The following is a 57105-nucleotide window of genomic DNA, read 5'->3' as shown; positions in this document are numbered from 1 at the left end:
CGGTCCGGGTCCAGACGTCCTCGACCCAGGTGCCCACGGCCACCGCCGCCCAGACCGCGGCCATCCAGGAAGCGGGCACCGCCGCCTTCGCGTCCGCCTTCCGGCCGGAGAACGTCTTCTACATCGACAACGGCGACGGAACCGCCTCCGTGACCGCCTCCCTGCCCGGCGCCGGGTTCGCCGAACTGTCCTGGCCCGACCGCGAGAACTTCACCGCCCACTTCACCCCCACCGCCGACGGCGAAGGCGTCCACGCCTACCGCATCCCCGGCATCAGCCACCCGATCACCACCGCCGACCAGGCCAGGAAGATCGCCACGGCCTACGCCGCCCACTACGCCCCGTGGGCCGACCCCGGAGCCGAGATCACCGTCCATCCCGTCGACAGTCGGACCGGTGCCGGATGGATGACCCAGTGGCGGCGCCGGAAGGACGACGTCCTCATGCCGATGCGGCTCGACATCGCCATCGAACCGTCCGGCCGTCTCATCGACCTGATCGCCCGCGATGTCGCCGACCCCCACCTGCCCCCGGCGAACGTCGACGAGGCCAAGGCATGGCAGGTCTTCGACCGCCACTACCAGCTCGAAGCCGGTCAGGGCACTCGCGAGCAGCCCGTCCACCTCGCTCAGCGCCGGGACGGCCGGTGGCGCATCCACTGGCTGCTGTCGGTCCGCGACGGCGACACCCTGCGCACGGCCACGATCGACGCCACCGACGCCAGCGTCCACGACGCCACCAGCCGCCCGCTCACGGACGGCGTCCCGGCCCAGTGACCGTCACGCACGGCGAAGGCCGCCACCCCTGCTGGGATGGCGGCCCTCCGCGTCAAACAGCGACGATCACACGTCGTAGTACAGCTCGAACTCGTGCGGGTGCGGACGGAGCTGCAGCGGCGCGATCTCGTTCGTGCGCTTGTAGTCGATCCACGTCTCGATGAGGTCCGGGGTGAAGACGTCGCCCTGGAGGAGGAAGTCGTGGTCGGCCTCGAGGCGGTCGAGGACGGCCGGGAGAGAGGTCGGGACCTGGGCGACGCCGGCGTGCTCCTCGGGGGCCAGCTCGTAAAGGTCCTTGTCGATCGGCTCGGCGGGCTCGATCTTGTTCTTGATGCCGTCCAGGCCTGCCAGGAGCAGCGCCGAGAAGGCGAGGTACGGGTTGCCCGAGGAGTCCGGCGCGCGGAACTCGACGCGCTTGGCCTTCGGGTTGGAGCCCGTGATCGGGATACGCATCGCCGCGGAGCGGTTGCGCTGCGAGTACACCAGGTTGATCGGCGCCTCGAAGCCCGGCACCAGACGGTGGTACGAGTTCACCGTCGGGTTGGTGAAGGCCAGCAGCGACGGGGCGTGCTTGAGGATGCCGCCGATGTAGTAGCGCGCCATGTCCGACAGGCCCGCGTAACCGGCCTCGTCGTAGAAGAGCGGGGCGCCGCCCGACCACAGCGACTGGTGGACGTGCATGCCCGAGCCGTTGTCACCGAAGATCGGCTTCGGCATGAAGGTCGCGGTCTTGCCGTTGCGCCAGGCCACGTTCTTCACGATGTACTTGAAGAGCTGGAGGTCGTCCGCGGCGGCGAGCAGCGTGTTGAACTTGTAGTTGATCTCGGCCTGGCCGGCCGTGCCCACCTCGTGGTGCTGGCGCTCGACCTGGAGGCCGTTCTTCTCCAGCTCCAGAGAGATCTCGGCACGCAGGTCGGCGAAGTGGTCGACCGGCGGGACCGGGAAGTAGCCGCCCTTGTAGCGGACCTTGTAACCCCGGTTGTCCTCGACCGCACCGGTGTTCCAGGCGCCCGCCTCGGAGTCGATGTGGTAGAACGCCTCGTTCTCGGCGGTCTTGAAGCGCACGCTGTCGAACACGTAGAACTCGGCCTCGGGGCCGAAGAACGCGGTGTCGGCGATGCCGGTGGACGCGAGGTACGCCTCCGCCTTCTTCGCCACGTTGCGCGGGTCACGGGAGTACTGCTCGCCCGTGATCGGGTCGTGGATGAAGAAGTTGATGTTCAGCGTCTTGTCGCGGCGGAACGGGTCCACCCGGGCCGTCGACAGGTCCGCGCGGAGCGCCATGTCGGACTCGTGGATGGCCTGGAAGCCGCGGATCGACGAGCCGTCGAAGGCCAGCTCCTCGTCCGGGTCGAACGCCTGGACGGGCACGGTGAAGTGCTGCATGACGCCCGGCAGGTCGCAGAACCTGACGTCGACGAACTTGACGTCCTCGTCCGCGATGAACTTCTTGGCCTCGTCGGCGTTCTGGAACATCCAGCTCCTCCTACTCCCGACCGTTCCCGCCGGGGTGGTAGATCGTCTCGTGCGGCCAGTGCGGTGGCACACGCTAGGTCCCGACCCTAGGGACGGGTGATTTCTCGGGCGTGACTCGTTTGTTTCGCAGAAGTTAACCAGCCACTCCTACAACGTAACTCCGACACACCCCTGCCCGTACTGCCCGAAACCAGGCGCAGTACCGTGGTGGCGTGGACAACAGGGAAGTGATGGGCTCGTGGCTCTCCGGGCCGCGGGCGGCCATGGAAGACGCGGGCGCCGACTTCGGGTACCGGGGCGAGCAGCTCGGGCTGCCGGAAAGCGGGCCGAACTCGATCGCCCGTCCGGGTCGGCGGCTCGGCGCGATCGCCGTGGACTGGGGGCTGTGCGTGCTGATCGCATACGGCCTGATCACCCACGGCAACTCCCCGGCCACCAGCAACTGGGCCCTGCTCGTCTTCTTCGTGATGGGCGTGCTCACCGTGGGTACCCTCGGCTCCACGCCGGGCAAGCGCCTCTTCGGGCTGCGCGTCGTCGCCCTGGAGACCGGCACCGTCAACCCGCTGCGCGCCCTGCTGCGCACCTTCCTGCTCTGCCTGGCGATCCCGGCGCTGGTCTGGGACCGCGACGGCCGCGGCCTCCACGACCGGCTCGCCAAGACCGTCGAGGTCAGGATCTAGCAGCCCGGGACAACGAGAAGGGGCGCCCGGAGAATCTCCGGGCGCCCCTTCTCATGTCGTCGGGATCAGCGGGACCTGCCGCCGCCGCCCTTCGGCATCCGCATGCCCTTCGGCATCGGACCCTTGGGGAGCGGCATGTTGCTCATCAGGTCGCCCAGCGCCCGCAGCCGGTCGTTGGTGACGGTCACCTGGGGGCCGGTCAGCACCCGGGGGTACTTCAGCATGGTCGTGCGCAGCTTCTTCAGCGGCACCTGGCCCTCGCCGTCGCCGACGATCACGTCGTGCACCGGGACGTCCGCGACGATGCGGTTCATCTTCTTCTTCTCGGCCGCCAGCAGGCTCTTCACCCGGTTCGGGTTGCCCTCGGCCACCAGCACGATGCCGGCCTTGCCGACCGCGCGGTGCACCACGTCCTGGCTGCGGTTCATCGCCACCGCGGGGGTGGTCGCCCAGCCCCGGCCGATGTTGTCCAGTACCGCGGCCGCCGCACCCGGCTGGCCCTCCATCTGCCCGAAGGCGGCCCGCTCGGCCCGGCGCCCGAACACGATCGCCGTCGCCAGCAGACCGAGCATCAGACCCAGGATGCCGCCGTAGACGGGGTGCCCGATCAGGAAGCCGATCACGAGGAGGACGGCGAAAATGCCGAGCCCGACAGCCGCGAGTACAAGACCGATCGTCTTGTCGGCCTTGCGGGTCATCTTGTACGTGAGAGCGATCTGCTTCAGTCGCCCTGCGCTCGCGGCGTCCGCCGCGGTTTCCTTCCTCGCCATGCCCACGAGTCTACGTGGCCCCCGGAGCACTCTCGACGGCGGTGCCCGGCGTGCGGCGGGGGTTACGGACGGGTGGCGGCGCGGTCGAGGAACTGCTCCGCCTCGACCCGGTCCTTGGCACGGCGGCGGTCCTCCAGGACGGAGGTCCAGGCGTTGCGGCGGGCGGTGCGCTGGCCGCCCTGCAGCAGCAGCGTCTCGACCGCGCGCAGGGCGACGGTGAAGGACGGGATGGCGGTGGCGCGGACGGGTGCGGCCTGCATGATCGAGGTCCCCCCTCGGTGCGGGTGGTGTACGGGGCGTGATTCCAGGGTCACTGATTGGTGTTACCAGCGCGTGACCGACCGGTCAAACGGTGGTGAAGCCTCGGCGCGGGTCCCGTACACGCCGACGCGGCCCCGCCGGGTGCCCTCATCAGCGAGGACGGGCGGGACCGCGTCGACTCGGCCATTACTGGCCGGTAGGAACTTGTGCGTGATTTCACACGACTTGCTCACACCGCCTGGGCGGCGATGTACGTACCACGCTTCTCGATCGCCATCTGGTAGAGGCGCCCGGCGCGGTAGGAGGAACGGACCAGCGGGCCCGACATCACACCGGAGAACCCGATCCGCTCGGCCTCCTCCTTCAGCTCCACGAACTCCTGCGGCTTCACCCAGCGCTCGACGGGGTGGTGGCGCACGGAGGGGCGCAGGTACTGGGTGATGGTGACCAGCTCGCAGCCCGCGTCGTGCAGCTGCTGGAGTGCCTCCACGACCTCCTCGGTGGTCTCGCCCATGCCGAGGATCAGGTTGGACTTGGTGACCAGGCCGAAGTCGCGGGCCTCGGTGATGACCTTCAGCGAGCGCTCGTAGCGGAAGCCGGGGCGGATGCGCTTGAAGATGCGCGGGACCGTCTCCACGTTGTGCGCGAAGACCTCCGGGCGGGACTCGAAGACCTCGGCGAGCTGCTCGGGCACCGCGTTGAAGTCGGGGGCCAGCAGCTCGACCTTGGTGCGGCCGGTCTCGCGGCCCGCGGTCTGGGCGTGGATCTGGCGCACGGTCTCGGCGTACAGCCAGGCGCCGCCGTCGGCCAGGTCGTCACGGGCGACGCCGGTGATCGTGGCGTAGTTGAGGTCCATGGTGACCACGGACTCGCCCACGCGGCGCGGCTCGTCCCGGTCCAGGGCCTCGGGCTTGCCGGTGTCGATCTGGCAGAAGTCACAGCGCCGGGTGCACTGGTCGCCACCGATGAGGAAGGTCGCCTCGCGGTCTTCCCAGCACTCGTAGATGTTCGGGCAGCCGGCCTCCTGGCACACCGTGTGCAGGCCCTCGCTCTTCACGAGGTTCTGCATCTTGGTGTACTCGGGGCCCATTTTCGCCCGCGTCTTGATCCACTCGGGCTTGCGCTCGATGGGGGTCTGGCTGTTACGGACCTCCAGGCGCAGCATCTTGCGTCCGTCGGGTGCGACTGCGGACACGACCGGCTCCCTGCTCGTTGCGAAGTTGAGTCTTCGATTCTTCGGCGTACACCAGAGTACGCCCGTGTACATCGGGTCCTACCGGGGGCGAAAACCTCGCGGACGCAGGCCGCATTCCCGGATCAGACCGTGGCGGGCTTCTCGATCACCCGGGGCGCGAGGACGGCCTCGGCCATGACGTCGCGCAAGTGGCGTTCGACCACCGGGACGACCTCCTCGATCGTGAGGTCCCGGCCCAGCTCGTTCGCCAGGGAGGCGACACCGGCGTCGCGGATGCCGCACGGGATGATGCGGTCGAACCAGCGGTTGTCCGGGTTCACATTGAGCGCGAAGCCGTGCATGGTGACGCCCTTGGCCACTCGGATGCCGATCGCGGCGATCTTGCGGTCCTCGCGGCGCTGGCCCGCGTTGGAGGGCGCGTACTCCGGGCCGTTCATCCTGGGGTCGAACTCCTCGTCCGCGATCCGGGGATCGAAGTCGAGGGAGAGACCGCCGAGGCGCTGCTCCACCGGGTCGCCCAGCACCCAGACACCGCTGCGGCCCTCGATACGGGTGGTCTCGACGCCGTACTCCGCGCAGGCGCGGATCAGGGCCTCCTCCAGGCGGCGGACATGGGCGATGACGTCCACCGGGCGGGGGAGCTTCTGGATGGGGTAGCCCACCAGCTGGCCCGGACCGTGCCAGGTGATCTTGCCGCCCCGGTCCACGTCGATCACCGGGGTGCCGTCCAGCGGGCGCTCGCTCGGCTCGGTGCGGCGGCCCGCCGTGTACACCGGGGGGTGCTCCAGCAGCAGCACGGTGTCGGAGATCTCGTCGGCGAACCGGGCGGCGTGCACCCGGCGCTGCTCGTCCCACGCCTCCTGGTAGTCGACGGCGTCCGCGCCGAACCCCATGTGGACGAACCGCAAGTCACTCACGGCAAGCGCCTCCCTCAGCCGGGCACCCCTGGTCGGGGCTGTCAGGCGCGTACGGCGCCCACGCCACTGTACGTCCGGACGGGTGACGTCAGCCGCGCGGGTAATCCTCACACGATCGGATGAATGCCTGGAGAACTCGGCGAGGGCATGCTCACTCTCCGCTACATTCGCGCCGTTCGTGAGGCCAAAAGGGCTGTTCACAGCCCGTCCCGGCACCTCAGTGGCCTGTCAGGCAGGAGACCGCACCGCACATGACGGACCGACCCGCGCAGCGCACCCCCAACCGCCAGCTCGCCACGCTCATCGCGGAGGCGGGGTTCTCCAACGCGGGTCTGGCCCGTCGCGTCGATCAGCTCGGCCTGGAACACGGGCTGGACCTCAGATACGACAAGACCTCCGTCACCCGCTGGCTGCGTGGACAGCAGCCGCGCGGGACCACTCCGGCGCTGATCGCCGAGGTGTTCACCCGCCGTCTCGGCCGTCGGCTCACCGCCCAGGACCTCGGTCTGGACGCCTGCGCGCCGGTGTACGCCGGGCTCGAGTTCGCGGGCACCCCCGAGGAGGCCGTGGACATCGTCAGCGGGCTGTGGCGCAAGGACTCCGGCAGTCATGCCGAGCTGCGCAAGATCGCGTTCACGCCCGCGGGGCTGGTCGTGCCCAGCCGGGACTGGCTGATCGGCAAGGCCGACGACCGGGTGGCCCGCGAACCGGCGGTCCGGGTACCGGCCCAGGCGCGGCCCGTCGAGGCCGGACCCGCACGCGCCCCCGCGCCCGCCGCCGAGCGGCCCTCCGGGCACCGGGTGACCGGCGGGGACCTCGCCGCGCTGCGCTCGGTGGGGGAGCTGTTCCGGGCGCTGGACGACCAGTACGGCGGCGGGCACGCCCGGCAGGCGCTGGTGCGCTACCTGGAGCACGAGTGCGAGCCGATGCTGCGCGGCAGCTACTCCGAGCAGACCGGCCGCAAGCTGTTCGGCGCCGCCGCCGACCTCACCCGGCTCGCCGGGTGGACCTCGTACGACATCGCCGCGCACGGGCTCGCCCAGCGGTACTTCGTGCAGGCCCTGCGGCTCGCCCAGGCGGCCGGGGACCGCGCCTACGGCTCCTACGTACTGGTCACCATGAGCCGCCAGGCCGTCTACCTCGGGCACGGGCGGGAGGCCGTGCAGCTCGCCCGGGTCGCCCAGCAGGGGATCGGCACCGGCGCGCCCCCGGTCGTGCAGGCCCTGTTGCACGCGGCGGAGGCGCGGGCGCACGCCGTCCTCGCGGAGGCGCGCGCGTGCACCGGCGCGCTGGTACGCGCCGAACGCGCCCTGGAGACGGCCCGGCCCGGCGACGACGTGCCGCACTGGGCGCGGTTCTTCGACGAGGCGCAGCTCGCCGACGAACTCGGCCACTGCCACCGGGACCTGCACCAGTTCCGGGCGGCCGCCCAGCACGCGGAGCGCTCGCTGCGGCTGCGCTCCGCCGCCCACGCCCGCAGTCGGCTGTTCTCCCGCGTGGTGCTGGCCACCGCCCGGCTCGGCCTCGGCGACCTCGACCAGGCGTGCGCCCTCGCCGCCGAGGCCGCCGGGCAGGCCGCCGAGATGCGCTCGGTCCGGGCCGTGGAGTACATCCGCGACTTCGAGCGCCGCCTGGAGCCCTACCGCGACGCGCCCCCGGCACGTGGGTACCGGGAGCGGGTGGCGGCGCTGGGGTAGCGGGCGCCCGGTCCGGGGGCGCCCGCTGGGGGGGGGGCGCCCTACGCCGCCCGTGGCATCGACGCGGGCGGGTCCGCCAGGTGCATCGAGGTGGTGGCCCCCAGGTCGGTCAGGACGGCCGTGGCGGCCCGGGTGGCCGAGTGCAGGGCGCCCTGGAGGGTCCCGGTGTCGCGGTGGTCGCCGCACACATAGAGGCCCGCGAGGAGGCGTACCGGGCGATGGGGGTCGTACGCGGGGCGCATCGCCGGGACCGCGTCCGGGGTGTGGTGCACGGCCAGGGTTTCCCAACGGTTCGTGGGCGTGCCGTACAGCCGGGCCAGATGGGTGCGGACGGCGGAGTCCACGTCCTCGGGCGGGGTGCCGAGCACGGTCGAGGAGATCAGCGCGCGCCCGGCCGGGGCCCGGCCGGGGTCGACCTCGCTGAGCACCGCGGTGTGCGCGACCGGGCCGCCCCGGTCGGCGTCCAGCAGCAGCGAGGCGCCCGTGGCCCGCGCCGGTCCGGGGTCGTCGGTGGTGTGGTGGACGACGGTCACCGGATGGAAGTCCGGGACGCGCAGCCCCGGCAGCAGCTCGGCGGCCGCGCGGGCGTCCGTGGCCAGCAGCACCGCGCGACAGCGCAGCACGCCGTGCTCGGCGGTGGTCACCGAGGTGGTGGAGACCGAGGTGACCCGCACCCCGGTGCGCACCGTGCCGGGCGGCAGGGCGCGCGCCAGCAGCTCGGGCAGCGCCGCCGCGCCGCCCGCGGGCACGCTCAGCCGTCCTCCGGCGAACGCCCGCAGGGCCAGGTCGGCGGCCCGGCTGGAGGTGGTCAGCTCCGGGTCGCACAGCAGCGCGGCGAGCAGCGGGCGCAGGAAGCCGTCGACGGTACGGGCGGGAATCCCGCGCGCGGCCAGGGCGTCGGCGGCGGCCTGCTCGGGGCGGGCCAGCAGCCGGTCCACCGGGGTGGCGGCGATCCGGGCCAGCGCGGCGTTCAGCCGGGCCTGGTCCCAGGCCCCGCCGACCGGTGTCCCGGTCCGGCCGGGCAGCACGGCGACCGGACCCCTGGGGGCGCTCGCCAGGGCGCGCGCCACATGGAGTGCGCCCCTTGCGCCCCCTACGGGTGCCGGAGCGCCCGCGCGGTGCGTGCGGCCGTCCCGGTGCAGCAGCACGCCGGGCGCGAACTGCCGCAGGGCGAGCGGCGCCAGGCCCGGCGCGGTGCGCAGCTCGGTGCCGGATGTGGTCAGTGGCCGTCCGACACGGTCGAGACGGAAGCCGTCGACCTGCTCGGTCGACATGCGGCCGCCGACCTCCGGGGCGGCCTCCAGGACTGCGGTCGTCACTCCTGCGCTGGTCAGCCGATGGGCCGCCGCGAGTCCGGCGACCCCGGCTCCCACGACGACGACGTCCACCTGGTACGCGGGCTCAAGCACGAGGCCCCTCCTGTGGTTGCGCGGCCGGTGGAGAGGTCATGCCCTCAACTGGCCCGCCGGATACGCGAGTTCGGGTCGAGGTTAGGGTCATTGTCGGTCAGGGTCAGTCGCGCGTCGGCAGAGCACGGTCGCACGGCGGTCGCATACGGTCATGTCCGCTCGGTGCCCACCAAGATCACGCCTATGCCGGTGGACTACTCCGCGGCGCGGATCGTGTCCTCGATACCGGGGAACGCGAACTGGAACCCGGACTCCAGCAGCCGCGTGGGCACCACCCGCTGACTGCCCAGCACATCCCCGGCCATCTCGCCCAGCACCGTCTTCAGCACCGCCGCCGGTACCGGGAACGGCGTCGGCCGGTGCAGCACCCGGCCCATCGCCTCGGTGATCTCCTGGTTGGTCAGCGGATGCGGCGCGGTCAGGTTGAACGGGCCGGACAGGTCCTCGCGGTCCAGGACGTGCCGGATCGCGGCCACCTCGTCGTGCAGCGCGATGTACGACCAGTACTGCCGCCCGTTCCCGAGCCGCCCGCCGAGCCCCGCCTTGAACAGGGGGAACATCTTGGCCCACGCCCCGCCGCCGGACGCCACCACCAGCCCGGTACGCACGAACGCCGTCCGCACGCCCGCCTCCCGCACCGGCGCCGCCGCCTCCTCCCACTCCTCGCACACCGAGGGCAGGAAACCCTCGCCGGGCGGGGCCTCCTCGTCCGTGATCTGGTCGCCGGTGTCGCCGTAGAAGCCGATCGCGCTGCCGTTCACGAAGACCCGCGGCGGCTCCGGGAGTGAGGCGGCCGCCTCCGCGAGCGCCGTCGTGCCCAGCACCCGGCTGTCCCGGATCACCCGCTTGTACTCCGGCGTCCAGCGCCGGTCCCCGATCCCGGCCCCCGCGAGGTTCACCACCGCGTCCACGCCCGCCAGCCCCGCCGCGTCCACGTACTGCTCCTCGGGGTCCCAGCGGACCTCGTCCGGGCCCTGCGGCTCCCGCCGGACCAGCCGCACCACCTGGTGCCCGTCGTCGGTGAGGGACCGCACCAGGGCGCTGCCGATGAGACCGGACGCACCGGCCACCGCGATTCGGGAAGAGTCCATGATCCCAGCATGCCCCGCATGCCCGGATTCAGGGCGGCCCGCCTTGATCCGAACGGCCCCCTACGAGGTGATCAGCCGCCCGGTGTCCACCGGCGCCGTCGCCGTCTCCGCTCGCCGGGCGTCGGCCGAGACCTCCGCCGCCGTCAGCACGTACCCCGTCTCGGAGCTGGAGGTGGACCGGGCGAAGACCACACCGAACACCCGGCCGTCCGTGGTCAGCAGCGGGCCGCCCGAGTTGCCCGGCAGCACGGTGGAACGGATGGAGTAGATCTCCCGGGTGACCGAGCGGTCGCTGTAGATGTTCTGGCCGGTCGCCCGCACCCGGTTCGCCACCGTCGCCGCCTGGAGGTTCAGGCTGCCGTCCTGCGGATACCCCGCGACCACCGCCGACTCGCCACGCCGCGCGGAGTCGTCGAACGGCAGCACCGGCGCCCGCAGACCCGGCACGTACAGCACCGCCACGTCCTTGTCCGGGTCGAACAGCACCACCCGCGCCGCGTAGACCTGGCCGACCCCGCCGATCCGCACCGTCGGATCGTCGATACCGGCCACCACGTGCGCGTTCGTCATCACCCGGCGCGGCGCGTACACGAACCCGCTGCCCTCGCGGCCCTCCACGCCCGCCGACCCCTCGATCTTCACCGTGCTGCGCCGGGCCGCCTCGGTGGCCGCCGGGGTCACACTGTCGCCCGACGGCTCGGCCACCTGCGCCGTCGACTCGTTCTCGAACGGGTTGAAGACCTGCGGGAAACCCGCCTCCGTCAGCGCGGACGTCGCCCGGGAGAACCAGGCCGGGGTGGTCTCCGGCATCGAATGCTGCACCGCGCCCAGCAGCGCCGAGTTACGGATCGCCGTCGTCACCGTCTGCGAGGGCGCCGCGCCCAGCACGCTCGCCGCGACCCACGCCACGAGCAGTACGGCGACCCCGTTGGCCGCCGCGCCCCCGATGCCGTCCGCCACCCGCAGCGGGCTGCTGCCCGCCCGGTCCATCCGGCTCCGCAGCCGCAGCGCCAGCCGTCCCGCCAGCTCGTGCCCGATCATGCCTGGCACCAGCACGGTCAGCACCGCGACCACCGTCGCCGCCACCGAGCCGCGGGTCACCCAGCCGGTCACCCACGGCAGCGCCCACACGCCGATCGCCGCGCCGCCCACGAAACCGGCCAGCGAGACACAGCCCGCCACCAGCCCGCGCCGGTACCCCGAAGCCGCGTAGAGCAGGATCACCAGCACGAGCAGCACGTCGAGCAGGTCCACGAAGCCGCCTTTCTCTCGTACCCCCTGGGGAGTGTCTCGCCCCCTGGTACGGGTGGCGCGCGCCCGCTGATCAGTCGGGCGCCCGGCCGCACACGGCGACCCCGGTCCCCGTATGCGTGTACCCCCAGAAACGCCCCGGACCGGGACGATGGTTCCACCGGGTGGCACACCACACATCGCGGACCCGTCGCGCCGGGCCGACAGTGGGATCATGAAGTGGACGCGCCCGTGGCGTACCGCCCGCCTGCCCGGCGCCCTGCCGGCCCTCACCGCGGTCCTCGCCCTGCTGCTGCTCGCGCGGGGCAGCGAGCGCGCCGTCCGGGCCCAGCCCGCGCATCCCGCGCCCAGCACGGTCCCGGTCGTCCACCACGCGCCCCGCCCGGCCATCCTGCCCCGCTCCGCCTGGCTCGACCGCGCCACCCTGCGCAAGCAGCCCCCGCCGCGCTACGACGACCGGGTCGTCGCCGTCTTCGTCCACCACACCGACTCGCCCAACGACTACGACTGCGCCGACTCCCCGCGCATCATCCGCGCGCTGTACTCCGGCCAGACCGGCGCCCGGCACTGGGACGACATCGGCTACAACTTCCTCGTCGACCGCTGCGGCACCATCTACGAGGGCCGCGCCGGGGGCATGGACCGGGCGGTCACCGGAGCCCACACCCAGGGGTTCAACCACCGCTCGGCGGGCATCGCCGCGCTCGGCACCTTCACCGCGGGCGCCTCGGTCCCGCCCGCCATGACCGACGCCATCGCCGCGCTCGCCGCCTGGAAACTCGGCCCCTCCGACACCGACCCCCGCGCCCGCGTACGCCTGGTCTCCACCAGCGGCCTCAGCCGCTACCGCTCGGGCACTATGGCCACCCTCCCCACCGTGGCCGGGCACAACGACGCCTACCCCACCACCTGCCCCGGCGCCGCCCTCACCGCCACCCTCCCCACCATCCGAGCCAAGGCGGCCCAGCTCCAGGGCCGCACCCGCTAAGGCTTGAAGCGGTCCCACAAGGTGGGGTAGCGGTCCGCGAGGGTGCCGTCGTTCTCGAAGTCGATCGGGGTGCCCGTGGGCTCGCCGGGGGCGGGGGCGAGGCCCAGGTCGGGGGCGACCACGCCGGTGAGGCGTTCGTACGCCTCGTCGGCCGCGTAGCCCAGTTCCTCGCCGTCGCCGTCGATCTCCTCGTCGAACTCGTCCAGCAGCTCGGCCAGGGAGTCCGGGTCGTGCAGGGCGCCCTCGAAGACCTCGCGGCCCTGGCCGATGAGCCAGCAGCGGAAGTAGTCGAAGGCGTCGTCGCTCGCCCCGTCCAAAAGCAGCCAGGCCGCGCCCCACAGATCCCAGCGGTAGGCGCGGTTGTAGCGGGCCTCGAAGTGACGGGCGAAGTCCAGCACCATGTCCGGGTCGAACTGGACCAGCCGGTCCACCAGCAGGTCGGCCTGCTCCTCGGGGTCGCCCTCGGCGGCCTCGCGGGTGGCGTCGATCAGCTCCCAGAACTCCGTCTCGTCCATCACGGCACCAGCATCGGGCCTCGGCCCGGACCCCGCACGCGGAACGGCACGGGAACCCGCGGGGAGAACGAAGAAGGGGCACGGCAGCACGCCGTACCCCTTCTTCTTCTTCCGACCTCAGGAGGTCACAGACCGTACTTCTCGCGGGCTTCCTTCACCGACGTCGCCTTGACCCCGCCGCGCTTGGCGAGCTGGGCCAGGGCCGCGACCACGATCGACTCGGCGTCGACACCGAAGTGCCGGCGGGCCGCCGCGCGGGTGTCGGAGAGACCGAAGCCGTCCGCACCGAGCGAGGACCAGTCCTGGTCGACCCACTGCGCGATCTGGTCCGGGACCTGGCGCATGTAGTCGGAGACCGCGAGGACCGGGCCTTCGGCACCCTGCAGCGCCCGGCGCACGAACGGCACCCGCTCCTCGCCGCGCAGCAGGGCCGCGTCGGCGTCCATCGCGTCACGGCGCAGCTCGGACCAGGAGGTCGCGGACCACACGTCGGCGGCCACGCCCCACTCCTCGGCCAGCATCCGCTGCGCGGCCAGCGCCCAGTGGATCGCGGTGCCCGAGCCCAGGAGCTGGATGCGCGGGGCGTTCGCCGGGACGGTGACGCCCGCGGACTCGGCCGTGTTGAACCGGTACAGGCCCTTGACGATGCCCTCGTCGATGCCGGGGGCGGCGGGCTTGGCCGGCTGCGGCATCGGCTCGTTGTAGACCGTCAGGTAGTAGAAGACGTCCTGGTCCTCGCCCGGCGCGGCCTCGCCGTACATCCGGCGCAGACCCTCCTTGACGATCGCGGCGACCTCGTAGGCGAACGCCGGGTCGTACGTCAGCGCGGCCGGGTTGGTCGCGGCGATCACCGGGGAGTGACCGTCGGCGTGCTGCAGGCCCTCGCCCGTCAGGGTCGTACGGCCCGCGGTCGCGCCGACGAGGAAGCCGCGGCCGAGCTGGTCGCCGAGCTGCCACATCTGGTCGGCCGTGCGCTGCCAGCCGAACATCGAGTAGAAGATGTAGAACGGGATCATCGCCTCGCCGTGCGTGGCGTACGCGGTGGACGCGGCGATGAAGTCGGCCATCGAACCGGCCTCGGTGATCCCCTCGTTGAGGATCTGGCCGTTCTTGGCCTCCTTGTAGTACATCAGCTGGTCACGGTCGACCGGCTCGTACGTCTGGCCCTTGGGCGAGTAGATGCCGAGCGACGGGAACAGCGACTCCATGCCGAAGGTGCGCGCCTCGTCGGGGACGATCGGCACCCAGCGCTTGCCGGTCTCCTTGTCGCGGACCAGGTCCTTGACCAGGCGGACGAACGCCATGGTGGTCGCCACGTTCTGCGAGCCGGAGCCCTTGTCGAACGAGGTGAACGCCTTCTCCGCCGGGGCGGGCAGCGGCGCCAGCGCGTGCGTACGGCGGGCCGGGGCCGGACCGCCGAGGGCCGCGCGGCGCTCCTGGAGGTAGCGGACCTCGGGGGAGTCGGCGCCCGGGTGGCCGTAGGGCACCTGGCCGTCGGCGAACGCGCTGTCGGAGATCGGCAGCTCCAGCAGGTCCCGCATCGCCTTGAACTCGTCCACCGAGAGCTTCTTCATCTGGTGGTTGGCGTTCTTGGAGGCGAAGCCCGGGCCGAGGGTGTGGCCCTTGACCGTCTGGGCCAGGATCACGGTCGGCGCGCCCTTGTGCTCCACGGCCGCCTTGTACGCGGCGAAGACCTTGCGGGCCTCGTGACCGCCGCGCGACAGGTGGAAGCACTCGAGGATCTTGTCGTCGCTCAGCAGCTTCGCCATCTCCACCAGCGCCGGGTCGGCGCCGAAGAAGTCCTGGCGGATGTAGGCCGCGTCGCGCGTCTGGTACGTCTGGATCTGGGCGTCCGGCACCTGGCGCAGACGGCGGACCAGCGCGCCCGTGGTGTCCAGCTGGAACAGCTCGTCCCAGGCGGTGCCCCACAGCGTCTTGACGACGTTCCAGCCCGCGCCGCGGAACTGGGCCTCCAGCTCCTGCACGATCTTGAAGTTGGCGCGGACCGGGCCGTCCAGGCGCTGCAGGTTGCAGTTGATGACGAAGGTGAGGTTGTCCAGCTCCTCACGCGCGGCGAGCGCGAGGGCCGCCGTCGACTCCGGCTCGTCCATCTCGCCGTCACCGAGGAACGCCCACACGTGCGACGCGGAGACGTCCTTGATGCCGCGGTTGGTCAGGTAGCGGTTGAACCGCGCCTGGTAGATCGCGGAGAGCGGGCCGAGGCCCATCGACACCGTCGGGAACTCCCACAGCCAGGGCAGCCGCCGCGGGTGCGGGTACGACGGCAGGCCGTTGCCGCCCGCCTCCTGGCGGAAGTTGTCGAGGTGGCCCTCGTTCAGCCGGCCGTCGAGGAAGGCGCGGGCGTAGATGCCGGGGGAGGCGTGGCCCTGGATGTAGAGCTGGTCACCGGAGCCGTCGGCGTCCGGGGACTCCTTGCCCTTGAAGAAGTGGTTGAAGCCGGTCTCGTACAGCCACGCGGCCGAGGCGAAGGTGGCGATGTGGCCGCCGACGCCGTGCTTGCTGCCGCGGCTGACCATCGCGGCCGCGTTCCAGCGGTTCCACGCGGTGATCCGGGACTCCATCGCCTCGTCACCGGGCACGCCCGGCTCGGCGGCGGTGGGGATGGAGTTGACGTAGTCCGTCTCCAGGAGCTTCGGCAGCGCGACACCGCCCGCCTCGGCACGCTCCAGCGTGCGCCGCATCAGGTACGCGGCGCGGTGCGGGCCCGCTTCCCTGGCGACGGCGTCCAGCGAGGCGCGCCACTCGGCGGTCTCCTCGGGGTCGCGGTCCGGGAGCTGGTCCAGCGCGCTCGGCTGGATGGCGTTGGGGTCGGTCATCTCGCCGCCTTCCTCAGTCGAAGGGGGAATCCCTCATGGGTGAGGGTTCGGGGTTGCCCTTGGTCTTTGGCAGGACAGGGCGAGAACTCGGTAGAAGTCCGTCGGTGACAATAACTCCCTGATCGATGATCGATCAAAGGTTTGGGGGCGAAAACCCAGTCTTTACGCGAAAGTAGGCACCCGGTGTCTTTGGTACAGGCACGCGGTGCCTTGTTTTCCCAGGTGAGCGGGGTGCCGCTCAGCCGGGTCGGGGGTGCGGTCCGGCCGTCTCAGGGGCGGGGCGCGCAGCCCAGCACGTGCGCCTTCACCAGCTCGGCGATCCGGGGGTCGCGGCGCTGGAACGCCTGCACCAGCTCCTCGTGCTCCTCGGCGTACGACTGCTGGACGGTGCCGAGCCAGCGGATCGACAGGGCGGTGAACACCTCGATGCCCAGGCCCTCCCAGGTGTGCAGCAGCACGGAGTTGCCCGCGGCGCGGACCAGTTCGCGGTGGAAGCCGACGGTGTGCCGGACCTGGCCGGTGCCGTCTTGGGCCTGGTCGGCCTCGTAGAGGGCCGCGACGTGGGGTTCCAGGGCCGCGCAGCTCTCCGCGAGGCTCTCGGCCGCGAGCTCGGCGGCGATGGCTTCCAGCCCGGCTCGGACGGGGTAGCTCTCCTCCAGGTCGGCCGCGGTGAGGTTCCGTACGCGTACGCCCTTGTTGGGGGCCGACTCGATCAGGCGGAGGGACTCCAGCTCGCGCAGGGCCTCGCGGACCGGGGTCTGACTGACTTCCAGTTCCGTGGCGATCCTTCGCTCCACGATGCGCTCGCCCGGTTGCCAGCGGCCGCTGACGATGCCCTCCACGATGTGCTCGCGGATCTGTTCGCGCAGCGAGTGGATTACGGGCGCGGTCATGGGGGCTCCTCTTCAAGGGGCGTGGCTCTATGACCATACGGGTGTCATGCGCGTGCCGTGCGGCGCTTCGGGGGGCTTTTGCCCAGGTGAGACGAGTTGCACAGGGTGTTTTCGAGGGGTCTCGCCGTGGGGGTGTCGGTTTGGGGGTGGGTGCGGGTGTGTTGTGGCTGGTCGCGCAGTTCCCCGCGCCCCTGAGGAGTTGCGGCTGGCCTGCGCTGAGAAGTGTGCGTTCCTCCAGTCCGGGAACGGCGAAGCCCCCCTGTCCTTCGACAGGGGGGCTTCTTCACAGGCCGTGGGAGTTACAGGCCGAGCTCTACCTCGAACTCGCCTGCTTCCAGGATCTGCTTGACCGTCGTCAGGTAGCGGGCCGCGTCGGCGCCGTCGACCAGGCGGTGGTCGTAGGAGAGGGTCAGGTAGGTCATGTCGCGGACGGCGATGACCGTGCCCTCCTCCGTCTCCAGGACGGCCGGGCGCTTCACCGTGGCGCCGATGCCGAGGATGGCGACCTGGTTCGGCGGCACGATGATCGTGTCGAACAGGGCGCCGCGCGAACCGGTGTTGGAGATGGTGAAGGTCGCGCCGGACAGCTCGTCCGGGGTGATCTTGTTGGCGCGGACCTTGCCGGCCAGCTCCGCCGTCGCCTTGGCGATGCCCGCGAGGTTGAGGTCACCGGCGTGCTTGATGACCGGGGTCATCAGGCCCTTCTCGGAGTCCACCGCGATACCGACGTTCTCGGTGTCGAAGTAGGTGATGGTGCCCTCGGCCTCGTTGATGCGGGCGTTGATGACCGGGTGGGCCTTCAGCGCCTGCGCGGCGGCCTTGACGAAGAACGGCATCGGGGAGAGCTTGACGCCCTCACGGGCGGCGAAGGAGTCCTTCGCCTTGCCGCGCAGCTTCATCAGACGCGTGACGTCGACCTCGACGACCGAGGAGAGCTGGGCCTGCTCGGTGAGCGCCTTGACCATGTTGTCGCCGATGACCTTGCGGATGCGGGTCATCTTGACGGTCTGGCCACGCAGCGGGGAGACCTCCAGCGCGGGGGCCTTCTTCGCGGCGGCCGGGGCAGCGGCGGCGGCCGGAGCCGGAGCGGCGGCGGCCTTCGCGGCCTCGGCGGCGGCGGTGACGTCCTGCTTGCGGATGCGGCCGCCGACGCCGGTGCCCTTGACGGTGGCCAGGTCGACGCCGTTCTCGGCGGCGAGCTTGCGCACCAGCGGGGTCACGTAGGCGCCCTCGTCGGTCGCCTGGGTGGCGGTCGGCGCGCTCGGCGCGGTCGCCGGGGCGGCCGGAGCCTGGGCGGGCGCGGGAGCCGGGGCCGGAGCGGACGGGACCGGCTCGGGAGCCGGGGTGGTCTGCTGCTGCGGCGCCGGAGCCGTCGGGGCCTGCGGGGCCGGAGCCTGCGGGGCCTCGGCGGCGGGGGCGGCCGGGGCCGGAGCGGCCGGAGCCGGAGCCGGGGCCGGAGCGGCCGGGGCCTCGGCGGCGGGCGCCTTCGGGGCCTCGGGCGCGGCGGCCGGAGCGGCACCCGCGACACCGATGACGGCGAGCTTGGCGCCGACCTCGGCGGTCTCGTCCTCGCCGACCACGATCTCCAGCAGGGTGCCCGAGGTGGGCGCCGGGATCTCGGTGTCGACCTTGTCCGTGGAGACCTCGAGCAGCGGCTCGTCGGCCTCGACGGAGTCGCCCACCGACTTCAGCCAGCGGGTGACGGTGCCCTCGGTGACCGACTCGCCCAGCGCGGGCAGGACCACGTCGGTGCCCTCGGCGGAACCGCCGCCGGAGGTCGCCTCGGCGGACGGCGCCTCGGCGGGCGCCTCCTGCTCGGTGGACGGGGCGGACTGCGGGGCCTCCTCGGCGGCCGGGGCCGGAGCCTCGGCGGCGGGGGCCTCGGCGGCGGGGGCCGCGGCCTCGGCGGGGGCGCCGGAGCCGTCGTCGATCAGGGCCAGCTCGGCGCCGACCTCGACGGTCTCGTCCTCGGCGACCTTGATGGAGGCCAGCACACCCGCGACGGGGGCCGGGATCTCGGTGTCGACCTTGTCGGTGGAGACCTCGAGCAGCGGCTCGTCGGCCTCGACGCGCTCGCCCTCGGCCTTCAGCCAGCGGGTGACAGTGCCCTCGGTGACGCTCTCACCGAGCGCCGGAAGGGTTACGGAAACCGCCATGGTTTCTGTTGCTCCTTAGGAATTGCGGAAGTCTGTGTCGTCGCGCCCGGGGGCCGAAGGCTCAGTCGTGGGCGTGCAGCGGCTTTCCGGCCAGCGCCAGGTGCGCCTCGCCGAGCGCCTCGTTCTGCGTCGGGTGGGCGTGGATGAGCTGGGCCACCTCGGCGGGCAGCGCCTCCCAGTTGTAGATCAGCTGGGCTTCGCCGACCTGCTCGCCCATGCGGTCGCCGACCATGTGGACGCCGACCACGGCACCGTCCTTGACCTGGACGAGCTTGATCTCGCCCGCGGTCTTCAGGATCTTGCTCTTGCCGTTGCCCGCGAGGCTGTACTTCAGGGCGACGACCTTGTCCGCGCCGTAGATCTCCTTGGCCTTGGCCTCGGTGATGCCGACGGAGGCGACCTCCGGGTGGCAGTACGTCACGCGGGGGACACCGTCGTAGTCGATCGGGACGGCCTTGATGCCGGCCAGCCGCTCGGCGACCAGGATGCCCTCGGCGAAGCCGACGTGGGCGAGCTGGAGGGTCGGGACGAGGTCACCGACGGCCGAGATGGTCGGCACGTTGGTCTGCATGTACTCGTCGACCAGGACGTAGCCCCGGTCCATGGCGACGCCCTGCTCCTCGTAACCGAGGTTCTGGGAGACCGGGCCGCGACCGACGGCGACGAGGAGGATCTCGGCCTCGAACTCCTTGCCGTCGGCGAGGGTGACCTTGACGCCGTCCTGGGTGTACTCGGCCTTCTCGAAGAAGGTGCCGAGGTTGAACTTGATGCCGCGCTTGCGGAAGGCGCGCTCCAGCAGCTTGGAGGAGTTCTCGTCCTCGACCGGCACCAGGTGCTTCAGGCCCTCGATGACGGTGATGTCCGAGCCGAAGGACTTCCACGCCGAGGCGAACTCGACGCCGATGACACCGCCGCCGAGGACGATCGCCGACTTGGGCACACGGTCCAGGACGAGGGCGTGGTCGGAGGAGATGATCCGGTCGCCGTCGATCTCCAGGCCCGGCAGCGACTTCGGCACGGAGCCGGTCGCCAGCAGGATGTGACGGCCCTCGATCCGCTGCCCGTTGACGTCCACCGACGTGGGGGAGGACAGCCGGCCCTCGCCCTCGATGTACGTCACCTTGCGGGACGCGATCAGACCCTGGAGGCCCTTGTAGAGGCCCGAGATCACGTCGTCCTTGTACTTCTGGACGGCGGGGACGTCGATGCCCTCGAAGGTCGCCTTGACACCGAACTGCTCGCTCTCGCGGGCCTGGTCGGCGATCTCGCCCGCGTGCAGCAGGGCCTTGGTGGGGATGCAGCCCTTGTGCAGGCAGGTACCGCCGACCTTGTCCTTCTCGATCAGGGCGACGTCCAGGCCCAGCTGCGCTCCGCGCAGGGCCGCGGCGTAACCACCGCTGCCACCGCCGAGGATCACTAGGTCGAAAACGGTGCTGGCGTCGTTCGCCACGTCACGTCCTCCATGCATGTGCGCCTGGGCCGGTCTCCGATGACCGGCAGGCGGCTGGTGTCCGGCCGCTCAATGCTTCGGCCCTGTGGTGGGGGCCCTGTCCTGCCGGGCTCCATCTTTGCACCTGTCGGGGGTGCGACGGACGCCGGGCCGGGGTGTGAGACGCCCCACGTCCGCTCCGGACGCCTCACGCCGGGGGCGCGGACCGGCCCGGTCCGCGCCCCCGAGGGGGTCCGGCCGGGGTCAGCCGAGGTCGCCGTCGGCGGCCTGCTCGGCCAGCCGCAGCAGGGTGCGCACGGCCGTGCCGGTGCCGCCCTTGGGCGTGTAGCCGAAGGCGCCGCCGTCGTTGAAGGCCGGGCCCGCGATGTCCAGGTGGGCCCAGGTGATGCCCTCGCCGACGAACTCGCGCAGGAACAGACCGGCGACCAGGCCGCCGCCCATCCGCTCGCCCATGTTGGCGATGTCCGCGACGGGGGAGTCCATGCCCTTGCGCAGGTGCTCGGGGAGCGGCATCTGCCACGCGGGCTCGCCGGTCTCCTCGGCCGCCTCGTGCACGGCGGTGCGGAACGCGTCGTCGTTGGCCATGACACCGAAGGTCCGGCTGCCCAGGGCCAGCATCATCGCGCCGGTCAGCGTCGCCACGTCCACGATCGCGTCGGGCTCCTCGGCCGAGGCCGCCCACAGCGCGTCGGCGAGGACCAGGCGGCCCTCGGCGTCGGTGTTGAGCACCTCGACGGTCTTGCCGCTGTACATGCGCAGCACGTCACCGGGGCGGGTGGCGGAGCCGGACGGCATGTTCTCGGCGAGCGCCAGCCAGCCGGTCACGTCGACCTTCAGGCCGAGGCGGGCGGCCGCGACGACGGCGGCGAACACGGCGGCGGCACCGGCCATGTCGCACTTCATCGTCTCGTTGTGCCCGGCCGGCTTGAGCGAGATGCCGCCGGAGTCGTAGGTGATGCCCTTGCCGACGTAGGCGAGGTGCTTCTCGGCCTCCGGGTGCTTGTACGCCAGCTTCACCAGGCGCGGGGTGGACACCGAGCCGCCGCCGACGCCGAGGATGCCGCCGTAGCCGCCGTCCTTCAGGGCCTGCTCGTCCAGCACCTCGATGGTGAGGCCGTGCTCGTCGGCCGCGGCCTGCGCGATGGCGGCGAACGCCTCGGGGTCCAGATCGTTCGGCGGGGTGTTGACGAGGTCGCGGGCGCGGTTCAGCTCCTCGCCGAGGGCGGCCGCGCGGTCCACGGCGGCCTGGTAGCCGTCCTCGCCCTCCTCGCCGCCGAGCAGCACGGCCTCGCCGAGCGGGGCGCCGTCGCTCTTCGCCTGCTCGTCCTTCGGGCTCTCCTTGTACGCGTCGAAGGCGTACGCGCCGAGCAGCACGCCCTCGGCGATCGCGGCCAGCGCGCCGGGGCCGTCGACGGGGAGCGCGAAGGCCGCCTTCTTGGTGCCGGACAGGCCGCGGGCGGCCACACCGGCGGCCCGGCGCAGCGTCTCGGCGTCGTACCCGGCGTCCGCCTCGGGCTCGGCGCCCAGGCCGACCGCCACCACGAGCGGCGCGTCGAGACCGGCGGGGGCGGGCAGCTTGGTCAGCTCGCCCTCGGCGCCCGAGGCACCGAGGGTCTTCAGGACGCCGGCCAGCCCGCCGTCGTACGCCTGGTCCACGGCCTCGGCACCGGGCGCCACGACGGGGCCCGTGCCGGCCTTGGCGACACCGATCACGATCGCGTCGGCCGGGCCCGGCGCCGCGGCCGGCTTGAGAGTCAGAGCAGTCACGGTGGTGAAATCTCGCTTCCGATGTGAAGTTTGCCAGTGCCATTGCGACAGCCGGTCGTCCGCGAGGGGTGACCGCCGCAAGGGGTGGGTCGACTCGGGCCCGGCAGCCGGTTCCCGGTCCCTTTTCGGGGGCCTGCGGCGGCCGAGGCCCTCACCCTGTCGGCGAACACCCGCCACGAGACTACGCGCGTACGTGCGTTCGCTCATTCCCGTGTACCGCCCCGGCCGCCCGCACTTCGGGCCGTCATGCGAGGCGGGTGGGACAACTCGCCTCAGGAGCGGAACAGTTGCCCTCCTCAGCCGCCCAGCAGGCCGGGGCCGCCGAGGCACAGCACGAGCAGCGCCGCCGTGGCCGCGGTCTCCGCGAGGGCGCCGAACACGTCCCCGGTGACCCCGCCGAAGCGGGCCACGCAGCGGCGCAGCAGGAGTTCGGCCGGGACCAGACAGAGCGGTACGGCCGCCGCCGCGCGCACCGCCTCCCACGGCCCGAGCAGCGCCCCGCCCGCCCCGGCCGCGAGGGTCACCGCCGCCGCGACCGCCAGCGCGCCCGGCACCGGCACCACCCCGGCGACCGCCGCCCCGAGCCCCTCCGGGCGGGCGGCCGGTACCCCGGTGCGCGCGGCCAGCGTGAGCGCCAGCCGGGCCGCGACCCCGGAGACGACGGCACCGAGCGCGCCCCGCGCCCACGAGCCGCCGTACAACTCCGCGAGCGCGGCGACCTGGGCCAGCAGCGTCAGCACCAGGGTGAGCACGCCGAACGGCCCGATGTCGGACCGCTTCATGATGGCGAGGGCCTGCTCGGCGGGCTTGCCGCTGCCCAGTCCGTCGGCGGTGTCCGCGAGCCCGTCCAGGTGCAGTCCCCGGGTGAGCGCGGCCGGTACAGCGGCCGAGGCGACGGCGGCGAGCAGCGGGCCCGCGCCCAGCAGCAGGAGCAGCAGCCCCAGCCCGGCCGCGCCCACGCCCACGGCCAGCCCGGTCAGCGGGGCGCACAGCATGCCCGCCCGCGCGGCCGTCCGGTCCCAGCGGTGCACCCGGACCGGGATCACGGTGAGGGTGCCGAAGGCGAAGCGGGGGCCGTCCAGCGGGTCGGAGGAGGGGGTCTCGGGCATCGGCGCAGGCTACCGGGGCCGTCGCCGGGCTGGGGCGGCGGGCCCTGGAAAAAGGGGGATAAAGTGCGCACATGGGGCACTGGTGGGAGCGGAACATCCTGGAACCGGGCAAGCTTCCGCTGCTGCTGGCCCTCTTCTCGTTCGTGGTCACCTTCGTCGTGACCCGGATCATCGTCCGTCTGATCCGCGCCGGGAAGGGCCCGTTCGGCAACGTCCAGGCGGGCGGGATGCACATCCATCACGTGGTGCCCGGTGTGGTGCTCACCATCGTCGGCGGCTTCGGCGCCGTCGCCAGCGACCGGCATGGGGCGGGCGGTGCGATCGCCGCCGTGGTCTTCGGGATCGGCGCGGGTCTGGTGCTGGACGAGTTCGCGCTGATCCTGCATCTGGACGACGTGTACTGGAGCCCGGAGGGCCGTAAGAGCGTCGAGGTCGTGGTCATCACGGCCGCGCTGGTCGGGCTGCTGCTCGCGGGCTTCTCGCCGTTCGGCGTCAACGACCTCTCGCAGGACGAGTTGCAGGACCGGGGCGGCGCCATCGCGTTCGTCGCGGCCAACTTCCTGATCTCGCTGGTCGCGTTGAGCAAGGGCAAGGCCCGTACCGCCGTGTTCGGCGCGATCGTGCCGCTGCTGGCGCTCGCGGGCGCCCTCCGGCTGGCCCTGCCGACCTCGCCCTGGGCGCGCCGCTTCTACGGCCGCAGGCCCCGCGCGCGTGCTCGCTCCCTGCTGCGCGCCTACCGGCACGACCGGCGCTGGGCGGGGCCCCGGCGGACGGTTCAGGACTGGATCGGCGGCAAGCCCGATCCTTCCCCGGCCCGGCTGCCCAGGGGCGACTGAAGCCCCGCCAGGCACAGGGCACCCACGGCCAGCAGCGCGGCCAGGTGCTCCTTGCCCGCCAGGTTGTCCTTCAACAGCACTTCGACGACCATCGCGCCCGGCACCGCCACCGCCGTCACGCGCGCGTGGTGCCGTACCGCGACGTACACCGCGAGCCCCACCACGGCCGCCGACGGGCCGGTGTCCACCACCAGGGCGTCGGAGGCGGGCAGTCCGAACGGGGCGTGCGGGCCGAGGGCGATCCCGGCGCGCGCGTACAGCGTTCCGGCGAGCGTGGCGACGTACGCGATGAGCAGGGTGCGGCGGCGGCCCAGGCACAGTTCCGCGATGCCGAACACGCAGAGCACCTGGGCCAGCGCGCCCCACACCGGCAGGTCCAGGGCGGGCACGAACAGGGAGAGCGGGGTGCGCAGCAGGGCCAGCCAGAGGGGATCGGCGGCCCGTACGGCACCGGCCGCCTCCACCAGGGCGAACCCCCAGGGCTGGTTCTGTACGAACTGGAGCAGCGCGGTCAGGAACACCGCGCCGAGCGTGAGCGGCGCCCCGAGCAGCGGGCCGCGCGCGAGCAGCGCGGCTCGTACGGCCGCGTACAGCGGGCCCCACTCGGCGCGCGCCCACGCTCTCACCGGTGGGTCTCCAGCTGTCTGCGGTGCAGCCACTTCGGCAGTCCCGGCGCCTCCAGGAAGCCCTCCGCGCGGGCCGCCGCGAGGGCGATACGGGGCAGGTCGGCGCTCTTCTCGAAGACCAGGAAGCGCGGCTCCCAGATGGGCCGGTACTTGGCGTTGGCCCGGTACAGCGACTCGATCTGCCACCAGCGGGAGAAGAAGCTGAGCAGCGAGCGCCACAGCCGCAGCACCGGCCCGGCGCCGAGCCGGGCGCCGCGCTCGAACACCGAGCGGAACACGGCGAAGTTCAGCGAGACCTGGGTGACCCCGATCTCCCGCGACCGGCGCAGGAGGTCGATCACCATGAACTCCATCAGCCCGTTGTCGCTGTCCCGGTCACGGCGCATCAGGTCCAGCGAGAGCCCGCCCGGTCCCCAGGGCACGAACGACAGCAGGGCGCGCAGCCCGCCCTCGGCGTCGGTGCACTCCAGCATCACGCACCGGCCGTCCTCCGGGTCGGCGAGGCGGCCCAGCGCCATGCTGAAGCCACGTTCGGTGGCGCCGTCCCGCCAGTCGTCGGCCCGCTCCACCAGACGGGCCATCTCGGCCGCCGGGATGTCCTCGTGCCGCCGCATCCGCACCTCGTACCCGGCCCGCCGCACCCGGTTGTACGCCTGCCGCACGGTGCGCATCGCGCGGCCCTCCAGGGTGAAGTCGGCCACCTCCACGATGGCCTCGTCGCCGAGTTCGAGGGCGTCCAGGCCGTGCCGGGCGTAGACGGTCCCGGCCTCCTCGCTCGCCCCCATCACCGCGGGAATCCAGCCGTGGGCCCGCGCCTCGGCCAGCCAGGGCGCGATGGCGCCGGGCCATGCCTCGGGGTCGCCCAGCGGGTCGCCGGAGGCCAGGCTGACCCCGCCGATCACCCGGTAGGCGACGGCCGCCTTGCCGGTCGGCGACCACAGCACGCTCTTCTCCCGGCGGAGCGCGAAGTAGCCGAGGGAGTCGCGTTCGCCGTGTTTCGCCAGCAGTTCCCGCAGCCGCTTCTCGTCGTCCTCGGTGAGCGGGTCGACGGCACGGCGGGAGCGGAACGCGGCGTACAGGGCGGCGAGGAGCAGGACCGTACTGAGCACGTTGACGCTGACGTCGGCCCAGTTCGGCGGGTCGATGCCGGGGAACCCGGACTCCTCGGTGGCCACCGACACCAGCCGCAGCGTGCCGTACTGCCAGCGCTCCAGGAAGGTCGAACGGGCCGCGTCCGGCGCCTGGTTGGTGGCCGTGACCAGCAGCGCGGCGAGCAGGGAGGCGGCCGTTCCGCCGCCGAGGGCGACGGTCGCGGCGAGCCGGGGGTTGGCGCGGTCGCCCTTGGCGTAGAACTCGCGGCGGCCGAGCAGCAGGACGGCGACGAAGGCGGCCGTCAGCGCCAGCGAGACCCAGTTCTGCGGGGAGCGGCGGATCTCCGGGAAGGCCGCCATGGCGATCGCGAACAGGGTCAGGAAGGCCCCGCTGAGCACCAGGTTGAGAATCCACGCCGCCCGCTTGCGGCGCCGCATGGTGACGGCCAGGAACGCGGTGAACACACCCGAGGCGAAGCCCGCCGTCAGCAGATACGGCGTGAACAGGTTCTCCTGGTTGTGGCGGCGCACGTCCTGGCCCAGCGAGACCCACACCGCGCTGAGGAAGTTGACGAACGCGACGGCCCGCAGGTACCAGACCGCACCGGTGGCGGCCCGGCGGGACGACACCCCGCCCGGCCGCCGCTCCGGCTGCTCGGTCCGCTGGTCCGGCGTCCGCTGGTCCGGCACGCTCGACCGGTCGGCAACTCGGGCATCTCCCATGAGCGGGGATCATATGTCCGCATATGCCGGGAATCCCGCTCATCGGTGCCGTGGGGTGCGGGCCGGGCTAGGCGCTCGCCTCGGACTGCTCGGGCTGCTCGGGCTGCTCGGATTCCTCGGGCTTCTCCGTCTCCGGGCGCTCCGGAAGCTCGGCGGCCAGTGCGGCGGCCGAGCGGACCAGGGGGAGCGCCAGCAGGGCGCCCGCGCCCTCACCGACCCGTACGCCCGTCGTCAGCAGCGGCTCCAGCGCCATCCGGTCCAGTGCCTTCGCCTGCCCCGGCTCACCGCTGTCGTGGCCCGCGAGCCACCAGTCCGGCGCCCGGAACGCCACCCGCTGGCCCACCAGCGCGCAGGCCGAGGCGACGACCCCGTCCAGGATCACCGGCAGCTTGCGCACCGCGCACTGGAGCAGGAACCCGGTCATCGCCGTCAGGTCGGCGCCGCCCACCGTCGCCAGCAGTTCGAGCTGGTCACCGAGGACCGGGCGGGCCCGGCGCAGCGCGTCCCGGACCGCCGCGCACTTGCGCATCCAGGCCAGGTCGTCGATGGCCTCGCCGCCGCGCCCGGTCACCACCGAGGCGTCCGTACCGCACAGCGCGGCCACCAGCACCGCCGCCGCCGTCGTGCCGCCCACGCTCACATCGCCGAGCACCACCAGGTCCGTACCGGAGTCGGCCTCCTCGTCGGCGACCGCCATGCCCGCCCGGAACGCCTGCTCGGCCTCCTCGGCGGTCAGCGCGTCCTCGATGTCGATGCGGCCGCTGCCCCGCCGCACCCGGTGCCGCGAAACCTCCGCCGGGAAGGCGTCCGGCGCGCAGTCCAGCGCCAGGTCCACCACCCGGACCGGTACGTCCAGGCGCCGGGCCAGCACGGCTGCCGGGCTCGCGCCCTCCAGTACCGCGCGGACCAGGTCCGCCGCACCTCCCTCGGGGCGCCGGGAGACGCCGAGCGCGGCGATGCCGTGGTCACCGGCGAAGAGGACCATCTTCGGCCGCTCCACCGGCCGTACCGGCACCACGCCCTGCGCGGCCGCCAGCCACTCGCCCAGCTCGTCCAGTCGGCCCAGCGCGCCGGGCGGCACGGCCAGGCGCTCCCGCCGTGCCTCGGCGTCCCGGCGCACACCGCCGTCCGGGCGCTCGATCAGATCGGTGAAGTCGTCGAGTCGAAGCCTGTCCATTCGCGGAACAGTACCGCCCGCGCGCGGGGCGCCCCGCGCCACACCGCCACCACATCCCGCGCCACACCGGCACCCCGTCCGGCGCACGTCATTGCGTCCAAGATCGGCATCCCATACGTTCCGGTTTACCGCGAAATGCCGCACAGGGAGCCGCCATGCCGCCCTCGCCCTCCGCCCCGCAGGCCAGCGACCGGTTCCCCGGACCGCGCCGCGAGGACTGTCCCTGGTGCGGCTCCGCCCGCCTGCGCACCCGGCTCCGCGGACCCCGCGCCACCGCCCTCGACGAATGCGGCGACTGCGCCCATGCCTTCCAGAACCCGCCGCCCACCGACGCCCGCCCGTCCGCCGACGCCCGCTCCTCGGCCGTCCGTTCCCACCGGGCCACCGCCCGCGCCCTCGCCGCGCTGGCCGACCCCGAGAGCTGGCTCGACGTCGGCACCGGCCACGGCCACTTCCCCGAGGCCGCCAAGGAGTTCTTCCCGTACACCAGCTTCGACGGGCTCGACCCCACCGCGCGGATCGAGCGGGCGCTCGCCGAGGGCCGCGTCGAGGAGGCCCACCGGGGGCTGCTCACCACGCCCGGCATCACCGACCGGCTGCGCGGCCGCTACGACGTGGTCAGCATGTTCCACCACCTGGCCCACGTCCCCGACCCCCGCGCCGAACTACGCGCCGCGCTCGCCGTACTCCGTCCCGGCGGCCACCTCGTGATCGAGGCCCCCGCTCCGGACAGCGCCTACGCCACCCTCCTCGGCCCCCGCTGGCTCCCGCACCACCACGCCCACCTGCTCCCGCTGCCCAACCTGGAAGCCGAACTCCGCGCCCTGGGCTGCGCGATCACCACCACGACCCGCGTCCACCAGCCCCAGGACCTCACCACGACCTTCCCCCGCCCCCTCCACGCCCCCCTGACGGCGGCCACCGCCCTGGACCGCCTCCTGACCCCCCTGACCCGCCGAACCCGCTTCGCCAACACCTACCGCCTGCTGACCCGCAAACCGGGCCGACTGCCCGGCTAGGCGGCCCACCGGCAGGGCCCGACGTCTCACGGGTCGGGGCGCGGCGTGGGAAACGCCGCGCCCCTGGTGATGCCCGGCGACCACGCGGAAGCCCGACGAAGCCCGACCGGGCATCGGGATCACATCAACCACATCAGGCGGACCAGGCCCCACCCGCCCAGCGCCATGAGGGCCGCCGTCATGAGCGCCGCCGCCCAGGCGCGTCCCGGCCTGAGCTCCGGGGGCTCCCCGGTGTCGGGAGCAACGCAGCGTTCGAGCCACAGGAACGTGAAGAACCCGAAGCCGGTGACCAGGCAGACGCCGAACCACACGCCACGATTCCGCACCCGCTGGTACCTGCGCGGCAGCGCGTAGGCCGCGGCCAGCACGGCGACGCCCACCCCGACCGCGCTCCAGCGCAGCACGGCCGACCGGAGGAAGAGCGGATAGCTCGCGGGCAGGACGATGTCCAGGAAGCCCGGCTCGTACCGCTCCTGCCGACTCCCGAACGGGAGATCGCCGGCCTCCTTGCCCACCTGGGCGGCGATCTCCCGCTCGACGGTGTCGACTCCGTCACCGCCGGACTCGCCGGGCACCCGCACTTCGCGGTAGACCAGCGGGGCCGTCCGCCAGAACAGGCTCACCCCGTCGTCGTCGTACCCGACCTCGACCGCGGGCGGATCGTCCGCCCGCAGGGCCCGCACCAGATCCGCCCGCCCACTCGGGACCGGGAACTCCTGGCCCAGCCAGGCCACGTAGGACACGAGCAGGAGCGCCAGCGCGACGAACCGTGCCGTCCTGGCGACCACGAACGAGCGTGACCCCTTCGACTGGGCGATCACTTGGTACTGGATGGGGTGGCTCCTTCAGCGGCCCGGCACGGCTTGTGGAGCATGAGTCTGCGGTCCGGTGGACTTTCCGTCTAGCCCCGCAACACCAGCGCCTGCCCCGCCACCACCAGCACGATCTGCTCGCACTCCGAGGCGAACGCCGTGTTCAGGCGGCCGAGTTCGTCGCGGTAGCGGCGGCCCGAGGCGGTGGCGGGGACGATGCCGGAGCCGACCTCGTTGGAGACGGCGACCACCGTGCGGGGGGTCTCGCGGACCGCTCGGGTCAGTTCGCGTACCCGGTCGCGGAGGGCCTTCTCGCCGCCGTCGGCCCACTGGGCGTCGTCCCAGGCGCCGACCGCGTCCATGACGTCGGTGAGCCACAGGGAGAGGCAGTCGATGAGGAGCGGCGGGCCGTCCTCGGCGAGGAGGGGGACCAGGTCCGTCGTCTCCGCCGTACGCCAGGAGCCCGGACGGCGCTCGCGGTGCGCGGCCACCCGCTCCGCCCACTCGCCGTCCCCGGCGCGGGTGCCGCCGGTCGCCGCGTACACCACGTCCGGGAAGGACTCCAGGCGCCGTTCCGCCTCCACCGACTTGCCCGAGCGGGCGCCGCCCAGCACCAGCGTCCGGCGCGGCACGTCAGGGACCTCGTCGTACGCGCCCACCGCCAGCGTCACCCCGTCCGGCACCGCCCGCGCCCCGGCCGCCGCCAGCCGCCGGGGCAACTCCGTGGCCTGCGGCACGTCATGGTCCAGGTGCACCGCGACGACGTCCGTGGCCGGACCCACCCCGCCCGCCGCCCGCAGCCGGGCCAGCGCGTCCGGGCGCCCCACGACGTCGGCCAGCACCATGTGGTACGGCTCGTCGACCTCCTCCAGCCCGGCCGGGGCGCCGCCCGGCGGGAGGTACAGCAGCCTCAGCCCGTCCGGCCCGGTCACCTCGTACCCCGTACCGCCCGCGTCCATCGCCAGCGCCCGCACCCGATGCCCCGTCAGCAACGTCAGCTCACGGCCGTCCGGTACCCGGACCGGCTGCGGCAGCCCGGCGGGAACCTCCACGGCGGGCCCGTCGTGCGGGTGGGACAGCAGCACCTGGCGGACCCCGCCCAGCGAGTGCCCGGCGCGCGCGGCGGCGAAGGCCGCGCCTGGTGTCAGGTCCAGCAGCAGGACCCCGTCCACCAGCAGCGCGGTGGCCGCCCGCGCGTCCGGGCCGAGCGCGCACGCGCACACGGCGCAGGGGCAGTCGGGGCGGGGCAGCCCCGCGGGGGCACCGGTGCCGAGCAACGTCACGTCCACGGAACCGATTTTCACCTGTCCCGCTCGCCCCCGCGCACCGGGTCACCTGAGCGGACGATGATCCACGATGTCCTGTGGGCGGCCCCGGTGACCGCATACGCTGCCCCGAGGAGTCGGATCGAAGGAGGCGCGCATGACAGCTTGGACATGGCGGTTCGAGAAGGCCGACGGGACGGAGGTCCCGCCCGCCGTGGAGCCGGAGGAGTTCACCACGCAGGGCGACGCCGAGTCCTGGGTCGGCGAGAACTGGAAGGCGCTGCTGGAGGGCGGCGCGGACCAGGTGCGCCTCTTCGAGGAGGCCACCGAGATCTACGGGCCGATGAGCCTGAACGCCGAGCAGCAGTAGCCCCGGCCCAGCGGGGGCGGGGATTCTCCCGCTCCCGTCGGCAGGCGCCCCTCACTGCTCGCCGAGCGTCACCTGAGCCGTCTTCCGCGTGCCCGAGCGCTCGTAGGTGACCGTGACCCGCTCGCCCGGCTTCTTCTCCGCCAGCGCCTCGGCGAGTTCCGTGGTCGTGCCGACGGCGGTGTCGCCCAGCCGGGTGATCACATCGCCCGCCTTCAGCCCCGCGCTCGCCGCCGGACCGCCCGCCTTCACCGTGACCAGGGCCGCCCCGGCGGGCTGGTAGCCGTCGTCCACGACCGTGCGGACCGTGACGCCCAGCGCGGCCCGGCCCGAGTCGGTGACCTTGCCGGTGCCGATGATCTGGCCCGCGACCGTACGCACCATCGACGCCGGGATGGCGAAGCCGATGCCCGGCGCCGCGCCGCCCTGCATGCCGGGGTCGGCCGCGCCCAGCGTGGGGATGCCGATGACCTGGCCGTCCAGGTTCACCAGCGCGCCCCCGCTGTTGCCCGGATTGATCGCGGCCGAGGTCTGCACCATGTTGGGGATCGTGGCGCCCGAGCCCCCGTCGTCGGCGGGCTCGCTCACCGTCCGCCCGGTCGCCGAGACGATGCCCTGGGTCACACTGGACGACAGCCCGAGCGGTGAGCCCATGGCCAGCACGATCTGGCCGACCTCCACCTGGTCCGAGCCGCCGAACACCGCCGGGCGCAGGCCCTGCGGCACCTTGTCCAGCTTGATCACCGCGAGGTCCTGCTCGGGGTAGGAGTACACCAGGCTCGCCGCGAGCGGTTCCTCGCTGCGGGCGGTGGTCACCCGGAAGGTCTTCTCCGAGCCGACCACGTGCGCGTTGGTGACGATGTGGCCCTTGTCGTCGTAGATCACGCCCGAGCCGAGGGACTGCCCCGCCTGGATCTGCACGACCGAGGGCAGCACCTCCTTGATGACCTTCTGATACTGGTCCTGGAGATCGTTCGTCACCAGCGGCAGCGCCGCCTGCGCGGTCGACGGCCCGCCCCTCCGGGCCGAGGTCGCCGGGTTCGAGCAGCCGCCCAGGAGGACGGCGGCACACACCAGCACGACGGCCACGGCACCCCTGCGCACGGCCCGGATACGGGAAGCGTCCATGGACGAGTCTCCCCACGGCGCCCGGACCGGGGCCCGCCAGGTACCGCCGAACGGGACTAGCCCCGCACCCCGCACAGGTGCAGCAGTTCCGCGACCCCCCGGTACGGGTCCGTGCGGCCCGCGCGTTCCTCGGCCGCGAGGAGGGTCTCCAGCTCGTCGGGGGAGACCGGGGCGGACGGGGTGCGGCCCGCGAAGACATGGACGCCGTACCAGGCGTGCAGCGGGGCGGCGATGCCGTGCAGGGTGGCGGTCAGGGCGGACAGCCGGTCGGCGCGGCCCTCGGGGCCGGGAACCGCCGGGGCGTCGCCGTCGGCCTCGGTGCGGGAGCGGGGGAGCAGCGCGGCCGTGTCCAGCGCGGCCAGCGCGCCGGTCCAGTCACCGGCGAGACCGGGGCCCATGGCGAGGGCGTCGCCGTTGCGCACCAGCAGGGACAGCAGACCGCCCGGCGCGAGCATCCGGGCCAGCCCGGCCACCAGCGGATCGGGCTCCTCGACGTACATCAGCACGCCGTGGCACAGCACCACGTCGAAGCTGCCCGGCAGGAAGTGCACCCCGGTGTCCCGGCCGTCGCCCAGCACCAGCCGGACCCGCTCCCGGATGCCGTCGGGCTCACCGGTCAGCGCCGCACGCGCGGCCGCGACCAGCTCCGGGTCCCGCTCGACGCCGGTCACCTGATGGCCGAGCCGGGCCAGCCGCAGCGCCTGCGCGCCCTGGCCCATCCCCACGTCGAGCACGCGCAGCCGCCGTCCGACGGGGAAGGCGCGGGCCAGCTGCTCGTCCAGCTGCCAGGTGACCAGGCGCTGCCGGATCAGCTCGCCCGGCGTGGCCGGCCCCGTCAGGGCCGCCGTGCCGGGCGCGGCGTCTGCGCTCAGGGTCGCTCTCCGCGCTTGACCTGCGGCTTGGGCAGCCGCAGCCTGCGCATCTGGAGGGAGCGCATCAGACCGTAGGCGACGGCGCCCCGGCGGTTGACGTCCGGGAACTTCTCGGCGAGCCGCTTGCGCAGCCGGTAGCCGCTGAAGGCGGAGTCGACGACGATCAGCACGATCACGATCGCCCACAGCAGCAGCGCGATGCTCTGGATGGAGGGCACCCGCACCACGCTGAGGATCAGGATCACGATGGCCAGCGGGAGGAAGAACTCCGCCACGTTGATCCGCGAGTCCACCCAGTCGCGGGCGAACTTGCGCACCGGGCCCTTGTCCCGGGCGGGCAGGTACCGCTCGTCGCCACCGGCGAGCGCGCGGCGCTGCCGGTCCAGGGCCTGGCGGCGGTCCTCACGCTGCCGCTTGGCCGTGTCCTTGCGGGACACGGGCGTACTGGCGACACTGCGGCGCTGGGACTGGGCCTCACTGCGCTTCGGCGTGGGCCTGCCCTTGCGGGCCTGCGGGTCGCGGGGCTGACTGGAGCCGGTCACCTGCGCCTTGTCGGCGGGTGCCTTCTCTTCCTTCGCACGGCTACGGAACACAAAACCCAAGGGTACGGGCATCACGGGCATGGACCCCAGTCCCTTCGGGAACGATCCGGCAACACCGGACGTCTACAGGGGTACACAGAGGACGTCACCGGCGCTTTCCGGGCGAGTCGTGCACCCGGCGGGGCGCCACCCCGGGGATCACCTACTCCTCACGCCTGAGTGAGCGGGCCCGGGCTCGTCCTTGGGGAGGAGCGCATCGCTCCCCGAACGGTGCGGTAATGGTGGCAGGGCCCGTACTGTGGGTTCTGTCGCAGGATCGGTGAGCTGGAGTCCGTCAGAAGGGGGCGCGCGAAGCCCATGAGCGGTGTCATGAAGCGTATGGGGATGATCTTCCGCGCGAAGGCGAACAAGGCCCTGGACCGGGCCGAGGACCCGCGCGAGACCCTCGACTACTCGTACCAGAAGCAGCTGGAGCTGCTCCAGAAGGTGCGGCGCGGTGTCGCCGACGTGGCGACCTCCCGCAAGCGCCTGGAGCTCCAGCTCAACCAGTTGCAGCAGCAGTCCGGGAAGCTGGAGGACCAGGGCCGCAAGGCGCTGGCGCTCGGCCGTGAGGACCTGGCCCGCGAGGCCCTGTCCCGCCGCTCCGCGCTCCAGCAGCAGGTCACGGACCTGGAGACGCAGCACGCCACCCTCCAGGGCGAGGAGGAGAAGCTGACCCTCGCTGCCCAGCGCCTCCAGGCCAAGGTGGACGCCTTCCGTACGAAGAAGGAGACCATCAAGGCCACCTACACCGCCGCCCAGGCGCAGACCCGCATCGGGGAGGCGTTCTCCGGCATCTCCGAGGAGATGGGCGACGTGGGCATGGCCATCCAGCGGGCCGAGGACAAGACGGCCCAGCTGCAGGCGCGGGCCGGCGCGATCGACGAGCTGCTCGCCTCCGGCGCGCTGGACGACCAGTCCGGCATGGCCAAGGACGACATCCAGGCCGAGCTGGACCGGCTCTCCGGCGGTTCGGACGTCGAGCTGGAGCTCCAGCGGATGAAGGCCGAGCTGGCTGGGGGCCCCTCCGCGCAGCAGCAGGCCATCGAGGGCGGTGCGGGCGGTCAGCAGGCTCAGCAGCAGCCGCAGGACACCCCCCGCTTCGACAAGCAGTAGTCCACCGCCGGGACCCGAGCCGAGGAGGCCGACATGATCGTACGGATCATGGGTGAGGGCCAGGTGAGGCTGGACGACTCCCGCTTCCCTGAGCTGAACAAGCTGGACGACGAGCTGCTCGCCGAGGTCGAGGGCGGTGACGAGGAGGGCTTCCGGCGCACCCTGCACGCGCTGCTGGAAGCCGTCCGGAAGCTGGGCACCCCGCTCCCGGACGACTCCCTGGAGCCCTCCGAGCTGATCCTGCCCGCCCCGGACGCCACCGTGGCGGAGGTCCGGGAGATGCTCAGCGACGACGGGCTGATCCCCGGCTGATCAGCTCAGGCCGAAGAAGGTGGAGCGGGACTTCTGCCACTCCGGGTGGGAGAGGTCCTTCGCCTCGGTGCCGTCGCCGTAGAGGTCGGCGCTGCCGTCGTCGGTGATCAGCTGGACCCGGCCGCCGGACACGTCCAGGTCGGGCACCGACACCACGGACTCCCAGCCGCCCGCGTCCGCCGTGGGCAGGTCCAGCGCCTTCACCGGCTGGTGCCCGGCCACTCCGTCCCAGCGGTACAGGGCGTACGGCGCGCTGTTGTCCTCGGCCGCCCAGGACCCGGCCAGGATCAGGTACTGCCCCTTGTCGTTCCGGCGCAGATCACGCACCGAGAGACCGCCGAGGTCCAGCTCGACCGGGGTGCCGAAGGTGGCCTTGGTGCCGCGGACCACCTGGTCGATGTTGGTCACCGGCACGATCAGCGCCTTGCCGCCGTTGCTCGGCGGCACCAGCGGGGCGCGGAAGCCGACGTAGGCCGTGGTGGTGGAGCCGGGGGCGAACTCCAGGCCCTCCACGTTGAAGCCGTCCACCTGCTTCGGGGTCTGCCCGTCGGCGGTGGCGGCCGCGAAGCCGTACCGGTCGCCGTTGGCCTTGTCCCAGGCCACCAGGTCGTCCCGCAGCCTGTGCCCGGCGCTGCCGAAGGCCACCGAGGTCGCGGCGCCGGAGCCGGAGAGCGTGGTGGTGAACACCGTGTTGCGGTCCGCCTTGTACTCGCCGTCCTTGTTGTTGCCGAGCGAGCCGGTCCAGTACACGGTGTTCCCGACGCGGGCCGCGCCCTCGATGTCGACCTCCTTGGACGCGCCCAGCGCGGAGGACAGGTTCCAGCTCTTCACCGGTGCCCCCGAGGCCGAACCGTCGTACAGGCGCAGGGTGTTGTCCTCGTCGTTGGCCACCAGGACATAGCCGCTCCCGGCGTCCACGGCGGCGGAGGCGTCCGAGGCTCCGGTGAGATAGCGGGCGTCGGCCGAGCGCTGGACGGCGGGGGAGGCCGCGTAGTGCAGGGTCGTGGTGGCCGACTTGCCGTCGGCGCCGGTCACCTTCAGCGTGAGGTCGGCGTACCCCTGGGCACGGGCGGACACCGCGACCGTACGGCTGCCTCCGGTGCCGGTGACCTTGACGTCCCCGGTGCCCGCCACCGTGCTCCGGGTGCTCTTCGACGCCGTCACCGTCAGCCCCGAGGCGTCCGCCCCGCTCTGCGCGACGGTCACCGTGACCACCGGGTCGCCGGTCGCACCGACCGCGCCGGACAGGTAGGCCGCCGACAGCTTGATCGTCGGGGTCCCGGTGGACGCCGCGTGCACCGTGCCGGCCGGGCCGAGCACCGCCAGCAGGGCCACGGCGGTGGCGGAGGGGAGGAGACGGGAAGGGAGAGGGCGCACGGGTCACTGCCTTTCGACGAGCGGGACACATCCGGCGCCCTGAGGCTCGGCCGCCCCGGCCAACGGCGGACGTCCACCACCGGTATCCCCGGCGAACACCACCCGACACCTGGCGACCCATCGCGCACCCGCACCTTCCCGGCGCCCCGTACTGTTCACGGGTGAGCACTCTGCGACGCGCCCGGTACCAGTTCAGGGCGCACCCCCTCACACTCGACGCGGTCATCGCGGCGGCCGTGCTGCTGTGCATGATCAGCAGCGCCTTCGCCGCACCGGACGGCGACCACGGCGTGGACTGGGGCGCCCGGCCGCCCAACACGCTGAGCCTGCTGCTGATGGTCCTCGCCGCCGCCGCGCTCGTGCTGCGCCGCCGCTCGGCGCTCGCCGTACTGGCGTTCACCGGGACCCTCGCCCTGGTCGAGTGCGTCACCGGCGACCCCCGCGCACCGGTGGCGATGACCACCGTCATCGCCCTGTACACCGTCGCCTCCACCACCGACCGCGCCACCACCTGGCGGGTCGGACTGCTCGCCATGACCGTGCTGACGGCCGCCGCCATGCTCGCCGGACCCCTGCCCTGGTACGCGCAGGAGAACATCGCCCTGGTCGCCTGGACCGGCATCGGCGCCACCGCGGGCGACGCGGTCCGCAGCCACCGCGCCTACGTCCAGGCCATCCGGGAGCGCGCCGAACGCGCCGAACGCACCCGCGAGGAGGAGGCCCGGCGCCGGGTCGCCGAGGAACGGCTGCGCATCGCCCGCGAACTGCACGACGTGGTCGCCCACCACATCGCCCTGGTCAACGTGCAGGCCGGAGTCGTCGCCCATGTCATGGACCGGCGCCCCGACCAGGCCAAGGAGGCGCTCGCGCACGTCCGCGAGGCCAGCCGCTCCGCGCTGGACGAACTGCGCGCCACGGTCGGCCTGCTCCGCCAGTCCGACGACCCGGCCGCGCCCACCGAACCCGCCTCCGGCCTCGGCCGCCTCGACGAACTCGCCGGGACCTTCCGCAACGCCGGGCTGCCCGTCCAGGTCGCCCGCGCCGAGAAGGACACCGAACTCCCGGCCGCCGTCGACCTGGCCGCCTACCGGATCGTGCAGGAAGCCCTCACCAACGCCCAGAAGCACGCCGGAACCGGCGCCAAGGCCGAGGTCAGCGTCGTCCGGGTAGGCCCGAACATCGAGGTCAGCGTGCTCGACGACGGCGCCGGCGCCACGGGCACCACCGGCACCGGCGGCGGGCACGGGCTGCTCGGCATGCGCGAGCGGGTCACCGCGCTCGGCGGCACCCTCACCACCGGCCCCCGGTACGGCGGCGGCTTCCGCGTCCATGCCATCCTGCCCGTCCAGACCCGTGCCGGGGCCGAGAGGAAACCCGAATGACGATCCGCGTCCTGCTCGCCGACGACCAGGCCCTGCTGCGCAGCGCGTTCCGGGTGCTGGTCGACTCCGAGCCCGGCATGTCCGTGGTGGGGGAGGCGTCCGACGGGGCCGAGGCGGTCCGGCTGGCCAAGGAGTGCGCCGCCGAGGTCGTCCTCATGGACATCAGGATGCCCGGCACCGACGGCCTCGCCGCCACCCGCATGATCAGCGCCGATCCGGGACTGGCCCACGTCCGTGTGGTCATCCTGACCACCTTCGAGGTCGACGACTACGTGGTGCGGGCCCTGCGCGCGGGCGCCTCCGGCTTCCTCGGCAAGGGCAGCGAGCCCGAGGAACTGCTGACCGCCATCCGGCTGGCCGCGAGCGGCGAGGCGCTGCTCTCCCCGACCGCGACCAAGGGCCTGATCGCCCGCTTCCTCGCCCAGGCCGACGCCCCCGCCCCCGACCCGGCCCGCCTGGCCAGGCTCGACGCGCTCACCGTCCGGGAGCGCGAGGTGCTGGTACTGGTGGCTGGCGGCCACTCCAACGACGAGATCGCCGAGCGGCTGGAGGTCAGCCCGCTCACCGTGAAGACCCACGTCAACCGGGCCATGGCCAAGCTGGGCGCCCGCGACCGGGCCCAGCTCGTCGTCATCGCCTACGAGTCCGGGCTGGTCCGCCCGAGGTCGGACTGACCCCCGGCCGCTCTACTGCGCGGGGAGTACCGGCCCGCCCCGGAAATGGACCTGGGGCCTACGGGTCGGGCCCCGGCGATGGACCAGGGTGTGGGGTGGGCGCACAGACGCGTCCCGCCGCAGCTTCTGCCGCTCACAGAAGAGAGACCCTGTCCCATGTCCTGGCTGTCCCGGTTCAGCCTCGCGCAACGGGCCCTGATCGGCCTGATGTCGCTCATCGCGCTGGTCTTCGGCCTGATCGCGATACCCCAGATCAAGCAGCAACTCCTGCCCACCATCGACCTGCCCATGGTCTCGGTGATCGCCCCCTACCAGGGCGCCTCGCCCGACGTGGTGGAGAAGCAGGTCGTCGAGCCCATCGAGGACAGCCTCCAGGGCGTGGACGGCGTCACCGGTGTCACCTCCACCGCCAGCGAGGGCAACGCCGTGATCATGGCGTCCTTCGACTACGGCAACGACACCAAGCGGCTCGTCACCGACGTCCAGCAGGCCGTCAACCGGGCCCGCGCCCAGCTCCCCGACACCGTCGACCCCCAGGTCGTCTCCGGCTCCACCGACGACATGCCGACCGTGGTGCTCGCCGCGTCCTCCGGCACCGACCAGCAGGCGCTGGCCGACAAGCTGGACCGCTCGGTCGTCCCCGCGCTGAAGAACATCGACGGCGTCGGCCGGGTCCAGGTCACCGGCGTACGCGACCTCCAGGTCGCCGTCACCCCCGACGACGCCAAGCTCGCCAAGGCGGGTCTCAGCCCGGCCGCGCTCATCCCGGCGCTGCAGGCGGGCGGCGCGTCCGTCCCGGCGGGCTCCTTCGACGAGAACGGCGCCAACCGCACCGTGCAGGTCGGCGGCGGCTTCACCTCGCTGGACCAGATCAAGGACCTGCGCGTCGCGGGCCAGGGCGGGGGCAAGCCCGTACGCCTCGGTGACGTGGCCACCGTCGCCGAGCGGCCCGCCCCGGCCGACTCGCTGACCCGCACCGACGGCAAGCCCAGCCTCGCCGTCAACGTCACCATGGACCACGACGGCAGCGCCGTCGCCATCTCCGACGCGGTCAAGGACCAGCTCCCGAAGCTCCGGGCCGACCTCGGCAAGGACGCCAAGCTCACGGTCGTCAGCGACCAGGGTCCCGAGGTGTCCAAGGCCATCGACGGCCTGACCACCGAGGGCGCGCTCGGCCTGCTCTTCGCCGTGCTGATCATCCTGGTCTTCCTGGCCTCCATCCGCTCCACGCTGGTCACCGCGGTCTCCATCCCGCTCTCCGTGGTGCTGGCGCTGCTGGTGCTGTGGACCCGCGGTCTTTCGCTGAACATGCTCACGCTGGGCGCGCTGACCATCGCCATCGGCCGGGTCGTGGACGACTCGATCGTGGTGCTGGAGAACATCAAGCGGCACCTCGGCTACGGCGAGGAGCGCAAGGAGGCCATCCTCGGCGCCGTCCGCGAGGTCGCCGGAGCGGTCACCTCCTCCACCCTCACCACGGTCGCCGTCTTCCTGCCGATCGGCCTGGTCGGCGGCATGGTGGGCGCCCTGTTCGGCTCGTTCAGCATCACCGTGACGGCCGCCCTGCTGGCCTCGCTGCTGGTGTCGCTGACCGTGGTGCCGGTGCTGTCGTACTGGTTCCTGCGCGCCCCCAAGGGCACCCCCGAGGACGCCGAGGAGGCCCGCCGCCGGGCGGAGGAGAAGGAGGCGAACAGCCGGCTCCAGCGCCTCTACGTGCCCGTACTGCGGTTCGCCACCCGGCGCCGGGTGGTCAGCCTGCTGATCGCGGTCGTCGTGCTGTTCGGCACCTTCGGCATGGCCGGGCTGCTGAAGACCAACTTCTTCGACCAGGGCGAGCAGCAGGTCCTCACCGTCAAGCAGAAGCTCAAGCCCGGCACCAGCCTCGCCGCGACCGACGCGCAGGCCAAGCGGGTGGAGACGCTGCTCGGCGGGATCGACGGCATCAAGGACTACCAGGTCACCGTCGGCTCCTCCGGTTTCATGGCCGCCTTCGGCGGCGGCACCGACACCAACCAGGCGTCGTACCAGATCATGCTGAAGGACTCCGGCTCCGCCGCCGACGTGCAGCGGAAGCTGGAGGACGGGCTGAAGAAGCTGGACGGCGCGGGGACGACCACCGTCTCGGCGGGCGCGGCCTTCGGCAACCAGGACCTCAGCGTCGTGGTCAAGGCCGCCGACCCCGCGACCCTGCGCACGGCGGCCGACAAGGTCCGCTCCACCGTGGCCGGGCTCGACGACGTCACCGACGTCACCAGCGACCTCGCGCAGAGCGTGCCGCGCATCTCGGTGCGGGCGAACGACAAGGCGGCCGCGGCCGGGTTCGACGACCAGAAGCTCGGCGCGGCGGTCGCGCAGGCCGTGCGCGGTGTCCCGGCGGGCAAGGCCGTCCTCGACGACACCGAGCGCGACGTCGTCGTACGCTCCGCCCACCCGGCCGCCACCCTGGCCCAGCTGAGGGACCTGCGGCTCGGCGCGGTGAAGCTCGGTGACATCGCCACCGTGAAGCTGGTCGACGGGCCGGTGTCGATGACCCGGATCGACGGGCGGCGCGCCGCCACCGTCACCGCCAAGCCGACCGGTGACAACACCGGCGCGGTCAGCGCCCAGCTCCAGACGAAGATCAAGGCCCTGAAGCTCCCGGCGGGCGCCACGGCCGAGATCGGCGGAGTCTCCTCCGACCAGGACGACGCCTTCAAGAACCTGGGTCTGGCCATGCTGGCGGCCATCGCCATCGTGTTCATGCTGCTGGTGGCGACGTTCCGCTCGCTGGTCCAGCCGCTGATCCTGCTGGTCTCCATCCCGTTCGCCGCGACCGGCGCGATCGGCCTGCTCATCCTCACCGGCACCCCGATGGGCGTCCCGGCGATGATCGGCATGCTGATGCTCATCGGCATCGTGGTGACCAACGCGATCGTGCTGATCGACCTGGTCAACCAGTACCGCTCCCAGGGGTACGGGGTCGTCGAGGCCGTGGTGGAAGGCGGCCGCCACCGGCTCCGCCCGATCCTCATGACCGCCCTCGCGACGATCTTCGCCCTCCTCCCGATGGCCCTCGGCGTCACCGGCGAGGGCGGCTTCATCGCCCAGCCCCTGGCGGTCGTGGTGATCGGCGGCCTGATCACCTCCACCCTCCTCACCCTCCTCCTGGTCCCCACGCTCTACGCGATGGTGGAACTCCGCAAGGAACGCCGAGCGGCGAAGAAGGCGGCGAAGCGGGCCCCGGAGCCGGAGCCGAGCAACTCGGACGAGCCGGAGACGGCCGGAGTCTGATCCGCACCACATAGGCGGAGGCCCGTCGAACACCGCGAAGGTGTTCGACGGGCCTCCGCCGTCCATGGGTCCCGCTACGGCAGTGCGAGCATCCGCTCCAGGGCCAGCTTGGCGAATGCCTCCGTCTCGCGGTCCACCTCGATGCGGTTGACGAGGGTGCCCTCGGCCAGGGACTCCAGGGCCCAGACCAGGTGGGGGAGGTCGATACGGTTCATGGTGGAGCAGAAGCAGACCGTCTTGTCGAGGAAGACGATCTCCTTGCCCTCGGGGGCGAACCGGTTCGCCAGCCGCCGAACGAGGTTCAGCTCGGTGCCGATGGCCCACTTGGAGCCCGCCGGGGCCGACTCCAGCGTCTTGATGATGTACTCCGTCGAGCCGACGTAGTCCGCCGCGGCCACGACCTCGTGGCGGCACTCGGGGTGCACCAGGACGTTGACGCCGGGGACCCGCTCGCGCACGTCCTCGACCGACTCCAGGCTGAAGCGCCCGTGCACCGAGCAGTGCCCGCGCCACAGGATCATCTTCGCGTCCCGCAGCTGCTCGGCGGTGAGTCCGCCGTTCGGCTTGTGCGGGTTGTACAGGACGCAGTCCTCCAGGGACATGCCCATGTCGCGGACGGCGGTGTTGCGGCCGAGGTGCTGGTCGGGCAGGAACAGCACCTTCTCGCCCTGCTGGAAGGCCCACTCGAGGGCCCGCTCGGCGTTGGAGGAGGTGCAGATGGTGCCGCCGTGCTTGCCGGTGAACGCCTTGATGTCGGCGGAGGAGTTCATGTACGACACCGGCACGACCTGCTCGGCGACGCCCGCCTCGGTCAGCACGTCCCAGCACTCCGCGACCTGCTCGGCCGTGGCCATGTCGGCCATCGAGCAGCCCGCCGCGAGGTCCGGCAGCACGACCTTCTGGTCGTCGGTGGTGAGGATGTCGGCCGACTCGGCCATGAAGTGCACACCGCAGAACACGATGTACTCGGCCTCCGGGCGCGCGGCCGCGTCACGGGCCAGCTTGAACGAGTCGCCCGTGACGTCCGCGAACTGGATGACCTCGTCCCGCTGATAGTGGTGGCCGAGGACGAAGACCTTGTTCCCGAGTTTCTCCTTGGCCGCGCGGGCACGCGCCACCAGGTCCGGGTCGGAGGGCGAGGGCAGATCGCCGGGGCATTCGACGCCCCGCTCGCTCCTCGGGTCGGCCCCGCGGCCGAGCAGCAGCAGGGCGAGCGGAGACGGCTGTACGTCGAGCTGCGGGGTCTGGGCGGTGGTCACGGCACCTACCCTTTCTACTTTTCGTCTAACTGACGCTATCTATCATAGCCGCTTCATGTCACTTTGACGATGGCGATTGCGTCCATGTGACGTGAATCCCGGCCTCTCGGGCACCGGCCCGCTGCCCCCGCTCCCGCCCGTGTGCGAGCATGAAGAGAGAGCGAAACGCGGCCAGACGGTCCGCCCGGCCCGGAATGAATCGGTCGGCGTGCCGGTTGCACTGGTCGGAAAGCAGTCTCCGTACAACTTGGGAGAGATGTAGATGTCCGTATCGGACGAGACCAGCACCGTCACCGACGGCATCATCGTGACCGACGCCGCCGCGTCCAAGGTCAAGGCGCTGCTCGACCAGGAGGGCCGGGACGACCTCGCCCTGCGCGTCGCCGTCCAGCCCGGCGGCTGCTCCGGTCTGCGCTACCAGCTCTTCTTCGACGAGCGCTCGCTCGACGGCGACGTCGTGAAGGACTTCGACGGCGTCAAGGTCGTCACGGACCGCATGAGCGCCCCGTACCTGGGCGGCGCCACCATCGACTTCGTGGACACGATCGAGAAGCAGGGCTTCACGATCGACAACCCGAACGCGACGGGCTCCTGCGCCTGCGGCGACTCCTTCAGCTAAACACCGGCCCCACAGCCGCGACGCGACGGCGGCGGCCCCTCCTGGTGAGGGGCCGCCGCCGTCGTCGTGTGCGGAGGTGTCAGCGGGGGAGCAGGCTCTGCTCCGCCTTCGGCACCCGGTCACCGTCGGTGCCGACCACCGCGCGGTCCCCGAGGGGGGCGTCCAGCGAGACGGTCCGGGCGTACTCCTTGCCCATGGCGACGCAGTTGCCCGGCCGGGACTTCGAGGTGACCGTGACCGTCACCCGGTCCGCGCTCTCCCGCGCCGACGCGCCGTAGTCGGCGCACACCCCGCCCATGAAGCGCACGGTCAGCTTCCGGCCCTCGGCGCGGTAACCCGCGACCGTCACCCCACGCTCCTTCGGCGCCTCGGTGGCGGGGGAGGCGAGGTACTTCGGATCGACCGCCGGGTGCGCCACCGTGAAGCCGCCGCGCGCCGCCGAGCCGCGCACCTCGAACAGCCAGGACGGCACCAGGGCCTGGCGGCCGTCCACCGACTGCGCGGCCAGCCCGAACACCGCCTTCTCGACCGTCACCGAGTTCGCCTTCGGGGCGCCGGGGGAGCCGGTGGACGCACCGCACGGCTGCTCGAAACGGTCCTTCAGCGGCACCGGGCTCCCACATCCGCCGATGCCCATCCGGTGCCCTTCGGTGGGCCGCTTGTTCATCAGCTTCACCGTGTCGGCCGCGCTCAGCACCGGGTACGTGTCGCCCTTCGCGGTACGCGCCAGCATCCCGTGCCCGCCGACGATGTCGCCCTTCTCGTCCACGGTCAGGCCGGTCGTCCAGCCGTAGGTGGGCAGGCCGCCCACCACCGGGTCGGCGTTCACCACCCGCCGTCCGCCCATCACCTGGCTCGCGTCGACCTTCGCGTCGTCCTGCCCGAGCGCCTTCAGCACCGGACGCGCCACCCGCTCCGCCGCCGCGGCATCGACCGGCTGGTCCGCCGGGGCGACCGGGTCCTGCGAACAGACGGTGATCTTGCGGCAGTTGTCGGTCCCGGCCGCGTACCGGCTGTACGACCAGTCGCCCCCGGCCCCGACCACCCGCAGCGCCGGACCGCCCTCACGCTCTCCGACCAGCCATCCGTCACCGTCGGCCACGGGCGCGCCGTCGATCCCCAGCGCCTCGGCCAGCCGGGCCACGGCGTCCTTGCCGACCTTGCCCTCCGTCACCTGGACGGGCGCGGAACGGGGTCCGTCCGGCAGCTCCCCCCCGACGACGTAATGGACGCCGCCATTCGGGTCGGGCTCGCCGACCGCGATCCCCGCACCCCCGGCCCCCGGCCCACCGTCCAGCGCGAGCGGCGGGGGAGCGCCCGTACTCCCGGCCCCGGCCTGCTTCCCCCCGGCCCCGGCGGCCAGCCAGGCACCCCCACCTCCGACCAGCAGCACGGCGGCGGCTACGGAGGCGACGATCACAGCGGTACGGGGCCGCCCGGCGGGGGCTTCGGGGGTGTCCTGACCGGGTTCGACTACGGGAGTGCCCCCACCTGCGGCACCCGGGGCCGCCGTGGCGTCCGGCGCCTCGGCGGCTACCGGGGTCTCTACGTCTTTCCGGGGCGCCGAGGGCTGGGCAGCCTTCGGGGCGTCTGCGGCTACCGGGGTCTCGTCGGCGCTCGGAGTCTCGTCGGCCTCGGGGGCCTTCGCCGCCACCGAGGGCTCCTCGGCCCCCGGCGTCCCCGTGACCTCCGGTGCCTCCCCGGTGTCCGGAGTCTCCGTAGCCCCCCGGGCCTCCACGTCCCCCTGGGTTTCCGAGGCCGCCGCGGGCTTCGCCCCCGGCCGGTCCGAGTTCTCGGGTCGCTCCTTGGTCACCGCATCGCTCCTCGCTGATCGTGCCCCGCGTCTCCCGCGCGGGGGACGGCGATGGGACGTGCGAGGGGGGCGCGCGGTTCCAACCAGTGCGCCCTGAACCGGTGGAGGGAGCCCGCCGGGCCGCCGGAGGCAGCCTCAGTCGCCGTAGTCGGACATCGCGTCCACCAGCCGAGCGGAGCGACTCGGCACCCGTACCCCGTGGATCAGCGAGGGCGGCACCGGGCGGGTGCCCGCGTGCTCGGGCGGAGCCCAGTGCGGGGCCATGCGGGCGCAGTCGCCGCGCAGCGAGGGGAGGTCCACTTCGAGGTCGTCGACCCTGAGGTTCGTCATGAGCGCACCGTAGGCACGGTGGAGCCGGTCAAGAAAGATCTACTATCGGGTAGTTTTCCCCGCTTCAGCGGGTGCCCGATTACGGGTAGCGTGAACTGTCAGCTCCCCCTCCCGCCAGGAGAACGCCTGCCGTGCGCATCGCAGTCACCGGCTCCATCGCCACCGACCACCTCATGACCTTCCCCGGCCGCTTCGCCGACCAGTTCGTCGCGGACCAGCTGCACACGGTCTCGCTCTCCTTCCTCGTCGACAACCTCGACGTACGCCGGGGTGGCGTGGGCGCCAACATCGCCTTCGGCATGGGCCAGCTCGGCACCGGCCCGATCCTCGTCGGCGCCGCGGGCTTCGACTTCGATGAGTACCGCGCCTGGCTGGAGCGCCACGGCGTGGACACCGAGTCGGTCCGTATCTCCGAGACCCTGCACACCGCCCGCTTCGTGTGCACCACGGACTCCGACCACAACCAGATCGGCTCCTTCTACACCGGCGCCATGAGCGAGGCCCGGCTGATCGAGCTGAAGACGGTCGCGGACCGCGTCGGCGGCCTGGACCTGGTCCTCATCGGCGCCGACGACCCGGAGGGCATGCTCCGCCACACCGAGGAGTGCCGCTCCCGTTCCATCCCCTTCGCCGCGGACTTCTCCCAGCAGATCGCCCGCATGGAGGGCGAGGAGATCCGGATACTGCTGGACGGCGCCACGTACCTGTTCTCCAACGAGTACGAGAAGGGCCTCATCGAGTCCAAGACCGGCTGGAGCGACGAGCAGATCCTCGCGAAGGTCGGGCACCGGGTGACCACGCTCGGCTCGCGCGGTGTGCGCATCGAGCGGGTCGGCGAGGACCCGATCGAGGTCGGCTGCCCGGACGAGGAGCGCAAGGCCGACCCCACGGGTGTCGGCGACGCCTTCCGCGCCGGGTTCCTCTCCGGGCTCGCCTGGGGCGTCTCCCTGGAGCGCGCGGCGCAGGTCGGCTGCATGCTGGCGACGCTCGTCATCGAGACGGTGGGTACGCAGGAGTACCGGCTCCGTCGCGCGCACTTCATGGACCGGTTCGCCAAGGCGTACGGGGATGATGCGGCCGCTGAGGTTCGTGAATACCTGAGCTGAGTTTTGCCTTGACGGGTCCGTGGTTCGCTGCGGGCCCGTCGTGGCTTGTCGCGCCCACGCGGCGGAGCCGCAAATCCAATACAGCCCCGCGCCCCTGATCAGCTCGACCCCCTGATCAGCTCAGCCGGCGGACGATGTACGCCGCTCCCCGCTCCGCCTCCTCCTCGCCCACGTACTCCTGGCCCCGCATCTCGCACCACGCCGGGATGTCCAGGCGGGCCGCCTCGTCGTCGGACAGGACGCGTACCGTGCCGCCCACCGGGACCTCGCCGAAGACCTTCGCGAGTTCGATCACCGGGACAGGGCAGCGCTTGCCGAGAGAGTCGACGACCACTTCCTCCGCCCGCTTCTCGAATTCCGGCTCCGGAGCCCCGAGCTGCGACCGCACCCCCGCCACCACACCCGGCAGCACCTCCAGGAACCGCTCGACCTCCTCCTCCGCCACGCCCAGCGGCAGCGACACGCGGACGTTGCCCTCGCTCAGCACCCCCATCGCCTTCAGCACATGGCTCGGTGTCAGCGTGCCGCTGGTGCAGGAGGAGCCGGAGGAGACGGAGAAGCCCGCCCGGTCCAGCTCGGACAGCAGCACCTCGCCGTCGACGTAGAGGCAGGAGAAGGTGACGAGGCCCGGCAGCCGCAGCTCCGGATCGCCCACCACCTCCACGTCCGCCACCAGCCGCGGCACCCGCGCCCGGATCTGCCCGGTCAGCGCCCGCAGCCGTACCGCCTCCGCGTCCGCCTCGGCCCGTACCGCCCGCAGCGCGGCCACGGACGCCACGATCGCCGGGATGTTGCCGAAGCCGGAGACGCGCCCCGACTCCCGCTCCTCGCCCGGCCCCTGGGCCGCGAACCGGACCCCCTTGCGCACCACCAGCAGACCAACCCCCGAGGGGCCGCCCCACTTGTGCGCGCTGGCGGTCAGCAGCGACCAGCCCTCCGGGACCGGCCCCCAGGCCAGCGACTGGGCCGCGTCCACCAGCAGCGGCACCCCGGCCGCCCGGCACGCCGCGGCCACTTCGGCCACCGGCTGCACGGTGCCCACCTCGTGGTTGGCCGACTGCAGACACGCCAGCGCGGTGTCCGCCCGCAGCGCCTCCGCGTACGCCGAGGGGTCCACCGCGCCAAGACGGCTGACGCCCACTCGGGTGACAGAACCGCCCCCGGCCTCGAACGCCTCCGCCGAATGGAGGACAGAGGAATGTTCGACCGCTGACACGATCAGGTGACGTCCCACGCGCCGCCGCCCGGCCAGCGCCCCCGCCACGCCGTCGTGCACGGCCCGTGTCCCGGACGACGTGAACACCACCTCGTCCGCCCGGCACCCCACCGCCTCGGCCGCCGCCTCCCGCGCCGCGTCCAGCAGCATCCGCGCCCGCCGCCCCTCCCGGTACAACCGCCCGGGATCGGCCCACCCCTCGTCCAAGGACGCCAACAACGCCTGACGAGCGACAGGATGAAGGGGAGCACCGGAAGCAACATCGAGGTAAGCCACACGGCAACGTTAGAACGAGGGATGTGTGTCCCCACCTCAGGGGCGCGGGGAACTGCGCGACAAGCCACAACGCCGCCGCACAAACCCCCAAACCGATACAACAGCGGCGATTGGCCCCCCACCAACACCCCTCAGAACGACCCGACGACGCGTATGCCCCCCTCCCCGCGAACCGTCGGAGACCGTCGGCTAGGGTTTGGTCCGCATAAACATCCAAACCCCTGCCCGACGCAGGGCGGCGACCGACCAGCGAGAAGGCCGCAGCCGACCGCGCGGGCGAGACTCTCGGGAAGGCGCTACGTGAGTCCCAACGGCTCCGACCTCCCCCTTCGCCCGAAAGGCGTGGGCGGTACCCCCAAGCCGCGGCGCGCGACGCGGCGGAAGCTGCTCCAGGCACTGACCGCAGGCCTGGTCCTTGCGACCGCGACCGGTTGCACATACAAGGACTTCCCTCGCCTTGGCATGCCCACCCCGACCACGGAAGAGGCTCCCCGCATCCTCTCCCTGTGGCAGGGCTCGTGGGCCGCCGCGCTCGTTACCGGCGTGCTGGTGTGGGGCCTGATCCTGTGGAGCGCCATGTTCCACCGGCGCAGCCGCACCAAGGTCGAGGTTCCGCCGCAGACGCGGTACAACATGCCCATCGAGGCGCTGTACACGGTGGTTCCGATCATCATCGTCTCGGTGCTCTTCTACTTCACCGCGCGGGACGAATCGAAGCTTCTCAGCCTGGAGAAGAAGCCGGACGTCACGGTCAACGTGGTCGGCTTCCAGTGGAGCTGGGGCTTCAACTACATCGAGAACGTGCCGGGTTCCCCCGGTGACGCCAAGAAGGACCCGAACCTCGCGGCCATCCCCACGCGGTTCGTGGACCAGTTCCCGGCCAACGCCGGTGGCGTCTACGACGTCGGTACGCCGGGTACGCGGAACCCGCAGACCGGCAACCCCGGCCCGACGCTGTGGCTGCCCAAGGGCAAGACGGTCCGCTTCGTGCTGACCTCGCGTGACGTCATCCACGACTTCTGGGTCGTGCCCTTCCTGATGAAGCAGGACGTCATTCCGGGCCACACCAACGCCTTCCAGGTGACTCCCAACAAGGAGGGCACCTTCATGGGCAAGTGCGCGGAGCTCTGCGGCGTCGACCACTCCCGGATGCTGTTCAACGTGAAGGTCGTCTCCCCCGAGCGGTACGAGCAGCACCTCAAGGACCTCGCCAAGAAGGGGCAGACCGGTTACATTCCCGCCGGCATCGCGCAGACGAGCCACGAGAAGAACCGGGAGACGAACAACCTGTGAGCATCCTCAATGAATCCCAGGGTGCCGGCGCGACCGAGGACTCGAACGACAACGAGTTGTTGATCCGGCGCAAGCAGCCCGGCAACGTCGTGATCAAGTGGCTGACGACCACTGACCACAAGACGATCGGCACGCTGTACCTGGCGACGTCGTTCGCGTTCTTCCTCATCGGTGGCGTGATGGCGCTGCTCATGCGTGCCGAGCTGGCGCGCCCGGGCACGCAGATCATCTCCAACGAGCAGTTCAACCAGGCGTTCACGATGCACGGCACCGTGATGCTGCTGATGTTCGCGACGCCGCTGTTCGCCGGTTTCGCCAACTGGATCATGCCGCTGCAGATCGGCGCGCCCGACGTGGCGTTCCCGCGGCTGAACATGTTCGCCTACTGGCTCTACCTGTTCGGCTCGACCATCGCCGTGGGTGGCTTCCTCACCCCGCAGGGCGCGGCCGACTTCGGCTGGTTCGCGTACTCCCCGCTGTCGGACGCGGTCCGCTCGCCGGGCATCGGCGCCGACATGTGGATCATGGGTCTGGCCTTCTCCGGCTTCGGCACGATCCTCGGCTCGGTCAACTTCATCACCACGATCATCTGCATGCGCGCCCCCGGCATGACGATGTTCCGCATGCCGATCTTCGTGTGGAACGTGCTGCTGACCGGTGTGCTGGTCCTGCTGGCCTTCCCGGTGCTGGCCGCCGCGCTGTTCGCCCTGGAGGCGGACCGCAAGTTCGGTGCCCATGTCTTCGACGCCGCCAATGGCGGGGCCCTGCTATGGCAACACCTCTTCTGGTTCTTCGGCCATCCAGAGGTGTACATCATCGCGCTACCGTTCTTCGGCATCATTTCCGAGATCATCCCGGTGTTCTCGCGCAAGCCGATGTTCGGCTACATGGGTCTCATCGCAGCCACGATCGCCATCGCCGGTCTCTCGGTGACGGTGTGGGCGCACCACATGTACGTCACCGGTGGTGTGTTGCTGCCGTTCTTCTCCTTCATGACGTTCCTCATCGCGGTCCCGACCGGTGTGAAGTTCTTCAACTGGATCGGCACGATGTGGAAGGGCTCACTGTCCTTCGAGACACCGATGCTCTGGACGACCGGCTTCCTGATCACCTTCGTCTTCGGTGGTCTGACCGGTGTCATCCTGGCGTCGCCGCCGATGGACTTCCACGTCTCGGACTCGTACTTCGTGGTGGCGCACTTCCACTACGTGGTGTTCGGCACGGTCGTCTTCGCGATGTTCGCGGGCTTCCACTTCTGGTGGCCCAAGTTCACCGGCAAGATGCTGGACGAACGGCTCGGCAAGATCACCTTCTGGACGCTGTTCATCGGCTTCCACGGCACCTTCCTGGTCCAGCACTGGCTGGGCGCCGAGGGCATGCCGCGCCGGTACGCGGACTACCTGGCGGCCGACGGCTTCACCGCGCTGAACACGGTGTCGACGATCGCCTCGTTCCTGCTCGGCCTGTCGATCCTGCCGTTCCTCTACAACGTGTGGAAGACCGCCAAGTACGGCAAGCCCGTCGAGGTGGACGACCCGTGGGGCTACGGCCGCTCGCTGGAGTGGGCGACGTCCTGCCCGCCGCCGCGGCACAACTTCCTCACCCTGCCGCGCATTCGCAGCGAATCCCCGGCGTTCGACCTGCACCACCCCGAGATCGCCGCGCTCGAGCAGCTTGAGCACGCCGGTCACGGCGCCGTCACCGCGGGCAGCAAGGAGGCCGGCAAGTGAAGATCCAGGGTCGGATGTTCATCTGGCTGAGCGCCTTCGTCCTGATCATGGCCGTCGTGTACGGCGTGTGGTCGAAGGAGCCGGCCGGCACCACGGCGCTCTTCCTGGCCTTCGGCCTGTGCATCATGATCGGCTTCTACCTGGGCTTCACCGCCCGGCGGGTCGACGCGGGCGCACAGGACGACCGGGAGGCCGACGTCGCGGACGGCGCGGGCGAGCTGGGCTTCTTCAGCCCGCACAGCTGGCAGCCGCTGTCCCTGGCGGTCGGCGGTGCGCTGGCCTTCCTCGGTATCGCGGTCGGCTGGTGGCTGCTGTACTTCTCGGCACCCCTCATCGTGATCGGCCTCTTCGGCTGGGTGTTCGAGTACTACCGCGGTGAGAACCGCACCCAGTAACACAGCACGGAACGCGGCGGGAGCCCGGACACTCCATCAGGAGGGTCCGGGCTCTTCCGTTTGCCGCAGTGTCCGTCCCTCATACGGGTTACGTGCCGAGCCAGTGAAGTCTTCATCTCATAACGTGATCATATGAACCACACTGCGCGGACCCGCACTGTCGTCAGCTGCGTCCTGCTGGTGACCGCCCTCGGCGCGGGCGTCACCGGCTGCGGCTCGGACGGCGACGCCCTGTCGGCCGAGCCGTACGACGCGGCGGACCAGATCGTCTTCAACGCGCCCACCGACAAGGCGAAGCAGGCCGATCCGGACAAGCCCCTCGAGGTCACGCTGAAGAGCGGCGAGGGCCGGATCACCGACGTCACCGCCCTGGACTCCACAGGGCGCTATGTGGCGGGCGAACTCGCCGCCGACGGCGGACGCTGGCACAGCACCTCCCCGCTGGCCGCCAACGCCCATTACACGGTCCGCGTGAGCACCGAGGACGACGACGGCGCCCCCGGCCGCAAGGTCCTCAACTTCGACACCACGAAGACGGCGAGCAAGAAGACCCTGGGTGTCACCTTCGGGCCCGAGGCGGGGGAGTACGGCGTCGGCCAGCCCGTCGTCGCCAACCTCGACCAGCCCGTCAAGGACAAGGCGCAGCGGGCCGTGGTGGAGAGCGGGCTGCGGGTGGACTCCGTCCCGGCCGTGCAGGGCGCCTGGTACTGGGTCAGTGACAAGGAACTCCACTACCGGCCCAAGGAGTACTGGCCCGCCCACGCCACCGTCCAGGTGCACAGCAACCTCGACGGGATCAAGATCACCGACCGGCTCCGGGGTGGCAAGAGCAAAGACCTGAAGATCACCATCGGGGACAAGGTCGAGGCCATCACGGACGCCGCCACGCACCAGCTCACGTTCTACAAGAACGGCCAAGTGATCAATACCATCCCGGTCACCACCGGCAAGCCCGGCTTCGAGACCCGCAACGGCGTCAAGGTGGTCCTGGAGAAGCAGTACTTCGTACGGATGCGCGGTACCACCGTCGGCATCGCCGAGGGCAGCTCAGACTCCTACGACCTGCCGGTCTACTACGCCACCCGCGTCACCTGGTCGGGTGAGTACGTGCACGCCGCGCCCTGGTCGGTGGGCTCCCAGGGCTACGCCAACGTCAGCCACGGCTGCACCGGCATGAGCACCGGGAACGCCGAGTGGTTCTTCGACCACGTCCGCGCGGGTGACGTCGTCAAGGTCGTCAACTCGGGCGGCCACGCCATGGAGGACTTCGGCAACGGCTTCGGCGACTGGAACCTGGACTGGAAGAAGTGGGGCACCGGCAGCGCCCTGGCCGGGGTGGCCCAGAACGGGACGGCGCCCAGGGACTCCGTACGCCTGCGCCCCGCCGCCGCATGACGCTCCGGGGCGCGGGAGCCGGAGGGCGCCCCGCGCCCCCTCAGCGGGCCGTTCTAGGCGCTCTGGAGGCGCTTGCGGCGCAGCAGGGCGGCGAGGGACTCGGCGAACTCCATCGGGTCGACCGGCAGCGTCACCGCCGCGTCGGCCCGGCTCCAGGTCGCCAGCCAGGCGTCCTGGGGGCGGCCCATCAGCAGCAACACCGGCGGGCAGTCGAAGACTTCGTCCTTCAGCTGGCGGCACACCCCCATGCCACCCATGGGCACCGCCTCGCCGTCCAGCACGCAGACGTCGATCCCGCCCCGGTCCACCTCGCGCACCACGGCCTCGGGCGTGGCGCACTCCACGAACTCCACCAGCGGGACGTCCGGAGCCGGCCGGCGCCCGGCGGCGAGCCGTACCTGTTCGCGGGTGTTGGAGTCGTCGCTGTACACCAGCACGGTGGCGGTCGGCTGCATGCTTCCTCCGAGACGTCGGCGTCTTGCGGACGGGCTTTTCCGGGCCGGATGTTACTCCCCCCGGCAGCACGTCAACACCGGTACGACAGGCGAAGACACTCCGAACGGCACCCCCGGAGTGAGGGCGAGATAAGCGACCGACATAATGTCGGTCGTGGCGACAGCAACGACAGTAGACACCGGGCACGCGCACCCCTCGGTCAACCGGCCGAACCTCACCAGCGTCGGAACCATCATTTGGCTGAGTTCCGAGCTGATGTTCTTCGCGGCCCTCTTCGCGATGTACTTCACCGCTCGATCGGTGACCGGACTGGATCACTGGAAGGAGATGGCGCACGCGCTCAACGTGCCCTTCTCCGCGACGAACACCACGATCCTGGTGCTCTCCTCCCTGACCTGCCAGCTCGGCGTGTTCGCCGCCGAGCGCGGGGACGTGAAGAAGCTCCGCGGATGGTTCATTCTCACCTTCATCATGGGTGCGATCTTCATCGGCGGACAGATCTTCGAGTACACGGAGCTGGTGAAGAAGGACGGCATCTCGCTGTCCTCCGACGTATACGGCTCCGTGTTCTACCTGACCACCGGCTTCCACGGCCTGCACGTGACGGGCGGCCTCATCGCCTTCCTGCTGGTCCTCGGCCGCACCTACGCGGCGAAGAGGTTCACTCACGAGCAGGCGACCGCCGCCATCGTCGTGTCCTACTACTGGCACTTCGTCGATGTGGTCTGGATCGGCCTCTTCGCCACGATCTACCTGATCAAGTAGCGGGGATTCGTCCCGCACATCCAGAAGCACCGACGCAGAAGATCCTGACACCGGGGTAATCCGTGAAAAAGCTCTCCGCACGACGACGCCATCCGCTGGCGGCGGTCGTCGTCCTACTCCTCGCGCTGGCGGCCACTGGGGGGCTGTACGCCGCGTTCGCGCCCGCGGGCAAGGCGCAGGCCGATGAAACCTCCCAGTCCCTGACCATCAAGGAGGGCCAGAAGCTCTACTCGGTCGGCTGCGCTAGCTGCCACGGCACCGGTGGCCAGGGAACCTCCGACGGCCCGAGCCTGGTCGGGGTCGGCGCCGCCGCGGTCGACTTCCAGGTCGGCACCGGCCGGATGCCCGCCTCCAGCTCGCAGATGGCCCAGATCCCGGCCAAGAAGCCGATCTACACCCAGGCCCAGATCGACCAGCTCGCCGCGTACGTCGCGTCGCTGGGCGCCGGGCCGAGCGTGCCGACGAAGGAGCAGTACTCCAAGGACGGCGCGGACATCGCCATGGGTGGCGAGCTGTTCCGCACCAACTGCGCGCAGTGCCACAACTTCACCGGCAAGGGTGGTGCCCTCACCAAGGGCAAGTACGCCCCGAGCCTCGAGGGCGTCGACCCGAAGCACATCTACGAGGCCATGCAGACGGGCCCGCAGAACATGCCGTCCTTCCCCGACACCACCATGACGGAGAAGAACAAGAAGGACATCATCGCGTACCTGAACGCGGTCAACGGCAGCGAGACCGAGAACCCCGGCGGCCTGGAGCTGGGCGGCCTCGGCCCGGTCAGTGAGGGCCTGTTCGCCTGGATCTTCGGCCTCGGCGCGCTGATCGCGGTCGCCGTCTGGGTCGCCGCTCGGACCGCAAAGGCCAAGAAGTCATGAGTAGCCAAGACATTCCAGAAGAGAACCTGCCCGCCGCGCAGGACCACCCGCACGGCTCGGTGAGCGTCGCGGACGAGGAGACCCCGTTCGCCGATCCGGGGCTCCCGCCGCACGAGCACCGTGCCCAGGACATCGACGAGCGGGCCGCCAAGCGGTCCGAGCGGTCGGTCGCCCTGCTGTTCACGATCTCGATGCTGGCCACCCTCGGCTTCATCGCGTCGTACGTGACCATCCCGCACGACAAGTCGATCTTCGTCTTCCCGATCGGGCACCTCAGCGCGCTGAACTTCGCGCTGGGCCTGACCCTCGGTACGGCGCTGTTCTGCATCGGCGCGGGTGCCGTCCACTGGGCGCGCACCCTGATGTCCGACGTGGAGATGACCGCCGAGCGTCACCCGATCGCGGCCGAGCCGACGGTCCGTGCGCAGGTCTTCGACGACTTCGCCCAGGGTGCCGCCGAGTCGGGGATCGGCCGTCGCAAGCTGATCCGCAACACCATGTTCGGCGCGCTCGCGATGGTGCCGCTCTCCGGTGTCATGCTGCTGCGCGACCTCGGCCCGCTGCCGGGCACCTCCCTGCGCCACACGCTGTGGGCGAAGGGCAAGCTCCTCGTCAACGTCAACACCAACCAGCCGCTGCGTCCCGAGGACGTGGCCGTCGGCTCGCTGACCTTCGCCAAGCCCGAGGGCCTGGAGGAGACGGACGAGGACTTCCAGGACCAGATCGCCAAGGCGGCCCTGATGATCGTCCGGCTCCAGCCGAACGACATCAAGGACAAGCAGGAACTGGCCTGGTCCCACGAGGGCATCGTCGCCTTCTCGAAGATCTGCACCCACGTGGGCTGCCCGATCTCCCTGTACGAGCAGCAGACGCACCACGTCCTGTGCCCGTGCCACCAGTCCACCTTCGACCTCTCCGACGGTGCCCGAGTGATCTTCGGCCCTGCCGGTCACGCCCTGCCGCAGCTTCGCATCGCCGTGAACGACGAGGGTTACCTCGAAGCGCTCGGCGACTTCGCGGAGCCCGTCGGTCCTGCATTCTGGGAGCGCGGATGAGTACTGCGAACAACGACGCGTCCCGCTCACGCGGGAAGGCCCCGGCCGGCGAGCGCGTAGCCGACTGGGCCGACGGCCGGCTGGGGATCTACTCCCTGGCCAAGGCCAACATGCGCAAGGTCTTCCCCGACCACTGGTCGTTCATGCTGGGCGAAGTCTGCATGTACAGCTTCCTCATCATCATCCTGACCGGTGTGTATCTGACGCTGTTCTTCCACCCGTCGATGAACGAGGTGGAGTACCACGGCAGTTACGTCCCGCTCCAGGGACAGCTGATGTCGGAGGCGTTCAACTCGACCCTGCACATCTCCTTCGATGTGCGCGGTGGTCTGCTCATCCGGCAGATCCACCACTGGGCCGCGCTGATCTTCCTCGCCGGCATGTTCGTGCACATGATGCGCGTGTTCTTCACGGGTGCGTTCCGCAAGCCGCGTGAGGTCAACTGGCTGTTCGGCTTCCTGCTGTTCGTCCTCGGCATGTTCACCGGTTTCACCGGTTACTCGCTCCCGGACGACCTGCTCTCCGGCACCGGTGTGCGCTTCACCGAGGGCGCGATCCTGTCCATGCCGATCGTCGGCACGTACATCTCGTTCTTCCTCTTCGGCGGCGAGTTCCCCGGTCACGACTTCGTGGCCCGGTTCTACTCGATCCACATC

51 protein-coding genes (2 of these 51 cut by a window edge) are annotated in these 57105 nt (G+C 71.7%); 22 read left to right on the top strand and 29 right to left on the bottom strand.

What is annotated here, in order from left to right:
- Window positions 1-776 carry the 3' portion of a VanZ family protein gene (locus tag ACIPPM_RS09160; protein ID WP_401444957.1) on the top strand. The gene continues 577 nt to the left of window position 1, outside the view, so the window shows 776 of its 1353 coding nt (coding positions 578-1353); its start codon lies off the left edge, out of view; the stop codon is at window positions 774-776.
- 66 nt (window positions 777-842) lie between these two features.
- On the opposite strand, the gene glnA is transcribed toward ACIPPM_RS09160, so the two are convergent.
- Window positions 843-2252 (bottom strand): type I glutamate--ammonia ligase, encoded by a 1410-nt coding sequence (gene glnA / locus ACIPPM_RS09155; RefSeq protein ID WP_329010657.1) that lies wholly within the window; start codon window positions 2250-2252, stop codon window positions 843-845.
- 212 nt (window positions 2253-2464) lie between these two features.
- Between glnA and ACIPPM_RS09150 the strand changes: the two genes are divergently transcribed.
- Window positions 2465-2932: an RDD family protein gene (locus tag ACIPPM_RS09150; RefSeq protein ID WP_401444955.1), complete on the top strand. Its 468-nt coding sequence runs from the start codon at window positions 2465-2467 to the stop codon at window positions 2930-2932.
- Between the two features lie 65 nt (window positions 2933-2997).
- Here the strand turns inward: ACIPPM_RS09150 and ACIPPM_RS09145 are convergent, their stop codons facing one another.
- The 4 genes from ACIPPM_RS09145 to lipB all read right to left on the bottom strand — a co-directional run bounded on the left by ACIPPM_RS09145 (window position 2998) and on the right by lipB (window position 6075).
- The gene (locus tag ACIPPM_RS09145; RefSeq protein WP_401444953.1) at window positions 2998-3702 is read right to left on the bottom strand and encodes a DUF4191 domain-containing protein; all 705 of its coding nucleotides are present in this window, start codon (window positions 3700-3702) and stop codon (window positions 2998-3000) included.
- A 62-nt stretch (window positions 3703-3764) separates the two neighbouring features.
- Complete coding sequence (locus ACIPPM_RS09140; RefSeq protein WP_391763098.1) at window positions 3765-3962, bottom strand: hypothetical protein; 198 nt, start codon at window positions 3960-3962, stop codon at window positions 3765-3767.
- Between the two features lie 230 nt (window positions 3963-4192).
- Entirely contained in the window at window positions 4193-5158 is a 966-nt protein-coding gene (lipA, locus tag ACIPPM_RS09135) for a lipoyl synthase (RefSeq protein ID WP_401444950.1), read from the bottom strand.
- Window positions 5159-5280: 122 nt separating this feature from the next.
- Window positions 5281-6075 (bottom strand): lipoyl(octanoyl) transferase LipB, encoded by a 795-nt coding sequence (gene lipB / locus ACIPPM_RS09130; RefSeq protein ID WP_401444948.1) that lies wholly within the window; start codon window positions 6073-6075, stop codon window positions 5281-5283.
- Window positions 6076-6326: 251 nt separating this feature from the next.
- On the opposite strand from lipB, the gene ACIPPM_RS09125 reads away from it, so the two are divergent.
- On the top strand, window positions 6327-7772 hold the full coding sequence (locus ACIPPM_RS09125; RefSeq protein WP_401444945.1) for a regulator: 1446 nt from the start codon (window positions 6327-6329) through the stop codon (window positions 7770-7772).
- 41 nt (window positions 7773-7813) lie between these two features.
- On the opposite strand, the gene ACIPPM_RS09120 is transcribed toward ACIPPM_RS09125, so the two are convergent.
- The 3 genes from ACIPPM_RS09120 to ACIPPM_RS09110 form a co-directional block, all read right to left on the bottom strand.
- Window positions 7814-9181, bottom strand: a complete 1368-nt coding sequence (locus ACIPPM_RS09120) for an NAD(P)/FAD-dependent oxidoreductase (RefSeq protein WP_401444943.1) — start codon at window positions 9179-9181, stop codon at window positions 7814-7816.
- Between the two features lie 194 nt (window positions 9182-9375).
- Window positions 9376-10272 (bottom strand): TIGR01777 family oxidoreductase, encoded by an 897-nt coding sequence (locus ACIPPM_RS09115; RefSeq protein ID WP_401444941.1) that lies wholly within the window; start codon window positions 10270-10272, stop codon window positions 9376-9378.
- Window positions 10273-10332: 60 nt separating this feature from the next.
- Window positions 10333-11526 carry a MarP family serine protease gene (locus ACIPPM_RS09110; protein ID WP_401444938.1) on the bottom strand — a complete coding sequence of 398 codons (1194 nt, stop codon included), beginning with the start codon at window positions 11524-11526 and terminating at the stop codon, window positions 10333-10335.
- A 211-nt stretch (window positions 11527-11737) separates the two neighbouring features.
- On the opposite strand from ACIPPM_RS09110, the gene ACIPPM_RS09105 reads away from it, so the two are divergent.
- Window positions 11738-12511 carry a peptidoglycan recognition protein gene (locus ACIPPM_RS09105; protein WP_401444935.1) on the top strand — a complete coding sequence of 258 codons (774 nt, stop codon included), beginning with the start codon at window positions 11738-11740 and terminating at the stop codon, window positions 12509-12511.
- Here the strand turns inward: ACIPPM_RS09105 and ACIPPM_RS09100 are convergent.
- The 7 genes from ACIPPM_RS09100 to ACIPPM_RS09070 form a co-directional block, all read right to left on the bottom strand.
- Entirely contained in the window at window positions 12508-13026 is a 519-nt protein-coding gene (locus ACIPPM_RS09100) for a DUF4240 domain-containing protein (protein ID WP_401446386.1), read from the bottom strand. The genes ACIPPM_RS09105 and ACIPPM_RS09100 overlap by 4 nt on opposite strands.
- A gap of 125 nt (window positions 13027-13151) precedes the next feature.
- Window positions 13152-15863 carry a pyruvate dehydrogenase (acetyl-transferring), homodimeric type gene (gene aceE / locus ACIPPM_RS09095; RefSeq protein WP_401444933.1) on the bottom strand — a complete coding sequence of 904 codons (2712 nt, stop codon included), beginning with the start codon at window positions 15861-15863 and terminating at the stop codon, window positions 13152-13154.
- 269 nt (window positions 15864-16132) lie between these two features.
- Window positions 16133-16756, bottom strand: coding sequence for a GntR family transcriptional regulator (locus ACIPPM_RS09090; RefSeq protein WP_401444931.1), 624 nt, complete (start codon window positions 16754-16756; stop codon window positions 16133-16135).
- Between the two features lie 299 nt (window positions 16757-17055).
- A complete protein-coding gene (gene sucB, locus ACIPPM_RS09085) occupies window positions 17056-18912 on the bottom strand; it encodes a 2-oxoglutarate dehydrogenase, E2 component, dihydrolipoamide succinyltransferase (RefSeq protein ID WP_401444928.1) in 1857 nt (618 codons plus the stop codon).
- Between the two features lie 61 nt (window positions 18913-18973).
- Window positions 18974-20362: a dihydrolipoyl dehydrogenase gene (lpdA, locus tag ACIPPM_RS09080; RefSeq protein ID WP_388992645.1), complete on the bottom strand. Its 1389-nt coding sequence runs from the start codon at window positions 20360-20362 to the stop codon at window positions 18974-18976.
- 243 nt (window positions 20363-20605) lie between these two features.
- Window positions 20606-22129 (bottom strand): leucyl aminopeptidase, encoded by a 1524-nt coding sequence (locus ACIPPM_RS09075; RefSeq protein ID WP_401444925.1) that lies wholly within the window; start codon window positions 22127-22129, stop codon window positions 20606-20608.
- 296 nt (window positions 22130-22425) lie between these two features.
- Entirely contained in the window at window positions 22426-23238 is an 813-nt protein-coding gene (locus ACIPPM_RS09070; RefSeq protein ID WP_401444922.1) for an adenosylcobinamide-GDP ribazoletransferase, read from the bottom strand.
- A 71-nt stretch (window positions 23239-23309) separates the two neighbouring features.
- Here ACIPPM_RS09070 and ACIPPM_RS09065 point away from each other — a divergent pair, with 71 nt between their 5' ends.
- A complete protein-coding gene (locus ACIPPM_RS09065; RefSeq protein WP_401444919.1) occupies window positions 23310-24074 on the top strand; it encodes a hypothetical protein in 765 nt (254 codons plus the stop codon).
- On the opposite strand, the gene ACIPPM_RS09060 is transcribed toward ACIPPM_RS09065, so the two are convergent.
- The 3 genes from ACIPPM_RS09060 to cobT form a co-directional block, all read right to left on the bottom strand.
- Entirely contained in the window at window positions 24014-24700 is a 687-nt protein-coding gene (locus tag ACIPPM_RS09060; protein ID WP_401444916.1) for a hypothetical protein, read from the bottom strand. The genes ACIPPM_RS09065 and ACIPPM_RS09060 overlap by 61 nt on opposite strands.
- A complete protein-coding gene (locus ACIPPM_RS09055; RefSeq protein WP_401444914.1) occupies window positions 24697-26514 on the bottom strand; it encodes a phosphatidylglycerol lysyltransferase domain-containing protein in 1818 nt (605 codons plus the stop codon). The genes ACIPPM_RS09060 and ACIPPM_RS09055 overlap by 4 nt, the downstream gene beginning before the upstream one ends.
- Window positions 26515-26581: 67 nt before the next feature.
- Window positions 26582-27691 carry a nicotinate-nucleotide--dimethylbenzimidazole phosphoribosyltransferase gene (gene cobT / locus ACIPPM_RS09050; protein ID WP_401444912.1) on the bottom strand — a complete coding sequence of 370 codons (1110 nt, stop codon included), beginning with the start codon at window positions 27689-27691 and terminating at the stop codon, window positions 26582-26584.
- Between the two features lie 155 nt (window positions 27692-27846).
- Between cobT and ACIPPM_RS09045 the strand changes: the two genes are divergently transcribed.
- Window positions 27847-28710: a class I SAM-dependent methyltransferase gene (locus ACIPPM_RS09045; RefSeq protein WP_401444910.1), complete on the top strand. Its 864-nt coding sequence runs from the start codon at window positions 27847-27849 to the stop codon at window positions 28708-28710.
- A gap of 119 nt (window positions 28711-28829) precedes the next feature.
- Here ACIPPM_RS09045 and ACIPPM_RS09040 read toward each other — a convergent pair whose 3' ends face one another.
- Window positions 28830-29531, bottom strand: coding sequence for a hypothetical protein (locus tag ACIPPM_RS09040; RefSeq protein ID WP_401444908.1), 702 nt, complete (start codon window positions 29529-29531; stop codon window positions 28830-28832).
- Window positions 29532-29611: 80 nt separating this feature from the next.
- Window positions 29612-30811: a bifunctional adenosylcobinamide kinase/adenosylcobinamide-phosphate guanylyltransferase gene (locus ACIPPM_RS09035; RefSeq protein ID WP_401444905.1), complete on the bottom strand. Its 1200-nt coding sequence runs from the start codon at window positions 30809-30811 to the stop codon at window positions 29612-29614.
- 133 nt (window positions 30812-30944) lie between these two features.
- Between ACIPPM_RS09035 and ACIPPM_RS09030 the strand changes: the two genes are divergently transcribed.
- Complete coding sequence (locus tag ACIPPM_RS09030; protein WP_401444903.1) at window positions 30945-31157, top strand: hypothetical protein; 213 nt, start codon at window positions 30945-30947, stop codon at window positions 31155-31157.
- Between the two features lie 51 nt (window positions 31158-31208).
- On the opposite strand, the gene ACIPPM_RS09025 is transcribed toward ACIPPM_RS09030, so the two are convergent.
- The 3 genes from ACIPPM_RS09025 to ACIPPM_RS09015 form a co-directional block, all read right to left on the bottom strand.
- Window positions 31209-32282, bottom strand: coding sequence for a S1C family serine protease (locus ACIPPM_RS09025; protein ID WP_401444900.1), 1074 nt, complete (start codon window positions 32280-32282; stop codon window positions 31209-31211).
- Between the two features lie 56 nt (window positions 32283-32338).
- Window positions 32339-33079: a class I SAM-dependent methyltransferase gene (locus ACIPPM_RS09020; protein ID WP_401446383.1), complete on the bottom strand. Its 741-nt coding sequence runs from the start codon at window positions 33077-33079 to the stop codon at window positions 32339-32341.
- A 71-nt stretch (window positions 33080-33150) separates the two neighbouring features.
- Complete coding sequence (locus tag ACIPPM_RS09015; RefSeq protein WP_401444897.1) at window positions 33151-33747, bottom strand: DUF3043 domain-containing protein; 597 nt, start codon at window positions 33745-33747, stop codon at window positions 33151-33153.
- 306 nt (window positions 33748-34053) lie between these two features.
- Between ACIPPM_RS09015 and ACIPPM_RS09010 the strand changes: the two genes are divergently transcribed.
- Together ACIPPM_RS09010 and ACIPPM_RS09005 are read left to right on the top strand one after the other, a co-directional pair.
- Entirely contained in the window at window positions 34054-34851 is a 798-nt protein-coding gene (locus tag ACIPPM_RS09010) for a PspA/IM30 family protein (protein ID WP_078873082.1), read from the top strand.
- Window positions 34852-34884: 33 nt separating this feature from the next.
- Entirely contained in the window at window positions 34885-35163 is a 279-nt protein-coding gene (locus ACIPPM_RS09005) for a hypothetical protein (RefSeq protein ID WP_086695040.1), read from the top strand.
- On the opposite strand, the gene ACIPPM_RS09000 is transcribed toward ACIPPM_RS09005, so the two are convergent.
- Window positions 35164-36540: a DUF3616 domain-containing protein gene (locus ACIPPM_RS09000; RefSeq protein ID WP_401444895.1), complete on the bottom strand. Its 1377-nt coding sequence runs from the start codon at window positions 36538-36540 to the stop codon at window positions 35164-35166. It lies immediately after the preceding gene.
- Window positions 36541-36701: 161 nt separating this feature from the next.
- Between ACIPPM_RS09000 and ACIPPM_RS08995 the strand changes: the two genes are divergently transcribed.
- The 3 genes from ACIPPM_RS08995 (at window position 36702) to ACIPPM_RS08985 (ending at window position 41866) form a co-directional block, all read left to right on the top strand.
- The gene (locus tag ACIPPM_RS08995) at window positions 36702-37922 is read left to right on the top strand and encodes a sensor histidine kinase (RefSeq protein ID WP_401444893.1); all 1221 of its coding nucleotides are present in this window, start codon (window positions 36702-36704) and stop codon (window positions 37920-37922) included.
- The gene (locus tag ACIPPM_RS08990; protein WP_401444891.1) at window positions 37919-38596 is read left to right on the top strand and encodes a response regulator; all 678 of its coding nucleotides are present in this window, start codon (window positions 37919-37921) and stop codon (window positions 38594-38596) included. The genes ACIPPM_RS08995 and ACIPPM_RS08990 overlap by 4 nt, the downstream gene beginning before the upstream one ends.
- A 156-nt stretch (window positions 38597-38752) precedes the next feature.
- On the top strand, window positions 38753-41866 hold the full coding sequence (locus ACIPPM_RS08985) for an efflux RND transporter permease subunit (protein WP_401444888.1): 3114 nt from the start codon (window positions 38753-38755) through the stop codon (window positions 41864-41866).
- A 74-nt stretch (window positions 41867-41940) separates the two neighbouring features.
- Here the strand turns inward: ACIPPM_RS08985 and nadA are convergent, their stop codons facing one another.
- Window positions 41941-43125 (bottom strand): quinolinate synthase NadA, encoded by a 1185-nt coding sequence (nadA, locus tag ACIPPM_RS08980; RefSeq protein ID WP_401444885.1) that lies wholly within the window; start codon window positions 43123-43125, stop codon window positions 41941-41943.
- 262 nt (window positions 43126-43387) lie between these two features.
- On the opposite strand from nadA, the gene erpA reads away from it, so the two are divergent.
- The gene (erpA, locus tag ACIPPM_RS08975) at window positions 43388-43744 is read left to right on the top strand and encodes an iron-sulfur cluster insertion protein ErpA (RefSeq protein ID WP_031179888.1); all 357 of its coding nucleotides are present in this window, start codon (window positions 43388-43390) and stop codon (window positions 43742-43744) included.
- A gap of 79 nt (window positions 43745-43823) precedes the next feature.
- Here erpA and ACIPPM_RS08970 read toward each other — a convergent pair whose 3' ends face one another.
- Together ACIPPM_RS08970 and ACIPPM_RS08965 are read right to left on the bottom strand one after the other, a co-directional pair.
- Window positions 43824-45557 (bottom strand): hypothetical protein, encoded by a 1734-nt coding sequence (locus ACIPPM_RS08970; protein WP_401444882.1) that lies wholly within the window; start codon window positions 45555-45557, stop codon window positions 43824-43826.
- Window positions 45558-45692: 135 nt separating this feature from the next.
- Window positions 45693-45887: a hypothetical protein gene (locus ACIPPM_RS08965; protein WP_401444878.1), complete on the bottom strand. Its 195-nt coding sequence runs from the start codon at window positions 45885-45887 to the stop codon at window positions 45693-45695.
- A 131-nt stretch (window positions 45888-46018) separates the two neighbouring features.
- Between ACIPPM_RS08965 and ACIPPM_RS08960 the strand changes: the two genes are divergently transcribed.
- On the top strand, window positions 46019-46993 hold the full coding sequence (locus ACIPPM_RS08960; RefSeq protein WP_401444875.1) for a carbohydrate kinase family protein: 975 nt from the start codon (window positions 46019-46021) through the stop codon (window positions 46991-46993).
- 115 nt (window positions 46994-47108) lie between these two features.
- Here the strand turns inward: ACIPPM_RS08960 and ACIPPM_RS08955 are convergent, their stop codons facing one another.
- Complete coding sequence (locus ACIPPM_RS08955; RefSeq protein WP_401444873.1) at window positions 47109-48485, bottom strand: cysteine desulfurase/sulfurtransferase TusA family protein; 1377 nt, start codon at window positions 48483-48485, stop codon at window positions 47109-47111.
- A 300-nt stretch (window positions 48486-48785) separates the two neighbouring features.
- On the opposite strand from ACIPPM_RS08955, the gene coxB reads away from it, so the two are divergent.
- The 4 genes from coxB (at window position 48786) to ACIPPM_RS08935 (ending at window position 53298) form a co-directional block, all read left to right on the top strand.
- Window positions 48786-49778, top strand: coding sequence for a cytochrome c oxidase subunit II (gene coxB, locus ACIPPM_RS08950; protein WP_401444871.1), 993 nt, complete (start codon window positions 48786-48788; stop codon window positions 49776-49778).
- A complete protein-coding gene (gene ctaD, locus ACIPPM_RS08945; protein WP_401444869.1) occupies window positions 49775-51508 on the top strand; it encodes a cytochrome c oxidase subunit I in 1734 nt (577 codons plus the stop codon). The genes coxB and ctaD overlap by 4 nt, the downstream gene beginning before the upstream one ends.
- Window positions 51505-51903, top strand: a complete 399-nt coding sequence (locus ACIPPM_RS08940) for a cytochrome c oxidase subunit 4 (protein ID WP_388992575.1) — start codon at window positions 51505-51507, stop codon at window positions 51901-51903. The genes ctaD and ACIPPM_RS08940 overlap by 4 nt, the downstream gene beginning before the upstream one ends.
- Window positions 51904-52035: 132 nt before the next feature.
- Window positions 52036-53298, top strand: coding sequence for an Ig-like domain-containing protein (locus tag ACIPPM_RS08935; protein ID WP_401444867.1), 1263 nt, complete (start codon window positions 52036-52038; stop codon window positions 53296-53298).
- 53 nt (window positions 53299-53351) lie between these two features.
- Here the strand turns inward: ACIPPM_RS08935 and ACIPPM_RS08930 are convergent, their stop codons facing one another.
- Window positions 53352-53753: a hypothetical protein gene (locus ACIPPM_RS08930; RefSeq protein WP_393597043.1), complete on the bottom strand. Its 402-nt coding sequence runs from the start codon at window positions 53751-53753 to the stop codon at window positions 53352-53354.
- Window positions 53754-53898: 145 nt separating this feature from the next.
- Between ACIPPM_RS08930 and ACIPPM_RS08925 the strand changes: the two genes are divergently transcribed.
- The 4 genes from ACIPPM_RS08925 to ACIPPM_RS08910 all read left to right on the top strand — a co-directional run.
- A complete protein-coding gene (locus ACIPPM_RS08925) occupies window positions 53899-54519 on the top strand; it encodes a heme-copper oxidase subunit III (RefSeq protein WP_401444865.1) in 621 nt (206 codons plus the stop codon).
- Between the two features lie 62 nt (window positions 54520-54581).
- Window positions 54582-55394 (top strand): c-type cytochrome, encoded by an 813-nt coding sequence (locus ACIPPM_RS08920; protein WP_401444862.1) that lies wholly within the window; start codon window positions 54582-54584, stop codon window positions 55392-55394.
- Complete coding sequence (locus ACIPPM_RS08915; RefSeq protein WP_401444860.1) at window positions 55391-56449, top strand: Rieske 2Fe-2S domain-containing protein; 1059 nt, start codon at window positions 55391-55393, stop codon at window positions 56447-56449. Before ACIPPM_RS08920 ends, ACIPPM_RS08915 begins: the two co-directional genes overlap by 4 nt.
- Window positions 56446-57105: the start of a cytochrome bc complex cytochrome b subunit gene (locus ACIPPM_RS08910; protein WP_401444858.1), read on the top strand. It continues 978 nt past the right edge of the window; 660 of the gene's 1638 nt are visible here — the first part of the coding sequence; the start codon lies at window positions 56446-56448; the stop codon falls past the right edge of the window. The genes ACIPPM_RS08915 and ACIPPM_RS08910 overlap by 4 nt, the downstream gene beginning before the upstream one ends.

The organism is Streptomyces sp. NPDC090119, assembly GCF_044747085.1.
Taxonomy (GTDB): Bacteria; Actinomycetota; Actinomycetes; order Streptomycetales; family Streptomycetaceae; genus Streptomyces.
Note: the sequence above shows the minus strand (reverse complement) of the source record. Positions and strands in the feature narration are given on the sequence as shown.

Coding starts and splice junctions, on each gene's coding strand:
- glnA (WP_329010657.1), bottom strand. CDS start 2,252: ATGTTCCAGAACGCCGACGAGGCCAAGAAGTTCATCGCGGACGAGGAC.
- ACIPPM_RS09145 (WP_401444953.1), bottom strand. CDS start 3,702: ATGGCGAGGAAGGAAACCGCGGCGGACGCCGCGAGCGCAGGGCGACTG.
- ACIPPM_RS09140 (WP_391763098.1), bottom strand. CDS start 3,962: ATGCAGGCCGCACCCGTCCGCGCCACCGCCATCCCGTCCTTCACCGTC.
- ACIPPM_RS09125 (WP_401444945.1), top strand. CDS start 6,327: ATGACGGACCGACCCGCGCAGCGCACCCCCAACCGCCAGCTCGCCACG.
- ACIPPM_RS09115 (WP_401444941.1), bottom strand. CDS start 10,272: ATGGACTCTTCCCGAATCGCGGTGGCCGGTGCGTCCGGTCTCATCGGC.
- ACIPPM_RS09105 (WP_401444935.1), top strand. CDS start 11,738: ATGAAGTGGACGCGCCCGTGGCGTACCGCCCGCCTGCCCGGCGCCCTG.
- ACIPPM_RS09100 (WP_401446386.1), bottom strand. CDS start 13,026: ATGGACGAGACGGAGTTCTGGGAGCTGATCGACGCCACCCGCGAGGCC.
- aceE (WP_401444933.1), bottom strand. CDS start 15,863: ATGACCGACCCCAACGCCATCCAGCCGAGCGCGCTGGACCAGCTCCCG.
- ACIPPM_RS09090 (WP_401444931.1), bottom strand. CDS start 16,756: ATGACCGCGCCCGTAATCCACTCGCTGCGCGAACAGATCCGCGAGCAC.
- sucB (WP_401444928.1), bottom strand. CDS start 18,912: ATGGCGGTTTCCGTAACCCTTCCGGCGCTCGGTGAGAGCGTCACCGAG.
- ACIPPM_RS09070 (WP_401444922.1), bottom strand. CDS start 23,238: ATGCCCGAGACCCCCTCCTCCGACCCGCTGGACGGCCCCCGCTTCGCC.
- ACIPPM_RS09065 (WP_401444919.1), top strand. CDS start 23,310: ATGGGGCACTGGTGGGAGCGGAACATCCTGGAACCGGGCAAGCTTCCG.
- ACIPPM_RS09055 (WP_401444914.1), bottom strand. CDS start 26,514: ATGGGAGATGCCCGAGTTGCCGACCGGTCGAGCGTGCCGGACCAGCGG.
- cobT (WP_401444912.1), bottom strand. CDS start 27,691: ATGGACAGGCTTCGACTCGACGACTTCACCGATCTGATCGAGCGCCCG.
- ACIPPM_RS09045 (WP_401444910.1), top strand. CDS start 27,847: ATGCCGCCCTCGCCCTCCGCCCCGCAGGCCAGCGACCGGTTCCCCGGA.
- ACIPPM_RS09030 (WP_401444903.1), top strand. CDS start 30,945: ATGACAGCTTGGACATGGCGGTTCGAGAAGGCCGACGGGACGGAGGTC.
- ACIPPM_RS09025 (WP_401444900.1), bottom strand. CDS start 32,282: ATGGACGCTTCCCGTATCCGGGCCGTGCGCAGGGGTGCCGTGGCCGTC.
- ACIPPM_RS09010 (WP_078873082.1), top strand. CDS start 34,054: ATGAGCGGTGTCATGAAGCGTATGGGGATGATCTTCCGCGCGAAGGCG.
- ACIPPM_RS09005 (WP_086695040.1), top strand. CDS start 34,885: ATGATCGTACGGATCATGGGTGAGGGCCAGGTGAGGCTGGACGACTCC.
- ACIPPM_RS08990 (WP_401444891.1), top strand. CDS start 37,919: ATGACGATCCGCGTCCTGCTCGCCGACGACCAGGCCCTGCTGCGCAGC.
- ACIPPM_RS08985 (WP_401444888.1), top strand. CDS start 38,753: ATGTCCTGGCTGTCCCGGTTCAGCCTCGCGCAACGGGCCCTGATCGGC.
- erpA (WP_031179888.1), top strand. CDS start 43,388: ATGTCCGTATCGGACGAGACCAGCACCGTCACCGACGGCATCATCGTG.
- ACIPPM_RS08965 (WP_401444878.1), bottom strand. CDS start 45,887: ATGACGAACCTCAGGGTCGACGACCTCGAAGTGGACCTCCCCTCGCTG.
- ACIPPM_RS08935 (WP_401444867.1), top strand. CDS start 52,036: ATGAACCACACTGCGCGGACCCGCACTGTCGTCAGCTGCGTCCTGCTG.
- ACIPPM_RS08930 (WP_393597043.1), bottom strand. CDS start 53,753: ATGCAGCCGACCGCCACCGTGCTGGTGTACAGCGACGACTCCAACACC.
- ACIPPM_RS08925 (WP_401444865.1), top strand. CDS start 53,899: ATGTCGGTCGTGGCGACAGCAACGACAGTAGACACCGGGCACGCGCAC.
- ACIPPM_RS08915 (WP_401444860.1), top strand. CDS start 55,391: ATGAGTAGCCAAGACATTCCAGAAGAGAACCTGCCCGCCGCGCAGGAC.